The 56697-nt window shown below is 68.0% G+C and carries 51 protein-coding genes and 4 pseudogenes (1 of these 55 only partly in view); 33 read left to right on the top strand and 22 right to left on the bottom strand.

Annotated elements, in window-relative coordinates; all coding sequences use genetic code 11:
* On the top strand, positions 1-60 hold the 3' portion of the coding sequence (locus OV287_RS16375; protein ID WP_267534958.1) for an SGNH/GDSL hydrolase family protein. Its footprint begins 1017 nt before the window's first position; only the last 60 of its 1077 coding nucleotides appear in the window; the start codon falls outside the window, past its left edge; it ends in the stop codon at positions 58-60.
* A 159-nt stretch (positions 61-219) separates the two neighbouring features.
* Positions 220-1026: an SDR family NAD(P)-dependent oxidoreductase gene (locus OV287_RS16370; RefSeq protein WP_267534957.1), complete on the top strand. Its 807-nt coding sequence runs from the start codon at positions 220-222 to the stop codon at positions 1024-1026.
* A gap of 16 nt (positions 1027-1042) precedes the next feature.
* Here OV287_RS16370 and OV287_RS16365 read toward each other — a convergent pair whose 3' ends face one another.
* Positions 1043-2164: an AI-2E family transporter gene (locus OV287_RS16365; RefSeq protein WP_267534956.1), complete on the bottom strand. Its 1122-nt coding sequence runs from the start codon at positions 2162-2164 to the stop codon at positions 1043-1045.
* A 220-nt stretch (positions 2165-2384) separates the two neighbouring features.
* Between OV287_RS16365 and OV287_RS16360 the strand changes: the two genes are divergently transcribed.
* A complete protein-coding gene (locus OV287_RS16360; protein WP_267534955.1) occupies positions 2385-3512 on the top strand; it encodes an oxygenase MpaB family protein in 1128 nt (375 codons plus the stop codon).
* Here the strand turns inward: OV287_RS16360 and OV287_RS16355 are convergent.
* A complete protein-coding gene (locus OV287_RS16355) occupies positions 3509-3730 on the bottom strand; it encodes a hypothetical protein (protein ID WP_267534954.1) in 222 nt (73 codons plus the stop codon). The two genes, OV287_RS16360 and OV287_RS16355, sit on opposite strands and share 4 nt — an antisense overlap.
* Before the next feature lie 176 nt (positions 3731-3906).
* Between OV287_RS16355 and OV287_RS16350 the strand changes: the two genes are divergently transcribed.
* The 5 genes from OV287_RS16350 to OV287_RS16330 all read left to right on the top strand — a co-directional run bounded on the left by OV287_RS16350 (position 3907) and on the right by OV287_RS16330 (position 8244).
* Positions 3907-4584 carry a hypothetical protein gene (locus OV287_RS16350; protein WP_267542354.1) on the top strand — a complete coding sequence of 226 codons (678 nt, stop codon included), beginning with the start codon at positions 3907-3909 and terminating at the stop codon, positions 4582-4584.
* Between the two features lie 60 nt (positions 4585-4644).
* Positions 4645-5232 (top strand): hypothetical protein, encoded by a 588-nt coding sequence (locus OV287_RS16345; protein ID WP_267534953.1) that lies wholly within the window; start codon positions 4645-4647, stop codon positions 5230-5232.
* Between the two features lie 114 nt (positions 5233-5346).
* Complete coding sequence (locus OV287_RS16340) at positions 5347-6015, top strand: hypothetical protein (protein WP_267534952.1); 669 nt, start codon at positions 5347-5349, stop codon at positions 6013-6015.
* Positions 6016-6149: 134 nt separating this feature from the next.
* Positions 6150-6884: a putative metal-binding motif-containing protein gene (locus tag OV287_RS16335; protein WP_267534951.1), complete on the top strand. Its 735-nt coding sequence runs from the start codon at positions 6150-6152 to the stop codon at positions 6882-6884.
* 100 nt (positions 6885-6984) lie between these two features.
* Positions 6985-8244, top strand: coding sequence for an Ig-like domain-containing domain (locus tag OV287_RS16330; RefSeq protein ID WP_267534950.1), 1260 nt, complete (start codon positions 6985-6987; stop codon positions 8242-8244).
* Here the strand turns inward: OV287_RS16330 and OV287_RS16325 are convergent.
* The 3 genes and pseudogenes from OV287_RS16325 to OV287_RS56455 all read right to left on the bottom strand — a co-directional run.
* Positions 8231-9058 (bottom strand): hypothetical protein, encoded by an 828-nt coding sequence (locus OV287_RS16325; protein WP_267534949.1) that lies wholly within the window; start codon positions 9056-9058, stop codon positions 8231-8233. The two genes, OV287_RS16330 and OV287_RS16325, sit on opposite strands and share 14 nt — an antisense overlap.
* Complete coding sequence (locus OV287_RS16320) at positions 9055-11028, bottom strand: TonB-dependent receptor (protein WP_373371914.1); 1974 nt, start codon at positions 11026-11028, stop codon at positions 9055-9057. Before OV287_RS16320 ends, OV287_RS16325 begins: the two co-directional genes overlap by 4 nt.
* A 378-nt stretch (positions 11029-11406) precedes the next feature.
* Positions 11407-11616: pseudogene (locus OV287_RS56455) on the bottom strand (TonB family protein); the annotation flags it as partial.
* A gap of 227 nt (positions 11617-11843) precedes the next feature.
* Here OV287_RS56455 and OV287_RS16315 point away from each other — a divergent pair.
* Positions 11844-12683: a hypothetical protein gene (locus OV287_RS16315; RefSeq protein ID WP_267534948.1), complete on the top strand. Its 840-nt coding sequence runs from the start codon at positions 11844-11846 to the stop codon at positions 12681-12683.
* 82 nt (positions 12684-12765) lie between these two features.
* The gene (locus OV287_RS16310; protein WP_267534947.1) at positions 12766-13713 is read left to right on the top strand and encodes an NAD-dependent epimerase/dehydratase family protein; all 948 of its coding nucleotides are present in this window, start codon (positions 12766-12768) and stop codon (positions 13711-13713) included.
* A 1-nt stretch (position 13714) separates the two neighbouring features.
* On the opposite strand, the gene OV287_RS16305 is transcribed toward OV287_RS16310, so the two are convergent.
* Positions 13715-14800, bottom strand: a complete 1086-nt coding sequence (locus OV287_RS16305; RefSeq protein WP_267534946.1) for a cyclic nucleotide-binding domain-containing protein — start codon at positions 14798-14800, stop codon at positions 13715-13717.
* A gap of 62 nt (positions 14801-14862) precedes the next feature.
* The gene (locus tag OV287_RS16300) at positions 14863-15099 is read right to left on the bottom strand and encodes a LysE family translocator (RefSeq protein ID WP_267534945.1); all 237 of its coding nucleotides are present in this window, start codon (positions 15097-15099) and stop codon (positions 14863-14865) included.
* 79 nt (positions 15100-15178) lie between these two features.
* Here OV287_RS16300 and OV287_RS16295 point away from each other — a divergent pair, with 79 nt between their 5' ends.
* Positions 15179-16195 (top strand): methyltransferase, encoded by a 1017-nt coding sequence (locus OV287_RS16295; protein ID WP_267534944.1) that lies wholly within the window; start codon positions 15179-15181, stop codon positions 16193-16195.
* A gap of 622 nt (positions 16196-16817) precedes the next feature.
* Here OV287_RS16295 and OV287_RS16290 read toward each other — a convergent pair.
* Positions 16818-17034: pseudogene (locus tag OV287_RS16290) on the bottom strand (transposase domain-containing protein); the annotation flags it as partial.
* A 235-nt stretch (positions 17035-17269) separates the two neighbouring features.
* Here OV287_RS16290 and OV287_RS16285 point away from each other — a divergent pair.
* The 3 genes from OV287_RS16285 to OV287_RS16275 all read left to right on the top strand — a co-directional run bounded on the left by OV287_RS16285 (position 17270) and on the right by OV287_RS16275 (position 18678).
* Positions 17270-17749 (top strand): hypothetical protein, encoded by a 480-nt coding sequence (locus OV287_RS16285; protein WP_267534943.1) that lies wholly within the window; start codon positions 17270-17272, stop codon positions 17747-17749.
* Positions 17733-18332 (top strand): hypothetical protein, encoded by a 600-nt coding sequence (locus OV287_RS16280; protein ID WP_267534942.1) that lies wholly within the window; start codon positions 17733-17735, stop codon positions 18330-18332. Before OV287_RS16285 ends, OV287_RS16280 begins: the two co-directional genes overlap by 17 nt.
* A 79-nt stretch (positions 18333-18411) precedes the next feature.
* Positions 18412-18678: a response regulator gene (locus OV287_RS16275; RefSeq protein WP_267534941.1), complete on the top strand. Its 267-nt coding sequence runs from the start codon at positions 18412-18414 to the stop codon at positions 18676-18678.
* Here OV287_RS16275 and OV287_RS16270 read toward each other — a convergent pair.
* The 3 genes and pseudogenes from OV287_RS16270 to OV287_RS56450 form a co-directional block, all read right to left on the bottom strand.
* Positions 18659-20674: a PKD domain-containing protein gene (locus OV287_RS16270; RefSeq protein WP_267534940.1), complete on the bottom strand. Its 2016-nt coding sequence runs from the start codon at positions 20672-20674 to the stop codon at positions 18659-18661. The genes OV287_RS16275 and OV287_RS16270 overlap by 20 nt on opposite strands.
* A 129-nt stretch (positions 20675-20803) precedes the next feature.
* The gene (locus tag OV287_RS16265) at positions 20804-21085 is read right to left on the bottom strand and encodes a zinc-binding dehydrogenase (RefSeq protein WP_267534939.1); all 282 of its coding nucleotides are present in this window, start codon (positions 21083-21085) and stop codon (positions 20804-20806) included.
* A gap of 136 nt (positions 21086-21221) precedes the next feature.
* A pseudogene (locus tag OV287_RS56450) lies at positions 21222-21356 on the bottom strand (alcohol dehydrogenase catalytic domain-containing protein); the annotation flags it as partial.
* A gap of 727 nt (positions 21357-22083) precedes the next feature.
* On the opposite strand from OV287_RS56450, the gene OV287_RS16260 reads away from it, so the two are divergent.
* Positions 22084-25500 (top strand): choice-of-anchor A family protein, encoded by a 3417-nt coding sequence (locus OV287_RS16260; protein ID WP_267534938.1) that lies wholly within the window; start codon positions 22084-22086, stop codon positions 25498-25500.
* A gap of 140 nt (positions 25501-25640) precedes the next feature.
* On the opposite strand, the gene OV287_RS16255 is transcribed toward OV287_RS16260, so the two are convergent.
* On the bottom strand, positions 25641-25826 hold the full coding sequence (locus OV287_RS16255) for a hypothetical protein (protein WP_267534937.1): 186 nt from the start codon (positions 25824-25826) through the stop codon (positions 25641-25643).
* 125 nt (positions 25827-25951) lie between these two features.
* Positions 25952-26884: a hypothetical protein gene (locus OV287_RS16250; RefSeq protein WP_267534936.1), complete on the bottom strand. Its 933-nt coding sequence runs from the start codon at positions 26882-26884 to the stop codon at positions 25952-25954.
* 464 nt (positions 26885-27348) lie between these two features.
* Between OV287_RS16250 and OV287_RS16245 the strand changes: the two genes are divergently transcribed.
* Together OV287_RS16245 and OV287_RS16240 are read left to right on the top strand one after the other, a co-directional pair.
* Positions 27349-27681, top strand: coding sequence for a DUF2325 domain-containing protein (locus tag OV287_RS16245; protein WP_267534935.1), 333 nt, complete (start codon positions 27349-27351; stop codon positions 27679-27681).
* Between the two features lie 74 nt (positions 27682-27755).
* The gene (locus tag OV287_RS16240; protein ID WP_267534934.1) at positions 27756-29036 is read left to right on the top strand and encodes a hypothetical protein; all 1281 of its coding nucleotides are present in this window, start codon (positions 27756-27758) and stop codon (positions 29034-29036) included.
* A gap of 323 nt (positions 29037-29359) precedes the next feature.
* Here OV287_RS16240 and OV287_RS16235 read toward each other — a convergent pair whose 3' ends face one another.
* Both OV287_RS16235 and OV287_RS16230 read right to left on the bottom strand, forming a co-directional pair.
* Positions 29360-29815 carry a hypothetical protein gene (locus OV287_RS16235; RefSeq protein WP_267534933.1) on the bottom strand — a complete coding sequence of 152 codons (456 nt, stop codon included), beginning with the start codon at positions 29813-29815 and terminating at the stop codon, positions 29360-29362.
* Between the two features lie 124 nt (positions 29816-29939).
* Positions 29940-30407, bottom strand: coding sequence for a hypothetical protein (locus tag OV287_RS16230; RefSeq protein ID WP_267534932.1), 468 nt, complete (start codon positions 30405-30407; stop codon positions 29940-29942).
* A 197-nt stretch (positions 30408-30604) separates the two neighbouring features.
* Between OV287_RS16230 and OV287_RS16225 the strand changes: the two genes are divergently transcribed.
* Positions 30605-31207 (top strand): biotin transporter BioY, encoded by a 603-nt coding sequence (locus tag OV287_RS16225; RefSeq protein WP_267534931.1) that lies wholly within the window; start codon positions 30605-30607, stop codon positions 31205-31207.
* 650 nt (positions 31208-31857) lie between these two features.
* Positions 31858-32349, top strand: a complete 492-nt coding sequence (locus tag OV287_RS16220) for a transposase (RefSeq protein ID WP_267534930.1) — start codon at positions 31858-31860, stop codon at positions 32347-32349.
* A 147-nt stretch (positions 32350-32496) separates the two neighbouring features.
* Here OV287_RS16220 and OV287_RS16215 read toward each other — a convergent pair whose 3' ends face one another.
* Positions 32497-33216, bottom strand: coding sequence for an aldehyde dehydrogenase family protein (locus tag OV287_RS16215; RefSeq protein ID WP_267542352.1), 720 nt, complete (start codon positions 33214-33216; stop codon positions 32497-32499).
* A gap of 289 nt (positions 33217-33505) precedes the next feature.
* On the opposite strand from OV287_RS16215, the gene OV287_RS16210 reads away from it, so the two are divergent.
* Positions 33506-34876 carry a leucine-rich repeat domain-containing protein gene (locus OV287_RS16210; RefSeq protein ID WP_267534929.1) on the top strand — a complete coding sequence of 457 codons (1371 nt, stop codon included), beginning with the start codon at positions 33506-33508 and terminating at the stop codon, positions 34874-34876.
* 29 nt (positions 34877-34905) lie between these two features.
* Here the strand turns inward: OV287_RS16210 and OV287_RS16205 are convergent, their stop codons facing one another.
* On the bottom strand, positions 34906-35205 hold the full coding sequence (locus OV287_RS16205) for a hypothetical protein (protein WP_267534928.1): 300 nt from the start codon (positions 35203-35205) through the stop codon (positions 34906-34908).
* A 118-nt stretch (positions 35206-35323) separates the two neighbouring features.
* On the opposite strand from OV287_RS16205, the pseudogene OV287_RS16200 reads away from it, so the two are divergent.
* Positions 35324-35629 (top strand): annotated as a pseudogene (locus OV287_RS16200) (biotin transporter BioY); the annotation flags it as partial.
* 465 nt (positions 35630-36094) lie between these two features.
* Here the strand turns inward: OV287_RS16200 and OV287_RS16195 are convergent.
* Positions 36095-38131: a hypothetical protein gene (locus OV287_RS16195; protein WP_267534927.1), complete on the bottom strand. Its 2037-nt coding sequence runs from the start codon at positions 38129-38131 to the stop codon at positions 36095-36097.
* Between the two features lie 297 nt (positions 38132-38428).
* Between OV287_RS16195 and OV287_RS16190 the strand changes: the two genes are divergently transcribed.
* The gene (locus OV287_RS16190; RefSeq protein ID WP_267534926.1) at positions 38429-38590 is read left to right on the top strand and encodes a hypothetical protein; all 162 of its coding nucleotides are present in this window, start codon (positions 38429-38431) and stop codon (positions 38588-38590) included.
* Between the two features lie 24 nt (positions 38591-38614).
* Here OV287_RS16190 and OV287_RS16185 read toward each other — a convergent pair whose 3' ends face one another.
* Positions 38615-39493, bottom strand: coding sequence for a LysR family transcriptional regulator (locus OV287_RS16185; protein WP_267534925.1), 879 nt, complete (start codon positions 39491-39493; stop codon positions 38615-38617).
* Positions 39494-39568: 75 nt separating this feature from the next.
* On the opposite strand from OV287_RS16185, the gene OV287_RS16180 reads away from it, so the two are divergent.
* Entirely contained in the window at positions 39569-40579 is a 1011-nt protein-coding gene (locus OV287_RS16180; protein ID WP_267534924.1) for a zinc-dependent alcohol dehydrogenase family protein, read from the top strand.
* A gap of 163 nt (positions 40580-40742) precedes the next feature.
* Here OV287_RS16180 and OV287_RS16175 read toward each other — a convergent pair whose 3' ends face one another.
* Positions 40743-41645, bottom strand: a complete 903-nt coding sequence (locus tag OV287_RS16175; RefSeq protein ID WP_267534923.1) for a hypothetical protein — start codon at positions 41643-41645, stop codon at positions 40743-40745.
* Positions 41646-41895: 250 nt separating this feature from the next.
* Between OV287_RS16175 and OV287_RS16170 the strand changes: the two genes are divergently transcribed.
* Complete coding sequence (locus OV287_RS16170; RefSeq protein ID WP_267534922.1) at positions 41896-42018, top strand: hypothetical protein; 123 nt, start codon at positions 41896-41898, stop codon at positions 42016-42018.
* Between the two features lie 110 nt (positions 42019-42128).
* Here the strand turns inward: OV287_RS16170 and OV287_RS16165 are convergent, their stop codons facing one another.
* Complete coding sequence (locus OV287_RS16165) at positions 42129-42362, bottom strand: response regulator transcription factor (RefSeq protein WP_267534921.1); 234 nt, start codon at positions 42360-42362, stop codon at positions 42129-42131.
* Positions 42363-42516: 154 nt separating this feature from the next.
* Here OV287_RS16165 and OV287_RS16160 point away from each other — a divergent pair, with 154 nt between their 5' ends.
* Both OV287_RS16160 and OV287_RS16155 read left to right on the top strand, forming a co-directional pair.
* The gene (locus OV287_RS16160; RefSeq protein ID WP_267534920.1) at positions 42517-43632 is read left to right on the top strand and encodes an epoxide hydrolase family protein; all 1116 of its coding nucleotides are present in this window, start codon (positions 42517-42519) and stop codon (positions 43630-43632) included.
* A 112-nt stretch (positions 43633-43744) separates the two neighbouring features.
* Complete coding sequence (locus OV287_RS16155; RefSeq protein ID WP_267534919.1) at positions 43745-44191, top strand: GNAT family N-acetyltransferase; 447 nt, start codon at positions 43745-43747, stop codon at positions 44189-44191.
* 84 nt (positions 44192-44275) lie between these two features.
* Here OV287_RS16155 and OV287_RS16150 read toward each other — a convergent pair whose 3' ends face one another.
* Positions 44276-47065, bottom strand: a complete 2790-nt coding sequence (locus tag OV287_RS16150) for a penicillin acylase family protein (RefSeq protein WP_267534918.1) — start codon at positions 47063-47065, stop codon at positions 44276-44278.
* A gap of 175 nt (positions 47066-47240) precedes the next feature.
* On the opposite strand from OV287_RS16150, the gene OV287_RS16145 reads away from it, so the two are divergent.
* The 7 genes from OV287_RS16145 (at position 47241) to OV287_RS16115 (ending at position 56279) form a co-directional block, all read left to right on the top strand.
* Positions 47241-47627 (top strand): ArsR/SmtB family transcription factor, encoded by a 387-nt coding sequence (locus OV287_RS16145; RefSeq protein WP_267534917.1) that lies wholly within the window; start codon positions 47241-47243, stop codon positions 47625-47627.
* Positions 47624-48091: an SRPBCC family protein gene (locus tag OV287_RS16140; RefSeq protein WP_267534916.1), complete on the top strand. Its 468-nt coding sequence runs from the start codon at positions 47624-47626 to the stop codon at positions 48089-48091. Before OV287_RS16145 ends, OV287_RS16140 begins: the two co-directional genes overlap by 4 nt.
* Positions 48092-48557: 466 nt before the next feature.
* Positions 48558-51650: an HYR domain-containing protein gene (locus tag OV287_RS16135; RefSeq protein ID WP_267534915.1), complete on the top strand. Its 3093-nt coding sequence runs from the start codon at positions 48558-48560 to the stop codon at positions 51648-51650.
* A 631-nt stretch (positions 51651-52281) separates the two neighbouring features.
* Positions 52282-52860, top strand: a complete 579-nt coding sequence (locus OV287_RS16130; protein ID WP_267534914.1) for a hypothetical protein — start codon at positions 52282-52284, stop codon at positions 52858-52860.
* Positions 52861-53026: 166 nt separating this feature from the next.
* A complete protein-coding gene (locus OV287_RS16125) occupies positions 53027-53824 on the top strand; it encodes an IS5 family transposase (RefSeq protein WP_267534913.1) in 798 nt (265 codons plus the stop codon).
* A 165-nt stretch (positions 53825-53989) separates the two neighbouring features.
* Entirely contained in the window at positions 53990-55720 is a 1731-nt protein-coding gene (locus OV287_RS16120; protein WP_267534912.1) for a cyclin family protein, read from the top strand.
* A 103-nt stretch (positions 55721-55823) separates the two neighbouring features.
* The gene (locus tag OV287_RS16115; protein ID WP_267534911.1) at positions 55824-56279 is read left to right on the top strand and encodes a transposase; all 456 of its coding nucleotides are present in this window, start codon (positions 55824-55826) and stop codon (positions 56277-56279) included.
* The last annotated feature ends 418 nt before the right edge of the window (positions 56280-56697 follow it).

Raw genomic sequence — 56697 nt, 5'->3', positions numbered from 1 at the left:
AAGTCCGGCCACGAGCGCGCGGGCTGGATCATGTCCCTGCTGGACCCGGCCACGCCGTAGTTGAAGCAAGCACCTGGGCAGGGAGTCACCTCCCTGCCTCGTCTCCCCGCCCTCTCCCCTTTGGGAGGGGGCCGGGTCGAGGCCCTGTAGTCCCCCTCCCCCGCCTCCGATTGCTCGCGGACCATGCGCTCCCGGCCTTCACGGGTTAGGGTGCGCGGCATGAATCAGAAGCTGGAGCTTCGGTCGCGCTGGACGCTCGTCACGGGAGCCTCTTCCGGTCTGGGCGAGGAGATGGCCCGGTCCATTGCGAGGGACCAGGGCGGCCACGTGCTGGTGGTAGCGCGGCGGCGGGAGCGGCTGGAGGCGCTGTGCGAGGAGCTGCGCTCGCGCCATGGCGTGCAGGCCGCCTTCATCGTGGCGGACCTGTCGCGGCCCGAGGACGTGGAGCGTGTCTTCACCGAGGCCACGCGCGAGCGGGAGATCCACGGCGTCATCCTCAACGCTGGCGTGACGTATTGGGGGGATGCCCTCAAGCAGGACTGGAGCGAGTTCCAGTCCATGTTGAACACCAACGTCACCAGCCTGGTGCGCCTCTCCACCCTCTTCGCGCGCTACCTCGTCGAGCGAGGGACGCGGGGCGGGCTGATGTTCGTCTCCAGCCTGTCGGGATTCATCCCGGTGCCGTACCAGGCGGCCTACAGTGGCACCAAGGCCTTCGTCAGCAGCTACGGCCAGGCGCTGACGCAGGAGCTGCGGCCCCAGGGCGTGTCCGTCACCGTCTTCGCGCCGGGCGGCATCTCCACGGAGATGCTCGACAGGACGGGGCTCTCCAACCGCTTCAAGTCGGGCGACCTGGGGATGATGAGCGCCCCGGAGTGCGCCGCGCATGCGGTACGGGCCTTCATCCACCGCAAGGAGCTCTACGTCCCCGGGCTGATCAACCAGACGCTGACGCTGGCGGCACGGCTGCTCCCGCGCGGCTTCCTGGCCCAGCGCACGGCCGCCATGTACCGGCCCGGCGCCTGAGCCACCACCGGGGGCCTCACACGTGGCGGGGCCGGCGCCAGAAGGGTAGACGCCGGGGGCCCCGCTTCTCGAGCTGCTCCGCCACATCTCCCCTCAGGGGCAGGTTGAGCCGCTCGCGCCGCAAGAGGAGCAGCTCGCGGATGACAATCTGACAGGTGCCTACGATGGGGACCGCCAGGAAGGCGCCGAGCACGCCGGCCAGCTCGGCGCAGAGGATGATGCCGAGCAGCGTCACCAGCGGGTTGAGCTCCACGGTGCGCTTGTAGATGACGGGCGCCAGCACATGGTTCTCGAACTGCTGGTAGAGGGTGGCGTAGACGCCCACCGCCAGGAAATCCCAGAACCCGCCCGAGGCGAACGCCACCAGCGCGAGCACGAGGCCGGCCGCGGTAGCGCCTAGCAGGGGAATGAGGCTGCCCAGGCCGGAGAGGATTCCGAGCGGCAGGAAGAAGGGCACCCCGAGGATGGCCAGGAAGACGGTGGCGCAGACGGCGTTCACCACGCCGATGAGGGCCAGCCCGCTCAGGTAGCCCCCCACGGCCTGGTACACCTTGTTCAGCACCCGCTCATAGCGCTGGCGGTGGATGGGGAGGGACTCGGCCAGCAGCCCCCGCACCACCCGGCCGCCATAAACCAGCATGAAGACGACGAGGAAGAGCACGGTGACAAGGGCACCGACTCCGGCCACCAGTCCCCGCAACACGCGCAGGGCCGGGTCCACGGCCCACTGGAGCAGTCCCGAGTCGCCCGCTCCGAAGGCGCCCAGCCGTTGCTCCAGGCCCACCCGCGCGTCGAGCCACTGAAAGACGGGAGTCTGGTGCATGCGCTCGTTGAGCTCCGGCAGGCGCTCCACCAACTCCCGGACCTGGGCCACCGTGGCGGGGATGATGAGGAAGCCCACCCCCACGAGCGTCCCCAGCACCAGGAGCATCACCCCAGCAATGGCCATCGGCCGCCTCAGGCCCCGCTTCTCCAGCCTTTCCACCCCATGGTTGAAGGCCACCGCCAGGAGGATGGCCGTCACGGTGAGGGTGAGGGTGACGATGCCGTGGATGAACAGGTAGACGGCAGCCAGCACCCCCACCACGGTGGCGCAGATGGTGAGCACCGTCTTCACCGTCACCTGGGAACGAGGCACCGGTACCGGTTCCCGGTCATTCACGGGCTCGACTGGCGGACGAGTTGGCCTCTCGGGTTCCACGCTCAACCCTCCCTGGAGATGGAAGCCTCCAAGAAAGCTGGGGCTCCGTCGGCCGGAACGGCAACGTGCCCCTCGTCGAGGGAAACAGCCGCCCGTCCGCCCGGCCCCTGGCTCATTTCGAGCCAAACGGGAGCACCTGGATAGAATGCCGCAGCCCATGCGCGCCAACCGATGGACCGATGAGTTCCTCGACGGCTTCCGCCAGCGGGGAGACCCGCTCGCCGATCAGACCGTGAAGAACCTGTTCCAGCAGGGACAGGTGGAGACCGCCAACGTCCTGCTGAAGCAGCTCATCCGCAACGATCAGCTCGTCCCCGAAGCACTCCCGGAGATGCTGCAGGACTACCTGCTGCGGACGAAGCAGCTACCGGAGTGGGCGGACCCCGACCTGGTTCGCCAGGGCGAGGCGCTCTTTGGCCGGTACGGGCCGCAGGCGGTCGTCTCCCTCTTCTGCGGCGCCCTGCCGGCAAGCTACGCGGCGGCCAAAGGCGTCCAGGTCATCCACCTCACCGCCCGGCTGGCGACGGACCCCTTCCGCCGCATCATGGAGACGGCGCAGATGCTGGTGGACGTGCTGGCACCGGACGGACTGGCGCCGGGTGGCAACGGCATCCGCAGCGCGCAGAAGGTCCGCCTGATGCACGCGGCGGTGCGCCACCTCCTCTTGGAGAGCGGCCATTGGAACCCCGAGTGGGGCTACCCCATCAACCAGGAGGACCTGGCGGGGACGCTGGTCGACTTCTCGTACGCGGTCATCCTGGGGCTCGAAAAACTGGGCTGCACGCTGTCCAGACAGGAGCAGAACGCCTACCTCCATTGCTGGAAGGTGGTGGGGCACATGATGGGGTTGGAGGCGGCCGTGCTTCCGGAGGACATCGAGGACTGCGCGGCACTCGCCGAGGTTGTCCAACGGCGCCACTTCCGCGCGAGCCCCGAGGGGCAGGAGCTGACGCGCGCGCTCATCCAGATGGCCGAGCACGTCACGCCGGGAGACCTCTTCGATGGGATGGCGGCCTCGCTCATGCGCCACATCCTGGGCGAGGAGATCGCCGACATGCTGGCCGTCCCTCCCGCGGACTGGACCCGGTACCTGATCGGCCCGCTGGCGATGTTGGGCAAGGCCTCGGACGAGCTGGGAGACCGCTCCAGGTTCGTGGCAAGGCTCGCGGAGGTGTTCGGCCGCAAGCTGGTCGAGGGGATGGTGTGGATGAACCGTGGCGCCGGGCGGCCGCCCTTCCGCATCCCCACCTCGCTGCGCGAGTCCTGGAACGTGCAGGGCCGCTAGACGCGGTAAGGGGCGCGCATAAGCGCCACCAGGTCGATCAGCGGAAGCACTGCGTGGATGCGCTGCTGGTGACGCCGGTGCCGCTCATCCTCGAGCCGCGGCCACGCGTGTCCCCGTAGGAGCTCCGCGCCATCGCCAGGGGACAGGGCCGCGCGCCCATCGTCCAGGTCGCGCGCACGCGGGTGCTCACCGAGCACTGAGCCGGGCCGTCCTCTCACTCCCCACCTCCGTGCACACCCCGGAAGAAGCCCCGGACGGGGAAACGTGCACCTCGGACACAAATGCAACTTGATTACATTTGCCCGACAGTGGCACATTGATGGCGCTTTGACGGGAAAGCCCGGAAGCACTGGCGCCCACGGATGGCGCATGCGGGAGACTCGCGGTGGCGCGAATGGTGTGGAGCATGGGAGTGGGAGGGCTGGTACTGGCGCTGCTGGCGGCGGCCTGGCTGAGCCGCCCGGTGGAGCTCCCTCAGGCCGGGCCTCCGCTGGCCGGGTCCAAGGAACTCAGCGCACGAGCCCCGTCCCCCGCACCGGCGCCCGAGGCCGTCCCAGCGGCCACCTCCGAGCCCCTCGCGCCTCCCGCGGTGGTGTCCCCACTCCCCCCCAGGGCATCCGCCCCGGTGGTGCCCGGCACGGCTCCGAGGCCCTGGCCCGAGACCCCGCGCGCCCGCCGCAAGCTGTCGGAGCAGCACCTGCGCATCGTACGTGCGTTGCGCGCCGATTACGCCACTTCCCTGGCGCGCCGGGACGCGGTGCTCGCCGAGTTCCACGCGTCCGGAGAGAGCCAGGAGCCGTGGACGCAGGGGGCACGCACGGCGCTGGAGACCTGGCGCGCCACCATTGAAGCGGACGTGCTGCCCATGCAGGCCGAGCCGCCGCGCTGCTACGCCGCCGGCTGCGTGGCGCGTGTCACCTTCCCGGACGCGGCCTCCTATGAGGAAGCACGGCAGCGGGTCCCCGCCCTGAAGCTCGGAGACGTGGGACCCCACATGCAACTGCCGCCCGAGCACCTCCCGTCTGGCCAGGTCGTCGTGTCCTGGGCGGTGCTTCCCCCGAAGCGCACCTGAGCCGTCCTCCGTCGTTCCCGAAGTGTCAACCCCGTAGTCCCCCCAACCAGGAGTCACATCATGAAGAACGTATTCAAGAAGAGCCTGCTGGCCTCCGGCGTCGCGCTGCTGCTCACCGGCTGCGGCAGCACCACCGAGGCCGAGTCCCAGCCGTCCTCGCTGGAGGCACGGGAGGACGAGCTGCTCTCGGCCTGCGGGGAGCCCGAGGCCACGGAGCTGCTCGAGGTGGCCGAGCACGCGTGCTTCCATGGGGAGTACGGTCCCTTCGAGGCCGTGACGGCCGCGGCGCTGGGCTCCACCCCGTTCGTGGATGTCAGCGCGCCGCACACCGCCTACAACATCACCCTGCCGGCCCGCGGCTACGGCTACGGCTACGGCGGCGCGGTGAACTTCATCCCGGAGGAGTCCGGCGAGTACGCCTTCTTCCTGTCGCGTCATCGCGGCCTGCGCATCTTCAACGGCAACACCGAGGTGGCGCGTGAGTGCCGCCTCCAGGTGCCCGAGGAGACGTGCGGCAGCCTGCGCACCGCCGTCGTGGCGGACCTCGAGGCCAACGTGGAGTACCGCCTGGAGTTCAAGGCGATCTTCCCGCAGAACTCCCAGTTCACCCTCGTCGTCGAGGAGGCGGCGCACCACCACGAGGAGTAGTCCCTGCCCGGGCCGCCAGGCCTGACCGGGTCCGTGGGCCGCTCCGCCCGCGGACCCTTTTCGTTTTCTGTATCTCCGTTGCATTTTCCACGGTGATGCAGATAGGAAAGAGGCATGCGATCCAACCGCCGATTCCTTGCCCTGGCCGCCAGCGCGGTGGTGTTTGCCGCCTGCGGCCGACCCCCGGAGCCGGACCCCGATCCTTCCGAAGGACAGCCCCAGGAGCAGACGGACCCGTGCGCCCCCAACGGCCACATCCACCGGGAGGCGACAGGGGACTGGTGCCACTGCGACCGTGGCTACATGGCCTCCGCGCAGGGCCTGTCATGCGAGCCAGATCCCAACTACGTGCCGAGGGATGAGTTCGACTTCGGTGACAACGGCGAGCACGCGTGCTGGCACGTCACCAACGGCCCCTTCGCCACGGTGACGGCGTCCGTGGACCGGCAGCCCCGCGTGGACTCCTTCCACACGTACTACACCGTGAAGCTGCGCCCGGAGGGCGGCCAGTACGTGGGCACCTTCAACTTCAAGGCCTATGCCACGGGTGACTTCATCGCCTACCTGAGCGACGCGAGCGTCCCCATGGCCTTCCGCGAGGGTACGAAGGTGCTCGACGTGGCCGCCAGCTCCCCCATCCCCGAGGCGCTGCGCGACGGCGTCTGCCAGGGAGGTCTGGTGCACATGGTGGGCTACGAGCTGATGGACAAGGTCCAGTACACCGTCACGTTCGGCCCCACTTCCCTGCCCGAGCTGGGCCTGGTCATCGAGCACCTCCAGTAGCCGACGCTAGAAACACCACGGACACTATTGCAACTCGATTGCACTTACGTCATCAGTGCGGGTGCCGAGGAGCACGTGGTGCTGGCGCATGGCGCCGCGCCGCTCCCGGTTCACATCGAAAGGACCAACCAACCATGAAGATGACGATGCGGAACGTCTGCGGTGCGCTCGTGGGCCTGTCGCTGGCCGCCTGTGGCCCCGCCCTCGAGGAGGAGCAGGGCACCTCACAGCAGGAGGCCTCGCTGGAGGCCGGCTGCACGGCGCTCAGCTCCAGCATCAGCTCTCACTCCTGCCTGCACTCGAACAACCCGGCGGATCATCTGTCGGTGACCGCGACGAGCGGCCTCACCGGCTCAACCCCCAGCATCAACACCTCGCACAAACAGTACGACGTGACGCTGCCGGCCGGAGCCACGGGCACGGTGAAGTTCCGTCCGGCCACCGCGGGCTCCTGGGCCTTCTACCGGACGCAGGGCAACTCCATCACGGTGAAGGATGGCGCCACCACGCTGACTCCTGCGCTCAGCCATACCGTGTCCGTCTCGGGCTGCGGGCTGGTGACGGTGACCGTGTATGACCTGGCCAGCACCACCACGGACTATCAGGTGGACCTGGGCACGGCCTCGGGCAACCTCGTGGGCGTGGTGGCCGAGCGCGTGGAGGACTACCGGGTCCGCTACTACCAGGACGCGGACAACGACACCTGGGGCAACAGCTCCGTCTCCGTGCTCACCGCGTGCGTGCCGCCCGCCGGCTACATCACCCAGCGTTACGATTGCAACGACGCCAACGCCAGCATCAACCCCTCGGCCACGGAGCTCACCGGCAACAGCGTGGACGAGAACTGCAACGGCTCGCTGACGAACTAGTCCCCCGCTGACCGACGCGGGCCCACGCCCGCCCGCCGGGGCGGTCTCTCCCGAGGCCGCCCCGGTGCCATTTCCAACTCCACGAGAGGAGCCCCGAACGATGCGACCCTTCCCTGGCACCGCCCTGCTCACCGCCTGCGCCCTGACCCTGACGGCCTGCGAAGACCGCCCCACCCCGCCCGCTCCCCCGGGAGCGGACACGCAGCCGCCCAAGGTGACGGCCACCTCGCCCACCGAGCACGCGGAGGCCGTGCTCCCTGGTGCCACCACCGAGGTGTCCATCACCTTCAGCGAGCCCATGAAGCCAGACACGGGGACGCTGGTGCCCTCGAGCGGGCTGAAGCTCGGCGCCCCGGCATGGAGCGGCAACACGCTGAAGGTGCCCGTCACCGGGCTCGGCCATGACGATGCACACTCGCTGGAGCTGAAGGGCTTCCAGGACATGGCCGGCAACGCGCTGGACGGCACGGTGCTGCTGGGCGACGGCAAGCTGGATTTCCGCACCGGCTCGGACCACCCCCGTGCGTCCGTCTCTTCGTCCAGCGTGGCCGAGGGCGCCCAGGGCGTCTACCCGGTGGAGATGTACTACGACGCCGAAGCGAGCCGCCCGGGCGCGTACTTCCGCAAGGTGCTCACCGTGACCTTCACCGAGGCCATGGACCCGGCCTTCGCGCAGGTGACGCTGGTGAACCGTACCGACACCACGCTCGCGCCGCGCCCGCTGACGGGCCAGTGGTCGCCCGACGGTCTCACGCTCACCCTCACCCTCACGGCGCCCGAGGAGGGAGGACCGCCGCTGGAGGAAGAGTCCACGTACGCACTGGACTTGAGCGCGCTGCGGAGCGCCGCCGCCGGCAACCGGCTGGAGGCCAGCACCTTCCTGGGTGACGGCAAGCTGGACTTCACCACGGGCAAGCGCAACGGCGATCTCGAGCATGCCTGCACCCACTCGCTCGTGAGCACCGTGGAGTCCGTCACGGCCGCGCCCAACATGCCCCCGTTCGGCTTCCCGCCGTCCACGGACATGGGCCACACGCGCTACCGGTTGACGCTTCCCACAGCCGACGCGGGCTCCCACGTGGGCCACACGGAGCTCGTCTCCAAGCCGGACCAGGACGAGTTCATCGTGCTGTACCTCGACCAGAACATCCCCGTGGGCGTCTGGGACGAGCTGGACGCGGTGGACGTGCCCGTGGAGGTGAGCCCCACCGCAGCGGTGTGCCCCGGCATCACCTACCAGGCCCGCTTCACCGTCACGCAGGGAGACAGGTTTTACTACCTGCGCTTCGGCGCCACCCCCAGCGCGGAGCTCGAGTTCATCCTCGAGCGGTACGCGAGCCCGGCACTCACTCCCAGGTAGCGGAGAAGGCGGTGTGCCGCCGCACGTTGACGAGCAGCGCGCGGTGCACCTGGCTCTCCGGGGGCACCGCCACCGCCGCGCCGCCTGGTGGCACCTCCAGGCGCTCGAAGAGGGCGCCCTCGAACCAGCGGTGCGGATGGAGCTCCACGACGAAAAGGCCCTCGTCCTCCAGCTCCACGTCGATGGGGACGAACTCCACCCGCTGCAGCTCCACCGGCGGGGGGAAGTCCAGGGCGGCGCGGAAGGCCAGGGTACGCCCCTCGCGCGAGGCCGTGCCCTCCATCAGCACCGAGCGCCCCTCGAGTGACGCCGCCTCCGCGCCCAACGACCGGGACGGAGGCTGGAGCAGCAGCGAGAAGGAGCGCGCCACGCCGGCAATGCCCGGTGAGCGTCCGAGCACCCGCGTCTCGCCCCCGTCGCCCAGCAGGTCATACACCACCTCGCGGTCCCACTCGCCCAGCACCCGCCCTCCGGCGAAGAAGGAGTCATGGGCGTGTGCGGTAGGGGCGAGCACGTCGCTCACGCGGCGCCACCACCGTCCCGTGGGGCTTGGCTGGAGGGGTGAGGAGTTCTCGAAGAGGTAGATAGGGCCGAGCACCATGCGCGCGGAGGTGAGCGTCACGCGCCAGCCGGTGTCGGTGGTGAAGAGGCCGGGCTGCGTCTCGCCGGGGGCTCGGGCGGTGCGCAGGCCCATGCGGAAGACGATGGCGCGGCCACCGGTACCGGACAGTCCGCAGGCGGAGCCACCGCCGAGCAATGCGGTGCCGAGCAGCGTGGTGAAGGCACGGCGGGTGGTGCGAAAGGGAGTCGTCATGGAAGCTCCTCGTCCTGGAGGTCCAGGTAGAGGGTGAAGGTTCCTCGGAAGGTGCGCGGGGAGCCCGCGGCGAAGTGGCGCGTGGCCAGAAGTGAGGCGGGAGCGTCCGGGCCGCGGAAGTTGGACACGTAGTTGAACTCGGCCTCGCGCCAGCGCGCGTCGAACAGGTTCTCCACGGACAAGCCCAGCTCCATCCACTTCCACCGGGCACGGGCCGCGACGTCGAAGAGGAAGATGGGCTCGCTGTAGCGATCGAGAGGCAGCGGCTTGGGGCCGATGGCGCTGTGCCCGAGGGCCAGGTTCCACCCCACCGGCACCCCGGACACGGGGAGCTCGCCGCGCACAGAGGCATCGAGCCGGCCGAGAAGGTGGGGGATGTACGGCATGACCGCGCCCTCCCACAGCTTCCATTGCGGGGCACCGGGCGTTGGGAGCGTGGCGCGGGCCCAAGCGGCACTGGCCTGAAGGTCCACGCGGTCCTCCAGGGTGAAGCGCGCGGTGGCGAAGGCGCCCAGGCGCTGCGAGGGGCCCACGGGCTGATTGCGGCCGGCCGACTCGTCGAAGACGAGGTCCTGAGAGACACGGGTGACGAAGAAAGCCCCCCGCGCCTCGAGGTCGAAGGGGCGGTCGTCGCCACCGAGCCGCCAGCCCAGGCCCGTCTCCGCCGCTGTGACGCGGGCGTAGGGGGCAAGCTCCGCGTCGGACAGTGCGGCCGCGTCACTGGAGCGCGCGCCCAGGCCAGCACTGGTGAGCCAGGTCAAGCGGGGGGTGAGCCGCACCTCCGCGGTGAGGCGGGGGCTGGCGAAGAAACCGTAAGCCTCGATGGACTCTTCGGGGATGCGCTCGCCCTGCCGGTCGGAGGTGGGGCGGTTCTGGTCCTCCACGCCGAAGAGGAAGGTGTCCAGACGCAGACCACCGCGCAGGGTGAGCCACGAGAGCGGAGCCAGGCGCAGGGAGGCGTAGGCGCCCAGGTTGGTGGTGCGCACCTGGTTGTCGAAGAGGGTGGCGTAAGGTGCGCCGCCGTGGTCGCGCAGGCGGCGGGCACGGGTGAGCACATCATCGAAGCGCGCCAGGTAGCCCAGCTCCAGCGGCTGCGACTGGCCGAAGAAGGTGAGGCCCGGCGAGTAGCGCCCGCGCAGGCCCACGGTGGTGCCGCGGTAGTACTGCTCGGTGTTGTCTCCGCGCGGGTCCTCGCCGACAGGAGGCACGTCATTGAGGAAACCGGTGAAGTTGTCGCGGATGCGCATCTGCCGCACCACGACGAAGCCCTGCTGGACGAAGCGCCCGCCGCGGCGCAGCCGTGACTGCAGCTCGGCGGAGAGGATGTGGCGCTGCCCTGCCCCGCCCTGGTTGGGGTCATAGAAGCAGAAGAACTGGGAGTCCGCGCCAGGAGCACAGGGCATGCGCCCATCCACCACATCCGTCTCCCGGACGACGCCCGCAGAGGAGAAACGTGCGGCGTAGCTGGCGCCGAAGAGGCGCAGCCGGGTCTCCTCGCCGACGCGGAATTCAACTTGAGCCATGGCGCCGGCGTTGGCGTAAGCGCGGTTGGGACCGAAACCATGGCCCTGGCGCAACAGCAGGCCCACGAAGTTGGCCTCACTGGACTCAGGAGGCCCCCACACCAGCGACAACCGGCGAGAGGCAAAGCTGCCGTAGCTGGCGGAAGCGGTGAGGCCGCGGCGCCTCAACCCGAGCTGGTACTCGACGGAGCCGGCCACGCCGAAGTCGCCCTGAGCGGGGTCATAGGGGCCCTCGGTGATGCGGAGCGAGTCCACCAACTCTGGGATGATGAAATAGGTGTCGGCGTAGCCATGGCCGTGGGCATGGGACACCTCGTTGAGCGGGACACCATTGAGGCGGAACTCGACATCCTTGCCCTCACCGGCGTCGAAGCCGCGGATGAAGATGGTCTCCGCGTGGCCCTCGCCGCCGTGGTTGGCGAGCATGACACCGGGAGCCAGCAACATGAGGTCCGAGGCGGAGTTTCGAGGCACATCGGCGAGCTGGCCGATGGGGATCTGAAAATCGCCGACTGCGGCCGGAGGAGGAGCAGGAGCCCGGCCACGAACGGTGGTCGCAAACGAAGGAGCCTCAGCACTCCCCACCCCAGCACTCCCCTCCACAGAGGTCCCCACCCCAGCAGCTCCCTCAACAGAGGACCCCTCAACAGAGGACCCCTCCACAGAGGTCCCCTCCCTCTCCCCCCGGGAGAGGGTCGGGGTGAGGGTATCCGCCCCCTGGGTTGCCCCCGTATCCCCCTCTCCCTCTGGGAGAGGGTCGGGGTGAGGGTATTCCTCCCCCAAGGCCCCCGCCGTCCCCACCGTGTCTACAAAAGGCGTGAAGGTCACCGGAACATCCGCCTGGACCTCAATAGGCAGCTCGCCGCGCCGAGCAGGCTGAAAGCGCCAGCGCAAGGCAGCAGCCATCGCAGCGCGATCAAAAACACTACCCGCCGACTCACGCACCTCCACGCGAGACACCTCGCCGGCCTCGTCGATGGTGAGACGCAGCAGCACCAGGGCTGGGGCGACCAGGGTGGGCGCATCTGCGGGCATGACGGGAGGGGCGGCGTCCACGGGGACGGGGGGAGAAACGGGGGCTTCGGCCGTGGTGCTCAGCAGGAGGAGCACCAGACTGGAAATCCACATCAAGGGGGAAGACCTCGCTCGGGGGTAGCCGGAGGGATACACCACCCTCTCCTTGACTTGCAACACTGTTACAAATAACTCCCTGATACATGAGTTTCCCGAAATCAAAATCCAAGCTGTGGCATGCGGTATTCATGGGGGTGTCTCTCGCGGGGGCGTCCTGCGAGCCGGTGGCCGAGGGGGACGTCCGCGTGACGATGAGCGGGGGGGATGGAACGCAGCGGGGCTATCCGAGCCATCTCTTCCAGGACGGCTGGTCGGTGCAGTTCACGAAGTACCTGGTATCGATGGGGGACTTCACGCTCACAGCGGCCACGGGGGAGAAGCGAGAGTCAAGCGAGCACGTGCTGGTGGACGTGCAGAAGGGAGACATCCCACTGACGGAGCTGAAGGGCCTGACGGCGGGACGCTGGAGCGTGGGCTTTCGGGTGAGCCCGCCGAGGGAGGGCACGAAGCTGCCGGACGGAAGCGTCTCCGCCGAGGACCTCGCGATGATGCGTGAGCGCGGCTACAGCTACTGGCTGGAGGGGGTGGCGGTGAAGGGAGGCGTAGGCATCTACACGTTCCGCATGGGCTTCCCGGTGGACGCACGGATGGTGGACTGCGTCAACGGGGTGGACGGGACGCTGGGGCTCGTCGTGCCAGAGAGCTCCGTGGCGGAGGCCGAGGTCACCATTCACGCCGAGCACATGTTCTATGACCGGCTCGGCACCCACCGGGGGGTGGAGCTGCGCTTCGACGCCTTCGCCGCCGCGGCGGACGGGGAGAAGGTCATCACCCCCGAGGGGCTGGCCGAGCAGAAGCTGTTGGATCTGCGGGGCCTGGACGGGGGCGAGCTGAAGGATGGCCAGGGAAGGCCCGTCGTCTACGAGCCGGGCGCCTACACGGTGCGGACGCTCCAGGAGTTCGTGACACAGAGCATCGTGGATCAGGCGCACCTCAACGGAGGGGGTGTCTGCACCGTCGCCCATTGAGGAGACGCCGAGTGACCTTCCGCCATGTCCCCGGGTGCGCTAAGCGTTGACCTGAGGGGGAATGCGAGTGGAGGCACTCACGGTGAAGCGTCTGTTCGTCACGGGTGGTACGGGATTCATCGGCGCGAGGTTCGTCTCACTGGCACTGGAGGCGGGCTATCGGGTGCAGGTGCTCACCCGAAATACGCGGGCCGCCGAGCGGTGGAAGCACGAGGGCGTCACCGTGGTGCAGGGGGACCTGCTCACCCCGGGGCCCTGGCAGGAGGAGGCGGCAACGAGCGAGGGGGTCGTGCACCTCGCGCAGCCGCTCACCTTCGGAGCCCGGGTGACGCACAAGCGGGCCGAGGCCTACCGGGATCAGCGGCTGCGCATGGACTCGCTGCTGCTGGACTCGCTGAAGCCGGGCACGGTGAAGCGTCTGCTCTACGTAGGGGGCACCAGCTACTACGGAGACCAGGGCACCCGGTTGGTGGCGGAGGACGCCACGCCACATCCCACGGGGTGGGGCCCATACATCGCGCCCGCCATCGAGTCACTCCCCCGGCACCTGGAGCGTGGGCTGCCATTGGTGGAGGCCTATCCCGGCTCGGTGTACGGGCTGGGCTCCTGGTTCGAGGAGTACGCGCTGGAGCCGATGAAGACGGGCAAGCGCATCTTCGGACTGAAGGAGAGCCTCACGAAACAGATGTCCCCCATCCACGTGGACGACTGCGCCCGGGCGCTGCTGCACCTGCTGGAGCATGGCGAGGTGGGCCGGCGCTACTTCGTGGTGGATGACCAGCCGGCGACCTTCGGGGAGCTGTCCCAGGTGGCAGCCGAGGCGCTGGGCGTCTCCTACAAGAAGACGCTCGTGCCTAGGTGGCTGTGCAACCTGTTGATGGGGCCGGTGGTGACGGACTCGCTGACAAGCGAGGCGCGGCTGTCCAACGCGCGCCTGCATGGCACGGGCTTCCAGTTCCTCTACCCCACCATCCGCGAGGGCGTGCCGGCGCTGGTGCGGCAGTGGCTGGAGGCGCGCAGGCGGAGCTGAGTCAGACGCGCGAGTCGCCCTCGTGCACGGCCCGTCCGGACGCCAGCAGCTTGGAGATGTGCAGGAGCCGCTCGGTGCCCAGCCGCATGAGGGCGGCGCGGATGCCGGGCTGGCCGGAGAGGTACTGCTCGAAGGCCTCGCGGCCCAGCCGGAGCATGTGGCAGGACGACTCCGCGCGCACCGTGGCGGTCGCCGGCTGGCCGAGCAGCAGGGAGATCTCCCCGAAGACATCCCCCTCGCGCAGTGGGGGGAAGGCGGTCTGCTGCCCGTCGGGGCGGCGGAACAGCGGCGTGCAGGTGCCACTGAGCAGCAGGTACAGGGCATCGCCGCGCTGGCCCTGCTCGATGAGGACGTGCCCGGCCTCCACCGTCCGCAGCTCGAAGATGTGGGCCAGCGCCTCGCGCTGCGCGGGGGCCAGCGCGGAGAAAACGGGATGGCTGCGCAGCACGTTGGCCAGCAGCCGCTCGCGGTAGAAGGCCTGAACGGTGTCGCCGACGGCGTGGTACCGGAAGGAGATGCGCTCCACGCGGGTACGGTGGAGCTCGAGTGCCAGAACGTGCTGGGTGGCCACCACGCTGGCCAGCCGGGGACTCTCTGAGACGAGGGCAATCTCCCCGAAGAAGTCCCCCTCCTTCAGCGAGGACAGGGTGCGCAACTCGCCCCCGTCCATCTTGCGCAACACGTCCACCCTGCCCTCGACGATGGCGAAGGAGGAGCGGCCCGGGTCGCCCTCGGTGATGAGGTGCTGCCCGGGAGCGAAGGCGCGCAGCTCCACGACGCCCACCAGGGCCATGAAGGGCTCGCGGCCGAGCTCCGAGAAGAGGGGCGCCCGCGGCAAGGCACCGGCCCCCGTGGCGGGAGAAGTGGCGCCCGGGGCACCAGGCTTCGCGTAGAGGTCCGCCAGGAGCTGCGGGGTGCGAGTGTGAGCCGGCTCGAGCTGGAGGAGGGCTCTGCACACCGCGATGGCGCGCAGCGGCTGGCCCTGCCTGGCCAGCTCGGTGGCGAGGGCCTCGGCGGTGGCGAGCGCCTCGGGAGTACGGCCGAGCGCCTGGAACTGTTCAATCCGGACGTGGAGGGGGTCGGACATGACCACCCCTGTATGCCACAAGCCCCGGGCCCGCGCAGCGAACCTCACGCCATCAGGTGGAACTAGGAGCGCCTTGCGTCCAGAACCAGTTTGAGGCCGAACACGATCAGCACACCACCTGTGATGCGGTCCAGGGCACGTACGATGCTTGGACGACGGAGCGCCGCCGCCAGGGGCCGGGTGGCCGCGATGAGCGCCGCAAACCAGAGGATGCCCTCGAGAGCATGGATCGCGGCGAGCAGGACGGTGGAGGACAGGACGTCAGCCCCAGCCGGGACAAACTGGGGCAGGAAGGTCACGTAGAATTTTGGAGAAGTGCCAGGTGCTCCAAATCTGCTTTCGGCACGCATCACGCGATTCGATATCGTCCCGCCCTCCATGGACCAGACACCTCCGCCGAATCTCTCGCAGCAGCTCCTGGAGCACATCTCCAGCTACTGGATCTCCCAGGTCATCGGTGTGGTCGCGCGACTTCGCCTCGCGGACCTGCTCGCAAGCGGTCCTCTCTCGAGCGAGGCGCTGGCGCCGCAGGTCGGAGCCCACCCGGATGGGCTGTACCGCCTGATGCGCGCGGGGGTGGTCGCGGGCCTCTTCACGCAGGAGCATCCCAGCACGTTCACGCTCACCCCGCTGGGGGCCTGCCTCCGTTCGGAGGTGCCCGGGTCGATGCATGACATGGCCATCATGCAGACCTCCCCCGGCCATTGGCTGCCCTGGGGAGACCTCGTCACCGCCGTGCGGACGGGTCGCGCCCCGGTCCGCAAGGTGCTGGGGACCGATCTCTGGGAGCACTACCAGAAGAACCCGGAGGAGGCCGCGCATTTCGACCGTGCGATGGGCAGCTTCTCCAGCTTCGTGGCCGCGGAAGTGGCACGCCTCCACGACTTCTCACCCTATGCCCGCGTGGCCGATGTGGGGGGGAGCCAGGGCGTGTTGCTCGCCGCCGTGCTCCGTGCCCACCCCTCCTGCCGAGGCATCCTCTTCGATCTACCGCACGTCATCGACGGAGCCCGGGCCCAGGTGGAGGCGGAGGGGTTGGGCCAGAGGATGGAGCTGGTGGCGGGGAGCTTCTTCGAGCCCGTCATCCCCACCGCGGAGGCCTACCTCCTCAAGCACATCCTTCATGACTGGGACGACGCCTCGTCCACCTCCATCCTCCGGCAGCTTCATCGCGCCGCACCGCCGGGAGCCCGGCTGCTCGTGGTGGAGATGGTGATGCCGGACGGGGAGCCTTCGCGCACGGCCCTCATCGACCTCAACATGTTCGTGGTCGCGGATGGACGCGAGCGCACGGCCCGCGAGTACGAGGCGCTGCTCGCCAGCACCGGCTGGGCGCTGGAGCGCACCACTCCCTCCCCGAGCGGCGTGAGCCTCATCGAGGCGCGCAAGCTCTGACGGTGGTCTTGGGGAAGGGCCCGAGGACGCGCGGCAGGCCTATCAGGCCCAGTCCCTTCAGCAGCGCTTCCGATGGACGGGGCTGGACGTGAGGCCACCGCCCAAGAAGGTGCCCCGCTGCGCCTTCCTGGAGGGCTTCTCCCTCCATGGTCGCGGTAGGGACGGCCCTTCGCCTCATCGACTCGGGCCGCCCCCTGCACAGCTCCCAGCGGGCGCTGCTAACGCACTGGGCTCTTGCCTTGGGTCCTGACGAAAAAGCGCTCGACGGACCAGGGGTGCAGGATACGGGGTACAGGAAGCCAGCGACTGGACAGCGCACGCATCCGCTCCCACGTCATCCGGTGACGCTGACTGCGTTGGCGCAGGGCCAGCAGCCAGTGTCGTTCTACCTCTCTCCGGAATTGTCTGAGCGTCTACACGTTCGTCGGTACCGCGTGGTAGGCGAAGTAGCCGCGCACCACACTACCGAGCCACTGCCCCTGTTCTGGGATGGGCTGATGCTGGGTACCCGTCCGGCGGACGACGTGCTGAGGCTGCTTGAGGGCGGACGGGGGTCGTGCTCGGCGGCGGTCGCGAGCTGGTAGGAGGCGATGAGCAGGGCAGGCTGCGAGCACGAGGACGCTCAGGAGGAGTCCGCGGCGCGCAGCCGCTTCCACTCGTGCGGCAGCAGCTCGTCGAGGCGCGAGTTGGGGTGCGTCTGCACGCGCAGCAACACGTCCGCCAGGTACTCCTCGGGGTTGATTGCGTTCACCTCGCAGGTGGCCACCAGGGCGTAGAGGGCCCGCGAGGTTTTCACCCGCCGCCTCGTGCCCGACGAAGAGGAAGTTCTTGCGGCCCACAGGTAGGGCAATTGAAGCCCGACCAGGTTAACGAACCCACCTCCACGCGGCAACGTACCCACTGCGTTGGGGCTTCGGTGCACCTTCGCCGGGTCCACCTGGACGCCCCCGTTCGACCTCGTCGCGAACGTCCGCTCCGGAACGTACGCCAGATGTCGGCGGAAGACGGAGGCGAGGGTCGCATGAACGTTGCTACCCTCGCGGGCGACCATCCCCCTCTGGCCGAGGTGACGCCGTGCGCATCTCAGGGCAACTCGCGCGAAGACGTGCACTCCCGCTCCGGCATCTGTTCGCCGTCATGCCGCCGCTCCTCGCGGGGTGCACCATCAACCACTACCAGCCACGCCATTTCGAGTTCGTCACGGTCGTCAAGAAGCCCAAATCCGGCTCGGGCGGATGGCGTGCCGCATGCCTGCACGTCCCCATCGTCAACACGGCCACCTGGGACACCTTCTTCTGCAAGATGGGTGTCGAAATGCCCCTGGAAACCAAAGCCGAGGGGGCCATCTCCACGGCACTCGCGCAGCGCATCGCCGCCGATTGCGCCAACGAGGCTGGAAGACTCGTGCTTGGCTTCCCCAACTCCCCGAGCCCCGGCCTCGTGTGTCAGGACTTCAAGAGCACGTTTCACACGATTCTGAATCGTGCCGTACTCGGCTCCCAAGTCACGACCCTGTGCGACAAGGAAACAACGCCTCATGTCATTGAATTCTAGCCCCATTCCCCTCTCGGTGGAGTCCTTGCTTGCCCTCGTTCACAACTACTACCGTGCGGACAAGGAGTTCCATCTCAGGCGAGAGAACAGTCCTGAAGAAGAGCGCTTCCTCACGCTGTGGGTGCAAGAGCGCAAGAAGATGGATCAGTGGAACGCGTTCGTGGACGAGCTCCAAGCAGCGCTGCCTGAACTCGATGTCGGGAACATCACGTCCACCTGTAATGCGTCTTTTCGTTGTGCCGTGTACCCGAGAGTGGAGTTCCCCCCACCGGAGCCGGGTATCTGGGTCGTCGTCGGCTGTGTCAGCATCCTGGCGCCTGTCTACGCCATCTATGGCTTGCACCTGCGCTACAGCGGCAGGCAGCGCATCGAAGAGCGGGTCTTCCTGGAGTTGCTTCCGCCCGAGATGCAGGGTCCCGCCGAGGTCGTCGCCAGCAAGCTCGAGGCCACGTTCGGGGTGACCGCCCTTCCTCGCGCGCTCGCCCGCACTCCCGTCCCCCTCATCGTCGAGCCCAAGGAGCCTCCCCACACCACCCTCTTCGACGCGCTCTTCATCAGCCGCCCCGAGAGCGTGCCCATCTAGGAATTGAGGGACTCAGGCGCACCCCTTTCAAGGTGTCAGTCCAGCCGCCCGGAGGCAAGCACCCGGGCGGTGGATGCAGATGCCCGAGGTCGACGGCGCGGCGCTCGTCCGGCGCCTGGGCGTCATGGAGCCGGAGCTGACGCGGCGGGTGGTGTTCATCTCCGGCGGGGCGTACACCTCGGAGACGCGCGGCTTCATCGAGACGGTGCCGCACCTGGTGCTGGAGAAGCCGGTGCGGCCGGAGGTACTGATGGCCTCGGTGGACGCCGCGTTGGACGCGCGGGACGAGGAGCGGGAGCCGGTGGTGGCCCGCGCGGGCGGCGACGTCACGGCTGGCGGGTGCTGATGCGCTGCTGGAAGAGCCAGGTCCAGAGCGCCGGGTCCGCGAAGGCGTTGCGCCACAGCGTGTCCGCGTGCCCCACGCCCGCGTAGGTGGTGGTGGCGTGCATGGCGCTGGTGGTGCCTCCGCACTGCGTCTCCAGCCTGGTCTTCAGCGCCGTGGATTGAGACGCGGGGCCCATGGTGTCCGCGCCGCCGTGGAAGGGCCAGATGGGCAGCGTGCGCAGGTTGCAGATGTTGGGCGTGTTGGCGGGGTGGCTGGTGACGGCGATGGGGACGAAGGCCGAGACGCGGTCCATGTAGAGCGGCAGTCCGGACTCACCGTAGAGGATGTTGGCGCCTCCGCTGTAGCCGGCGAAGTAGACGCGGTCCGGGTCCACCCGCAGGTCGCGCTTCAGTTCCCCGAGCAAGGCCATGAGGCTGCTCACCGAGAAGTAGGCGTTCTCGCCCTGGACGGGGCCGTTGGTCCAGTAGTGCATGGACACGGCGATGGCGTTGAAGCCCGCGCGGAAGGTGGCGTCACTCAGGTTCCAGGCGACGCCCTGGGCATTGGTGGACACGGCTTGATGGTCATCGGTCAGCATCACGCCCCCGGTGCCGGGGAGTGAGAAGACGATGGGCCACCGGGCGTCGCGGTCCGCGTTGTAGCCGGCGGGGAGGAAGAGCGCGTAGGAGTAGCGGGCATCCTGCACGGCGACCTGCTCGCCGGCCGCGCACGTCAGCGGACCGGTCGAGGGGGTGGTGGCATGGCCCATCACCCGCAGCTCGCGCACGTGGCCGCTCCGGAGGGTGTCGAGCCAGAGGAGGCGGACCTTGGAGGCCACCACGGGCGTGGTGAAGGTCACCGTCTTCTGCGTCGCCGAGGCGGGGTTGTTGCGCACGGAGCCGCCGGGGATGGGCTTCCAGCAGCCGCCGTCCCACGCCAGGAGGTCGAAGTTGGCGAGGGCCTGGGGGGAGTCGACGTAGAAGGACGAGTGCACCTCCACGCCGTGGATGAGGAAGGTGCCCTGGAGGTCCACGTCGAGGTGGGTGCCCCGCCTGGTCATCCAGCCCGAGTCCCAGAAGGTGGACAGGTTGTCGTCGGTGGCACGCGAGGCGACGTTGGTCCCGTTGGTGGACAGGGCGGTGGCGGGCTTGTTCTTCGCCACGTTCGTCAGCGTGGTGGTGGGAGAGGTGACCGTCACGGTGACATCGTCCGAGTGCGTGGCGCCGTCGTCATCCGTCACCGTGAGGCTGAAGACGAAGGTGCCGGCCGTGAGGCCACTGACGGAGAGCGTGGCGGTGCTGGCGCCGCTGAGCGTGGCGGTGGGCCCGCTCACCTGCGTCCAGGCGTACGCGGCGATGGTGCCATCCGTGTCCGTGGCGGAGCCCGTGAGCGTGAGGCTCGAGGTGGGGAGCACGAGGCCCTGGTCCGCGCCCGCGTTGGCCACGGGAGGCTGGTTGGCCCCGGGCGTGACGGGCTCGCCGAAGACCCACAGCTCCTTCACGCGGCAGTTCGAGCTCGCCGGCTCGTTGCACAGGAAGCGGACCTTCTGGCCTCGCACCACCTGCGTGAAGGTCCTCGACACGGCGACGCCCGTGGCCGGGTTGCCCGTCACGGTGGAGCCGGGGATGGGCTGCCAGCTCGTCCCATCGTGGTACTGGAGGGCGAAGCTCGAGATGGCCCTGTCGCCCTGGTAGCCCGTGTAGACCTCCATCCGGTGGAGGTCGAACGTCCCCTGCAGGTCGACGTCGAGATACCGCTGCGTGGTGATGTACTCGCCCGTGCACCATCGCGAGTCATCCGAGGTGATGTTCCCGTCCACCGCGTACTGCGGAAGGAAGACGTACGGGTCCGTCTGGTAGTGCGACGCCGTGGCGGGCTTGTTCAACGTGACGTTGACCAACGTGTCCAGTGACGCGGACCGCGAGGCCTCCTCGGTACCCGTCCCCGGTGCTTGCCCACAACCGGCCAGCACCAGGGCGCCGACGCAACTCCCCAGAAGGATGAATGGCTTGTTCAATGTGAAATCTCCCAGACAAAACTGCAAAACAAGTTCTAGTCCAGGAATGCACCTCGAGTACACGAGAAGGCAGGATGTTGAAGTTTCAGTGATACAGAAACATCGGAATGGCGATGTGCCCGGGCAGGCTCACGTGACGCGGATGAGGACCTTGCCGGTCGTCTCGCGGGAGGCCAGGGCCCGGTGGGCCTGGGGGACGGCCTCGAGCGGGAAGGCGTGCTCGAAGACGATGTCCGCGCCCTGGCCCTCGGTGGCCTCGCGGACGTGCATGGGCCAGTCCTCGCGCGAGGTGTCCACGGCGGCGGCGGCGCCCAGGCGGAAGACGAGGGCGCGCTTGGACTCGCTGCTCGCGCCGCCGATGACCTTCGCGGCTCCCAGGCGCTTCGCGAGCTGCACGAGCAGGCGGCCCACGCCTCCCGCGGCGGAGGGGATGTAGACGGACTCTCCTTCTCGCAGCTTCGCGCCCTCGCGCAGCCCCAGCAGCGCCGTGGGGGGCCTGGGCCGGAAGGCAGATGGCCTGCTCGAAGGACACCCCGTCGGGGAGGGGCAGCACCGTCGAGGCCGGCGCCACGGCCCGCTCCGCGAAGCCCCCTTGATTCGACAGGAGCGCGACGACGCGGGTGCCGGGCTCGAGCCCTCGGACGTCGGGACCCACGGCATCCACGGTGCCGGCGGCCTCCAGCGTCCCTGCAGCGGCGGCCTCGGGCGAGGAGGAGGCACCCGCTGCAGGGGCGGCAACTGTGGGCAGCTACGGGAGGCGTCAGCGCGCTCCGAGGCTGGACCAGGCCGGGTTGCTCCGCAGGACGTTCGCAGTCGATGTCTTCTCGTGCCCAAGGTGCGCAGGCCAGCGACGGGTGCTGGCCTACCTGACGCTGGGCGCCGTCCTCCGGCGCATTCTCCCTCACCTTCAGCTGCCCGAGCAGCCGCCGCGCCTGGCTGAGGCGCTGGGGCCAGCTCAGCAGGCGCTCTGGGAGTAACTCTCGGCTGTGGCTCGCACCCTCTCGAGCACCTCGCGGCAACCGCTCGCCCGCGCACGGCCGTGGTGCCCCTGGAGCGCGACGTGCAGGCCTCCTTCACGGGCCTCATTCTCCCTCCAGCGCATGTCTCAAGGCCCTCCTGGCCCACCACCTACCCCGGCCCTCGCACGCAACAGCGCTCCCATGCCGCCGATGCTCCGCGAGGGGGGGAATGCAGGAGGGAGGGCCGCCAGGGCGCCGCTGTGCGTCACGAGCGTGAGTGCACTGCCGCGCTCCCCCCATTGACCGCGACGACGGCCCGGCCCGCGGCTTTTTTCGCATCTTTTTCAATCTCGCCGGCTCCTTTCATTCATAGCGCGCCTTTTCAAAATTGTTGCAACACCAAACAAAGGGGCTCCCGAGGAAGACCCGTCGGGGGCAAGGAGCGGTTGAATGTACCGTGAAAGATTGGCGTGGCTGCTAGCGGCGGCGGCGATTGTGGGCGCGTTGAGTTGTGACTCGCGCGAACCCAGGGAAGAAGCGGAGAACGTGAGCAGCGCCAACAGTGCGCTCGCGGCGGGCAGCTGCTCCATCTGCCTCGACATCCACCTGGGCGACTACAACTTGTTCCTGCTCGAGGACTACACCGGAGGCCACAACGTCGGTGGCAAGGTGGCAGCGGGTGGCAACATCACCATGACCGACTTCTCCGTGGGCATGGATCTTCCGGCCAGCCCCGTTCCCAACAATACGTTGGTCGCGGGCGGCAACCTGACCCTCCAGCGAGGCGGTTTTCGTGGCAACGCCTGGTACGGAGGCAGCTACACCTCCGGCAGCCTGGGCTGCACGTCGGCGGAATGCCCTGCGACGCAGGGCGCCCCCATTGACTTCGCGGCCCGCTTCGCCGGACTGCGCAGCCTGTCCTCGCGGTTGGCCACCCAGCCCATCAATGGACTCACCGAGCTCAAATGGGGCGGCGTGCTCATGAGCGGCACGGATCCGTGCCTGAACGTTTTCGAGGTGAAGGCCAGCGCTTTGTCAGGCGGCGAGTGGTGGAATCTCGACGCGCCGTCCGGCTCGTTGGTGGTGATCAACATCCGCGGCACCGCCTTCACCTTCCCCACCAACATCGGCGGCACGAACACTTCCAACTCGCGGCGCGTGCTCTACAACTTCGTGGAGGCCACCAGCCTCACCGCCAACCCCGCCGGCTTCGGCGCGTATGGCACGGCGCTGGCCCCCTATGCCCACGTCACCTTCGCTGCCGGAGCCTGGTACGGCGGCATCTACGCCGCTTCGCTGAGCGGCGCCGTCAGCATCAGCAACAGCCCGTTGGATGAGCTGGCGGGGGGGGCGATTGGGGCCCCGGAGCTCTGCAACGGAGCGGACGACAACTGCGACGGGCAGGTTGACGAAGGCTTCGAGTGTACCGGCTCCGGCAACCGGAGCTGCACGGCCTGGTGCGGCGCGGCGGGGACGCAGAGCTGCAACCCGACGACGTGCGGTTATGGGGTGTGTACTTCCTCGAGCTGTTGCCGGGTCGACGCCGACTGCGCGAGCGGCTCCTACTGCGCGGGCACCACCTGCGCGCCGGTGAAGGGGAACGCGGCCGCATGCAGCAGCGCCAGCCAGTGCTCCAGCGGGAATTGTGTGGACGGGGTGTGCTGCGACACGGCGTGCGGAGGGGAATGCGACGCCTGCAACCTGGCGGGACAGGTGGGTACGTGCAGCATGGTCCCTGCCACGGTGCAGTGCCGGGCCTCGGGGGGCGAGTGCGATGTGGCGGAGTTCTGCACGGGGACCGCAGCGGCTTGCCCCGCCAACGGCGCCCAGGCCTCCGGCGTGGCGTGCACCAGCGATGGCAACGCGTGCACCACTGACGCGTGTGATGGGACGGGGAGCTGTAGCCACCCCCTGGTGGCCGCTGGCACCGCGTGCGGCTCGGGCCAGGTGTGCAACGCGACGGGCGTGTGTGCGAGCGCGTGCTGGATTGGAGGGGTGTCCTACGCGGCGGGGGCGACCAACCCGGGCGCGGCCTGCCAGGTGTGCAACCCGAGCGTGTCGACGAGCAGCTGGAGCGCCAAGGCCTCCGGCACGGCGTGCACCAGCGATGGCAACGCGTGCACCAGTGACGTGTGTGATGCCGCGGGGAGCTGTACGCACCCCACGATGGCGGGTGGCACCTCGTGCGGCTCTGGACAGATTTGCAACGCAACGGGCGTGTGTGGAAGCACGTGCTTGATTGGAGGGGTGTACTACGCGGCGGGGACGAGCAACCCGGCTGCGGAGTGCCAGGTGTGCAACCCGAGCGTGTCGACGAGTGGCTGGAGCTTCAAGCCCGCCACGGCCGTGTGCCGGGGCTCGGCGGATGTGTGCGATGCGGCGGAGTACTGCACGGGCAGCTCGGCCACGTGTCCGGCGGATGCCAAGAAGCCCGCCACGACCGTGTGCCGTGGCTCGGCGGATGTGTGCGATGTGGCGGAGTACTGCACGGGCAGCAGCGACACATGCCCTGGCAATGGGTATGCCCCCAGCACCACGGTGTGCCGGCCCCAAGGAGGCGAGTGCGGCCTGGCGGAGCTCTGCACGGGGACAGGTCCAAGCTGCCCCACCGATCGCTCCAAGGCCTACGGCACGGCGTGCACCAGCGATGGCAACGTGTGCACCAGTGATGTGTGCAATGGAGCGGGGAGCTGCAGCCACCCGCCGGAGCCCGAGGGCAGCGCGTGCGGCTCGGGACTGGTTTGCAGCGCGTCGGGCGTGTGTGGTTTGCCTCCTGTGCCTCCCAACATGTGCTTGATTGGGGGGACGTATTACTCAAACGGGGACGCCAACCCGGGCGCGTCGTGCCAGGTGTGCAACCCGAACGTGTCGAACACGAGTTGGAGCGCCAAGGCCTCCGGCGCGGCGTGCACCAGCGATTCCAACGCGTGCACCAGTGATGTGTGCAATGGGTCGGGGAGCTGTACCCACCCCGTGGTGTCGGGTGGCACCTCGTGCGGCTCGGGGCAGATTTGCAACGCAGCGGGCGCGTGCATGAATCAGTGCCTGATTGGAGGGGTGTACTACAACGCGGGGCATGTTGACGAGAACGCGCCGTGCCAGGTGTGCAACCCGAGCCAGTCGACGAGCAGTTGGAGCCTCAGGCCCGCCGGTACCATGTGCTATACGCCCACGGGGTCCCCCGGCGATATGGCGGCGTACTGCACGGGCAGCAGCAAGGTCTGCGAGGACTCGTTTGCGCCCAAGCCTGTCGATTGCCGTAACGAGGGTGTTGACGCTCCCTTCGGTACGGCCTGCAGCGGCGACTCCTCCGGCGAGACCTGTAACTTCTCGGGAACGTGCAGTGTGCGGTGGTGCAATCCCCTCACTGACAACGCGTGCTTCCTCAAGCAATCCTACCGCGATGTATTCAATCGCAAGGCGGACAGCTGGGGGCTCGAGCACTACCTGACTCTTAGGATGAACGAGTGCGTGGCGGGTCAGTTCACGACCGATGCATGCTGGAAGAACCGCGCCGACATCTTGTACGATTTCATCACCTCGGCGGAGAGCAAGAGCTTCCGGCACCCGCGACTCAGCAGCGGCAACCTGGATTCGAAGATCTACCAGAGGGCCTTCATCAAGGCTCTCTACTACGACCTGCTCCGGCGTCTGCCGCAACTCAAGGCTGACGGGACCCCGATTTGTCCTTCTGAGTGGAGCCCTGGTTGTTCTTTCTCCAGGATTGGGCTCAACAATTCTGAGGTTGATTCGTGGATGGGGCATTTCAATGGTTCGGGATACACCCCCGAGCACTACAAGGCCCTCATCAAGGCGTTCTTGAAATCCACTCCGTACGAGTACGAGCGCCGTTTCCCGAATCCGTAGGGCGGCTCCCTGGGTGGCCGGCACGCTCAGTGCCGGTACACCGGTGGCCTCATCCATGACCTTCGATGAGGCCACAGGGAACGCATTGGGAGTCCCGCCCGCGTGTGAGCAGCACGGGGGCGGGTTCTTCGGCCGGGCGCTCAGCTACCCCGGGGAGGTCCGCACTCGCCGCGGAAGCGCGCGGTGGGATTCATCTCCGTACCGAACTGGGTGCAGTGCACCTTGGCCGCCGCCAGTGGCTTGCCGCACTCGGAGCAGAACTTGCCGCCCTCCACCCGGGCAATCACCCGGCGCCCGAGCACGCTGACGGTTTCCTCGAGCAGCACCGTGTTCGTTCAGCGCGGGCGCAGCTCGTGGTCTCCAACTCCGCCGGCAAGGCCACCGCAGGACCCCTGCAGACCTCCGGGAGCGGGCGCGGCGGATTCAACGTCCAGTCCGACGGCATGAACATTCAGGAGCAGGTGCCGCAGTCCGCCGCGCAGCTGTCACGCGTCGTCCCACTGCCGCACTGCTCGGTCCACTGGCACACCCCGTCCCCGCACCGATACACCTGCTCGGGCATCAGCCTCGTGGTGATGGGCAGGTACGTGTGTCCGTTCAGCGTGCAGCTCGTGTAGTACGGCTGGGTGCCCTCTCGCGTGCACAGGCTCTCGCACGTTCCGACGTACGCCACCGGATCGCACTCGGATTTGGTGGTGTTGGGCATCAGGGCGCAGGCGCGCAGCGAGCTCTCCGCGTCCTCCAGGACACTTCCCTCCCTCCCCACGAAGAAGCCCTCGCCCGTGAAGAGATTGCCGAAGAAGCACCCCTCGGTCCGTGAGTAGGTCTCCAGCTCTTGCTGGCTGTACTCGATCTCCTCCCCCACCGTGTTCCGCCCCAGTACGGACAGTGGAACGCTCATCCCGTACTTGTTCACGTGCGCCGCCAGGCACGCCGTCATCACCTGCTGCTCCGCCTGCGTCACCGGCGCGCCACCCACCCACCCCGGCGTGAGGCCCAGCAGCCCCTGCCAGGTGTAGCTCTGCGCCGTGCTCGGGTCCGTGTAGGAGACGCTCTGGCCATTCGGCACGCCACAGCGCACCACGTACTGCATCAGCGTGTCGTTCAGCTCCCGGTCTTGCTGGAACCACGTCGCGAACGCGGCCGTGTTCACTCCGTTGGTGGACAGCCCGTTGGTGGACAGCCCGTTGGTGGACAGCCCGTTCGTGGACAGCCCGTTCGTGGACAGCCCGTTCGTGGACAGCCCGTTGGCAATCCGAATCTCATGGGTCTGGCTGGCGAGGGCTGGCGGCGCGTGGAACTCCTGCGTGGGCCCGCAGCCCACCGCCAGCACCTGCGCCGCCAGCAGCAACTCCACGGTTCCTCTCCATTGAATCTTCTTCATGATGTCGTAGCCCCTTGTCTTCGCGAATACGCGTTGTCGTTGCTCCACCGGCCTGAGCGCACGTGTTCTCCCTCGAGGGGCGTGACGGCGGCGTGACCGGAATGGCGACCCCACGTGCGCCGGATGAGCATGAGATGGAGAGAGGCTGTGTCGAGGGTGGAGGGCTGGTGCAGAGGGGCGAGAGCCCGTCCTTTGCCGCGACGGTGGAGGAGCCGAAGAAGGAGCTCACACCACGATTGGACCAGGCCGGTCCGCTACGCAGGACGTTCGCACTGGACGTGTTCGCTTGCTTGAGGTGTGGAGGCAGGGGGCGGGTCTTGGCGTACGTGACAACATGACAGAGTCCACCTCGGGCTCAGCGTCATTATGACGAGGAATAAAACCTCGCTCAGCCCTGTGCGCAGCAAATACGAGGCAAGACAGCGCGCCTGGGCGTTGGCTCGCGTTTTGCGATTGAGGCGGGCATGTCCTCGGAACCGCGATCTCGCGATTATGACAAGAGAGAACAGACGAACCGCACGGTGCTTGTTATCGGCGGCAGCGGGGGAATGTCGGATCGCTACCGTGACGTCGTGGAGGGGCGCGGCTGGTTGCTGCGCCATTACGAAAACCGGCTGCCGCCGGGTGCGCGGCGCGGCCTCGGCAAGGTCGCGCTCGTGGTGATTATCGTGAGCATGGTCTCCCACTCGCTCCGCGATCAGGTGCGGAGCCTCGCGGTGGACGGCGCGCCCATCGTCTATCTTCGCAGCGCCTCCGTCTCCGCGCTGCGCGGGGTCGTCGAGCAATTGGCCGCGTGAGCACCCTCTTGCGAGGAACCCGTATTGACGTCGGGTGTCCACAGGTGACAGGAGCGGGGATGGAGGAGGTTCACATGATGCGTGGGATGCGGTGGCTGCTCGTGGTGGGAGCGCTGTGCGGGTGCGGGACGAAGGCCCAGGTGACCATGCCGGAGACCCTCCCCGTCGACAGCGGGGACGGTGGACTCGGTGGAGACAGCGGGGACGGTGGAGTCAGCGGGGACGGTGGAGACAGTGGGGACAGTGGGGACGGTGGGGTCAGTGGGGAGCTCGACTGCGAGGGCATCCGCGGGATGCGGGCGCTGTTCGAGGCGCAGCGGTCCTTCCTCCAGGAGAGGGATCGCTATTCACAGGACCTGGCGGAGGTGGGCTTCTCGCCCGCCGCGTGCGCGGATGGCTCGCGTGCGCCAGTGCCCGGACCCGGCCAGGTGGCGGGCTGCCAGTTCGCCTATCAAGTGACGTCCGTGACGGGTCCGCCGGGTTCGTCCTTCGCCGCCATCGCCCAGGGCGCCACGGGCACTCCGGCCGCGGACATGACGCTGCAGATCGGCTCGAGCCCGAGCCAGGGCATCTTCTTCTGGCTGGAGCACTCCGGGGTGCGCCGCTACGTCGACTGGAACGAGTGCCGGCCCACCGGGTCCTTCTCCGCTCAGGAGTTCGAAGCCGTCGAGAACATGGGCCACGCCTTCTTGGCGATGCGGGCATCCTTCTTCGAGAGGGACCAGTATCCGAGCACCCTCCTGCAGGCGGGTTTCGTGCCCATGGGCTGTACGGATGGCTCGAGTGCGCCCCTGCCTGGACCCGACTGGGTGGCGGGCTGTCACTTCGCCTACCAAGTGTCGTCGGTGACGGGTTCGCCCACGCCCTCCTTCACGGTCACCGCGCAAGGGGCCGCGGGCACTCCGGTCGCGGACGTCACACTGCAGATCGGCTCGCCCTCGTTCCAGACCATCGTCTTCTGGATCGAGCGCTCCGGGGTGCGCCGCTACATCGCCTGGGAAGAGCGGGAGCCCACCCGGTCCGTGTGCGACGTCCAGGAGGAGGAGGGCCTCATCCACATCCAGGCCCTCTACACGACGGAGCGGGCCATCTTCCAGGAGAAGGATCGGTACTCGAGCAACTTCGCGGAGCTGGGCTTCCTGCCCCTGAGTTGCACGGATGGCACGCGCCCCACGAGTCCGGACAGCTCCTGGCTCGGTGGGTGCCGCTTCATCTACCACGTCGAGCTGACGGGCCCCTCCACCTTCATCGCCACGGCGCGCGCCGTGTCCGGGCCCATCGCGGGCACCACGTTCCAGATCGACGAGACCGGCACCCGCACCCACTCGCCCGTCCGCTCCGCCGCGTGCCCGTGAGGCGCTGTCCCTCCTGAGGGAAGGCTCACCCCTCCTGGGGTGGGCACAGCGTCTTCCACCGCTCGCACCAGGAGCCGTTCCCCCGAGGAGGCCCGTCCTCCTCGCCGCACGCCGGAGCGGGCCAGGAAGAATCCCCGCCACAGTTCGCCGTCAGCACCTCGAGGAGCCAGGAAGGGTGTCAGACGATTAGTAGGAGACGAGATGTCGGAACGAGTCCTTTGACACCTTCCCTGGCTCGCCCGGCGGGCGGGCTCCTACGCTCGGAACTTGCCGCGTCGGCTCTGGCACCTCCTGAGAGGCCCGAACAACGGCGTATAAGAACGCTACTCGGCGCAGTTCTTCGCTTCCCACTTCGCGAGCAGCTTCTCCTCGGGGATGAAGGCCTTCCCGTTCCAGCGCACGGTGACTCGCCACCGCTCGCCCGGATCGGTGTCGCAGGCGCCCGAGGAGCCTTTACAGGTGCGCTCCAGCACGACCGTGTCCTTGCGCGCCGACTTCACCTCCGTCCTGCACCCCACGGCTCGGGAACCGGCCAGGGAGTACTCGTCCTTCTTCGAATACACGCCGAGCAATGCTCCCGCGCCGTCGCGAGCCACCACGCTCAACCACCGCACGGGAACGGACGTGAACGACAGGTCCGAGGCCTCCGGCTCCTCGGGCCAGGCGAGCTCCACCACCGTCAGCGTGAGTCCCTTGCCCTTCACCGTCCGCTGCAGGTTCACGGCCTTGCTCTTCTGCTCGACCCAGGTGGGGCACGCGGCCTGGACTCCCTTCACCATTCTGGGGGCCAGCGAGCGCCACCGTGGTCCCCAGCCATGCCATGACGCCCAGAAGCCTGACTCCGTCGATTCGCCGCATCCATCACCCGTTTCGTGCCACGCGTTGAGACGTCGAGCAGGGCGCTCAGCACATCGGCGCGTACACCGGCCAGATGAGGAGCACGCCGTTCTCATCGTTGATGGGAACCCAGCCCACCGGGGCGAGCTCTTCATCCAGACTGAGCAGCTCGCCCACCTGCATGAAGTTCCCGTGCGTCTTGATGATGCGCAGGTCGCCCACCACGGCTCCCTCCCTGCGCGCGGGACGGGACGGGGAAAGGGAATGCCAGCGGGCCTCCTGCCTGGGTGCGCTGTACAGCCGCGTCTCCGACTTCGGGGCCAGGTGCTGGACTTCGATGCCCGACCAGGCCCACTCCCGTGAGGCGAACGAGGTGATGCCCACCTGGGGCTTCTTCCCGTTGTCCTTGTTGAGGCGCAGCCACGCCCGCTCGTTCGTCCGAGCGTCGATGACGACGTGGACGTAATCGCCGCGCTGCTCGACGGCGGGGAACTTCCGCAGCGCGGTGTAAGTGAGTTCATGCCCCGGGTGCATTGCAGCCCGTGGGCCAGCCCCGGAGGGCTGTGTAACCCTCCGGAACTCCTCGGGGCGTAGGCCGGGTGTGTCCCCGCAGCCACACGCAGGGGCGAGCCCTGCAGGCGGGCGGTCGGGGGAGGCGCCGCCGCGGGATTTCGAGCTATCGCGCACCGTGATGGCGGAGCACGAGGGATGCTACGAAGGGACCGGGCCCGATGGATCGACTCCAATTCTCGCGAACCACTTCCGGTAGGCTCGTCCTGGCCGACGTCTTCGCCCGCACGCGCGTCCATGATGGGGCGCTCGTGCTTGGCACCGCGCTGTTCACCGCGTTGCTCGCGCAGGTCGCCATCGAGGTGCCGGGCTCCCCGGTGCCCATCACGGGCCAGACGCTCGCGGTCGTCCTCACGGCCGCCGCGCTCGGGCCCGTGCGTGGCATGGCCGGGCAACTCGCCTACGTCCTGCTCGGGGCGGTGGGACTGCCGTTCTATTCCAAGGGGGCCAGCGGCTGGACACAGGTGCTCGGGCCGACCGGCGGCTACCTGGTGGGCTTCATCCCCGCGGCCTTCCTCGTGGGCCTCGCGGCGCGGCACGGCTTCGACAGGGTGGCGTGGAAGGCGGTCCCGCTCTTCCTCGCGGGCCAGCTCGTCATCCTGGCCATCGGCGTGCCCTGGCTCTGTGTGGCGGCCCCGCTCGACTTCGCCACGGCCCTGCACAAGGGCTTCCTGCCCTTCCTCCCCGGTGGGTTGCTCAAGGCCACCCTCGCCGGCCTGGGGATGCCCCTCGCCTGGAGGCTCCTACGGCCTCGCGAGCCATGAAGGTAACGCTCAAGGCACCGCGCGGATGAGTTTCCGCGCTCAGGGCCCGTGCCTCCGCTCCACGCCCCAGAAAGAAGGCGAGACAGGCCGCGTTGCACAGGAACGCGGCCTCCTCGGGGAAGTCGCGCAGCGCCGCCGCAGCGGGAGCGCGGACTCCTCACGCGGAGGCTGCCCGTCTTCAGACGGGAGGCCAGCGTTGCCCTGGCACCCGACCTCCAGCCCCTCTTCGATGAGGCGGGAACTCTCGGAGTGTTGGATGAGAATGACCTTCAGTGAAACCGCGCCTTGCGGAATCCGCTTGAGCCACTACACATTCACGCTCAGTCACTGAAGTGGGGCTGGAACCTCCCTCCGCCAGCGCGCTCACCTTCAGCTGCCCGAGCAGCCGCCGCGCCTGGCTGAGGCGATGGGGCCAGCGCAGCAGGCTCTCTGGGAGTCACTCTCGGCTGTGGGTCTCACCCTCTCGAGCAGCTCGCGGCAACCGCTCGCCCGCGCACGGCCGTGGTGCGCCTGGTGCGCGACGTGCAGTCCTCCTTGGCGGGCCTCCTTCACCCTCCAGCGCATGTCGCAAGGCCCTCCTGGCCCACCACCTACCCCGGCCCTCGCACGCAACAGGGCTCCCATCCGGCCTATACTCCACGCAGCTGATAGTGGCGCAGGAGGTGGGGCAGAGCGCCAACGATGCGCGTCAGCTGACTCCCATTGTGGAACAGGTAGAGGCCAACACGGGACTCGTGGCCGAGGAGCTGAGCGCGGACTCGGGCTACCTGTGCCAGGAGGACATTGAGAAGGTAGAGGACAAAGGCGTGGAGTGCTTCATCGCCACCGGGCGCAGCAAGCATGGGGAGGAGGCGCCGCCGGCACCGCGAGGGCGCCCGCCGGCTGACCTGAGCTTCAAGGAGCGCATGAAGCGCATGAAGCGCAAGCTTTTGACGAAGCGGGGGCGCAAGGCATACGCGCGGCGCAAGGTGACGGCCGAGCCGGTGATTGGGCAGGTGAAGAACGGAGTGCTGCCACGCTTCTCGCTGCGAGGCCTCTCCAAGGTACGAGGGGAATTCTCGCTGGCGTGCACCGTCCATAACCTCAAGAAGCTGTGGAAGCAGGGCTGGGAGCTTCCCAGCCTTGCCACTCAGGCCGCGTAGCGGCGAGGTCGCCGCGAGGCGGGCGACCATGGGCCGCATCATCCACGCCCCCCAGAACCTCTGCGCCTATGGCGCCGGATAGCACCTGTTATGCGCTACCGCACCTCTGTCCGATTCGCCGACAAGCTCCTAGCGACGAGCAGGCCCCTAACGCTTCTCCGGCAGCAACGTGTAGTCGGGGAAGTTGCCGAAGAGCCGCTCGCCAGGGGCGCCCTGGGTCACGGCCTGTACCAGGTAGGTGCCTCCCACGAAGCAGCCCTGCCAGGACTGGCCGATACCGCCGAAGGTCTCCTCCCGGTCACCGCGGGAGCGCACGGCGTTGATGCCCACCTTGAAGGCGCGCAGCTCGGAGGCGATGCGCCGGGCCGTCTCGGGCTCGTCACAGGCGATGGAGGCCATGAGCGCTCCGTTGGAGACGTTCATCTCCGTGACGAACTCCTCCTCCGTGTCCACGACGACGATGGAGTCCACCGGGCCGAAGGGCTCGTTGTGGTAGAGGCGGCAGTTCCTCGGCACGTGGAGGAAGGAGCAGGGCCCCATGTAGGCCGACACGTCCTGGCCCGGCAGGAACATGTCCGGCTCCAGCCGGCACTTGTACAAGGGGATGGCTCCCTTGGACTCGGCCTCGCTCATCATGGCGTGCAGCTCCTCGACCTTCTGGCTGTTGATGAGGGGTCCGAAATCGACCGAGGGGGGCGCCGCGTCCGGCTTCTCTCCCACCAACGGGTGGCCCACCTTCAGCGACGCGAGCACGGGCAGGTTCATCTCGAGGAAGTGAGGTACCAGGCCGCGTTCCACCACGAAGCGCGGGTAGGCCGTGCAGCGCTGCTTGCCGTACTCGAAGCCCTTCTTGAGTTGCTTCGCCAGCAGCTTCCAATCGCTGAAGTGCCAGATGGAGCATAGGCGGCATGGGAGCCCTGTTGTGGGCGAGGGCCGGGGTAGGTGGTCGTCCAGGAGGGCCGCGCGACACGCATTGGACGGTGCAGGAGGGCCCCGAGGAGGCCCGCCCGTCGCGCTCCAGGCATACCCCTCCCCTGCGCAGGCGACCGGTCGCCTTGGGCTCCGCGAGAGAGTGCATCCCTCAGCCGTGCGTCACTCCCACAGCGCCTGCTGCACCACTTGCCGCCGCGCCAGATTCGGCGATACCTTTCCGACCATGCTCCAACGGCCCTGGCCCCTCGAGCTCGCCGCGCGGCAGCTGATCCGCGATGACGTCGCCGTCGAGTCGCGTCTGTCCGTGGTGGGTCTCGTTCGACTCGACGAAGTCCTGGCTGGCCGCATGGCTCGCGGTATCAAGAGGGAAGACGCCGAGTCCTGGATCGACCTCCATCGCGCCTGGATCAACGAGCGTTTCGGGTCCGAGGACTTGGTGCCCGCCTTCACTCGGTGTTCTCGGCTACGGGCCATCTCCGAGCTGCGCATCGACTGCAACTGGCTCGGTGTCACGGGGGTAGCCGAGGTGCTTGCGTCACCGCTCCTGCATCACCTGGACGAGCTCGAGCTGGCCGCCGGGCTCCACACGGTCGAGGCATACGAGCCGCTGGCTCGGCGCAAGATGACCAACTTGCGCCGCTTCGGCCTCGCGATGCCCGACGCCCAGGATGGTGACATCCCCGTGGGTGATGATCTGGCCGACCTTCTCGCTGCTGCCGGTCTCGAGCGTCTGGAGAGCCTCGCGCTCCCCCGCGTCGGCATCGGCCCGGCGGGGCTGAGTCGTCTGTTCGACCTGCCCGCGTTGGCCTACTTGGACCTCGCACGTTCCGCGATCGGCGAAGAGGGCTGCCACGCCCTGGCCCGGGCCTCGAGCCTGTCTCGCCTTCGTGGGCTCGATCTCGAGGGCTGTCTCGGATTCGACGATGCCGGCGACTCGGCCTTGCCTGGCCCCGGCTTCTCGGCGCTCATCACGTCGCCGCGCCTGGCCGTCGCGCATCTCGGTCTGGGCGACGTCCCGGGAGCCGTCGCGATCGTCGCCGGCTCGGCACGCATGACGACCGTCGAGCACCTCGTTCTCTCGGAAGTCGAGGATGACGAGCTCGCGTCCCTCATCGCGTCTCCCTACCTGACCGCTCTCCGCCACCTGCGCCTACGGAGCTGCAATCTTTCGAGCACGACCCTCACCGGGTTTGGACGGTCTCAGCTTCTTGCCGCACTCGAGTCTCTGACCCTGAGCAACGATCTCACGGCGTCGCAGCAAGGTCTCGTCGCTCGGCGCCTGCCGCGCCTGCGCGAGCTCCGTCTGGAGGTCAACCACACGACCGCGGACAGCCTCGGCCGCGCCGACTTGCCCAACCTCACCGAGCTACACCTCGACTTCGACGCAACGGCCCTGAGTCAGGATGAGGAGGTCGAGGGAACCGATCTGGATGCTGTCATCGCTGCGCTCGTGAGCGCGAAGGGCATGCCGCGTCTGACAGGAGTCGTCACGTCACCTGTTTCGCCCGAACACATGGCCAAGCTCGTCGGCCGCTTCGGTACGGGATTCCGGACCAAGGAGTACTCGCTGACTGGCTCGGTCCGGGAGCGTTGAATCGCGACCCGGAGCCGATTCGTCAGGCGTCAGGGGCCGCCGGCTCCCTCCGCAGCGAGCCGTAGCTTCGCACTCGTTTCCGCGCACCGCGGCGGGCTCGGGTCGTCCGCCACGCAGCGTCGTGCCGTGACCATCAACGTCGCGCCCGCGCTCTCCCGAGCACCAAGCCCCGCAAGCGGCAGCTTGAGCGCGTCGCTCCATTCGCCATCACCGCGATCCCACGACGAGACCGCGCCGACCAGCGGCACGCGCTCCTCGCCGCGGCGCGCCTGGAGAGACTTGCCCGGCGCCATGACGATTCTCAGGTCCTCACTGGACGAGCTTTTCACCTCCAGGGTGACCTCGTCGAAGCGACGACCCCCGCGCGTTGCGTCGCGCGCCCGGAGGAGGACGTAGAGCTGGCCACGGCCCCAGAGGAGTGCGAGCGAGGCACGGGCCAGCGGCTGGACACAGGTGCTCGGGCCGACCGGCGGCTACCTGGTGGGCTTCATCCCCGCGGCCTTCCTCGTGGGCCTCGCGGCGCGGCACGGCTTCGACAGGGTGGCGTGGAAGGCGGTCCCGCTCTTCCTCGCGGGCCAGCTCGTCATCCTGGCCATCGGCGTGCCCTGGCTCTGTGTGGCGGCCCCGCTCGACTTCGCCACGGCCCTGCACAAGGGCTTCCTGCCCTTCCTCCCCGGTGGGTTGCTCAAGGCCACCCTCGCCGGCCTGGGGATGCCCCTCGCCTGGAGGCTCCTACGGCCTCGCGAGCCATGAAGGTAACGCTCAAGGCACCGCGCGGATGAGTTTCCGCGCTCAGGGCCCGTGCCTCCGCTCCACGCCCCAGAAAGAAGGCGAGACAGGCCGCGTTGCACGGGAACGCGGCCTCCTCGGGGAAGTCGCGCAGCGCCGCCGCAGCGGGAGCGCGGACTCCTCACGCGGAGGCTGCCCGTCTTCAGACGGGAGGCCAGCGTTGTCCTGGCACCCGACCTCCAGCCCCTCTTCGATGAGGCGGGAACTCTCGGAGTGTTGGTCCAGGTCGTGAGCCAGGGCCGTGGCGCCCTATGAGAGCCCGAGGAAGCGCACGGGGTAGCGCGGCCCGAGCGCGGGGGCCCGGAGGCTCAGGACAAGAGCGCGAGGAGGGTGACGAGCGTGGGCAGCGCCATCATCGCGACGAGCCCGCCCACGCCTGGCCGCGAGCGCCCTCGAAGTTCGGCATGAGCCCCTCGGGGCAGGCCCGCGTCACCGCACGCAGCGGTCCCCCTGGCAGCCTGAGAACCCGAGCGCCCTGCAGTCCGCCCAGTGCGTCCCGTTGAGGTCCCAGAGCAGGTAACGGCCCTCGCAGCGCAGCGGCGTCCAGACCGTGCTGAAGGGCTCGCCCTGCTTGGAGACGCACGGGTTCCACGCGTTCGGCCGCGCGTTCGTATCGCACGCCATGTTGAGCAGGTCGCAGCGCAGCGACTCGAGCGAGTTGTTCCAGCAGCGCTCAGCCCGATCTCCGTTGCACACCAGCGTGGAGCCGGCACTGCCGCAGCTGCCGGGCTTCTTGCAGGTGCCCGCCTGGCACGTGAAGCCGCCCGAGGCGCAGTCGAGCGGGACGACGCTGCTGGAGGAGCCGGTGCAGGCCACCGCCACGTCCGAGATGCAGGTGCCGCAGGCCGCGCCCGCGAGGGAGACGCGGAAGTCGCACTGGAAGAGGAGCGGGCCGCCGTCGGGACGGCTCGGGGTGCCGCCGCGGCTCAGGCAGTCCAGCCACTTGGGCTCCGTGTACACCGGATCGTCGCAGGTTGCACTCCGGGCCGCCGCGAGCGCCGCCTCGATGTTCGGCTTGCTGCCGTCGTGCACGATGAACCGGTTGACACACTGGTAGAAGTCCTCGCGGATGGGCGTGCAGGTGAGGCGCTTCGCGCACAGTTCCTCGACGGCGCCGGCCCTGGTCGCCTTCGGGTAGCCGGGCGGGCCGAGCGACTCGTACGGGACGAGGCCGTCGCGCGGGCGGTACGCCGCCCTCTCGCGCGAGGTGGTGATGAGGCCCTTGTACTGGTTGAGGCCCGGGGCGAGGTCGTGGAGCCAGAACACGAGGAACTCGTCGCCCCCGAGCGGCTCGATCCAGAGCGCGTCACCGTACTCGCCGTGCCAGATGCCGGGGTTCTTCGGGTCGAAGCAGGACTGCTCCGGGTTCTGCGCGCACGGGCTCCGGGGCAGCAGCACGTCATCAACGCCGCCATCGCGCCGGAGGCGGACCAGGGTGCTGCCGCCCGTGGCGTCACCGAGGACCACGAACCCCGCGTAGCGCTGCCGCCCGCCCGTGCCGCGGTTCTGCTTCGGCAGGCCTGGGCCGAGCGGGATGGGCGAGGCGAGCGAAGGGCTCGCGGCCCACGAGAGGCCGCGCTGGGTGAAGGCCCGCAGGTACTCGGCGCGTTCGTCCGCGTACGAAGCGAGCACGCGCGGCTCCGACAACGCCGGCCACTCGGATGCGGGCACGCACGTCTTCGACACGGTGTTCAGGGCCGCGTCGTACTGGAAGAGGCAGGGCTGCAGACCGCCCACGTCGGCGAGCAGCGGGAAGAGGCGGCCGTCGTTCGAGGCGGGCACCTCCATCCCCTCGTTGCAGGGGCCGGTGAACAGGGCGCGCGCGCGCACCGGCGGCTGCCCGGGCTTCCACGTCTCCAGGTCGGCGGTGCAGGTCGCGCCGCCGCGGGCGTCCTCGGGCCAGTACGAGACGCCCACCGACGCACCGTCCTTCACCGCCGCGGGGAGCCTGCTGAAGAGGAACCAGTCGCTTGCGACGGGGGTCGTCTGCCCCGACGCGAGGTCCACGCGCACGGGGCGGGTGCGCGCGACGGTGCCACCGCCGGCGGCATCCTCCTGGTTTGGGACCATCAGGTACACCTCGCGCTCGTCGAGGTGCAGCGCCATCGGCCGGAACGCCGCGAGTCCGCCGACGCTGCCGAGCGGCACGGTGCGCCACGAGTCGCCCCGGTCATCACTCAGCGCGAGGATGTATCCGTTGTTGGCCGAGATGAGCGCGGCGACGCGGTTCCCCTGCACGCGGACGTCGCCCACGTTGTAGTCGGTGAAGCCGAGGCAGTACGGGCCGTTGCGCTCGCAGCAGTGCGCATGGCCCTCCCCCTCCGAGCAGCGCGCGTCGGTCCAGAGGCCGCCTTCGAGCACCGGCCGCTGGTTCGGGCTCAGCGCGCCGTTCACGTTCTGGGTCGAGGGGCACGCGAGCACGAGCAGCGCGGCCATCACCAAGGGGCCGAGGTTCCGGGTGGGCATGCCGCGGATGATGGGGGAGCCGTGTTTCCGGGGTCAACCATCGCCGAAGGGCCAGCCGATGGCCCCGCCCCGCTCGACACCGGGCTGAGCTTCGTTCCCGGCTCCAGCGGTGCACATTGGGGGATGAGCGGACGCACCCTCTCGCGCAGCCAGCGGCGAGCGCGCCCAGCTGTCGTCTGGCCCACGGTGGTGATGAGGGTGGAGCCGCCGGGGCTGCCGAGCGCGAGCACGGGGCGCCGTCCTTGAACACGAGCAGGGGGCTCATCAACAGGACTCCCATCCGGCCTATACTCCGCCGTGCTCGAGCACACTCCGCCCGGGGAGACACGCGAGGGATTGGAGAAGGCCCGGCGGTGGCCGCTCGAGGCCACTCCCACGTCCGCGGCGCGCGCCCTGGGCAGTGGCCGGCGCGTGCTCGCCCAGGACAAGGCGCGAGAGCGGCTCCAGCGCACGGTATAGGCGGCAAGGGGGCCGGGTACGCCTTCATCCCGCGTGCACCGGAAAGAGCCGCGCCAGCCAGTCCATGACCGCGGAAACGCGGGCACTGTGACGCAGGTCCTGGTGGGTGACGGCCCACAGCTCGCGGGTGGGGAGCGCGGCGCGTGGGAGCACGGGGACGAGGCGCGGGTCGCTCGCCGCGAGCAGCTCCGGGAACACGGCGAGCCCCTGGCCCGCGGCGCAGGCGGACATGAGCACGGTGGTGGCGCTGGAGCGCAGGACGACGCGCGCGGCGGGGATGTGGCGGCGCAACCACTGTCCCGGCGGCGTGCCGTCCTGTGCCGACTCGGGACCCAGCCAGTCGTGCCGGGCCGCATCCTTCATCCCGGAGGGTCGGCCCCGGCGGGCGAAGTAGGGCTCGCCGCCGTAGACGCCGAAGTTGAAGGGCGCCAGCCGACGCGCGATGAGGGACTGCTCGCGGGGGCGGAACAGGCGCAGGGCGACGTCCGCTTCGCGCCGGGACAGGTCCACGGCGAGGTTGTCGGCGCGCAGCTCCACCCGCAGCTCCGGGTGCGCCAGCTGGAGCTCGGCCAGCCTGGGGGCGAGCACGTGGGTCGCCATTCCGTCGCCCGCGGTGAGGCGCACCGGGCCCGACACGCGCCTGTCCGCGCCTGTCAGCGCGCGCTCCGAGGCGAGCACCTCGGCCTCCACCCGCTCGGCATGAGCGCGCAGCACCTGTCCACTCTCGCCGAGCACCAGCCCGGCGGGCGTGCGCTGGAAGAGCTTCACGCCGAGCGCCTCCTCCAACGCGGCCAGCCTCCGGCCGATGGTGGTGGGCGCGACACGTAGCGAGCGCCCGGCCGCGGCATGCGTGCCATGACGGTGCACGGCGAGGAAGTAGCGCAGGTCGTCCCACTGGAGCATGGCCGTGCATGATTGCACGCCGGACGTGCACGGACGTGCGTTTCCGCAGCCCTGGTCCGGGTGCATGTTTCGGGCATGAAGAGCTACGAACTGATTCGAGGAAGCGGTCTGGAGTCCCTGGTCCTGACGGAGCGGCCGGTGCCGGAGCCTGGGCCGCGCGAACTGCTGGTGAAGCTGCGCGTCGTGTCGTTGAACTACCGGGACCTGGCCATTCTCCGGGGGACGTACGGCGACTACCCGCGCCCGCTGGTGCCTGTCTCGGACGGCGTGGGCGAGGTGGTGGCGGTGGGGGCGGAGGTGCGGCGCTTCAAGGTGGGGGAGCGCGTCATCCCGGCGTATGTGCCGGACTGGGTTCGCGGCGGGCCCACGGAGGAGAACAGCCGCCGGCGGTTGGGCGGTCCGCTGGATGGACTGCTGCGCGAATACGCCTGCATCCACGAGGAGGCGGCGGTGGCCGCGCCAGCGCACCTGACGGACGCGGAGGCCGCCACGCTGCCCATTGCCGGTGTCACCGCGTGGCATGCGCTCTTCACGGCGGGGCGCGTGGGGCCGGGAGACACGGTGGTGGTGCAGGGGACGGGTGGGGTGTCGCTGTTCGCGCTCCAACTGGCGCGGATGGCGGGAGCCCGGGTGCTCGTCACTTCCCGGAGCCCGGCGAAGCTGGAGCGGGCGGTGGCGCTGGGGGCGGCGGCCGGCATCCACACGGGGGCGGATCCGGAGTGGGACGCACGGGTGCTGGCACTGACGGAGGGGCGCGGGGCGGACCACGTGGTGGATGTCGTCGGAGGAGAGGGCGTCGGGCGCTCCATCGGGGCGGCACGGGTGGGCGGGACGGTGACGCTGGTGGGCTTCCTGGACAGCGCCGCGGTGCGCTTTGATCTGACGCGCGCGCTGCGACGCGTGGTGCGGTTGCAGGCGGTGTCGGTGGGCAGCCGGGAGGACCTGGAGGCACTGGGACGCGCGCTGGCGGTGCGGGGCGTACGGCCGGTGGTGGACCGCACGTTCTCCTTCGCCGAGGCCCACGCGGCCTATGCGTACCTGGCCAGTGGGGCGCAATTCGGGAAGGTGGTCATCACCCTGCCTTGAACCGAGCGAGGCCCAGAGGCAGAGACGGTCCATGGCATCTCGCAAGGCCCTCCTGGCCCACCACCTACCCCGGCCCTCGCCCGCAACAGCGCTCCCATTCCGCCTATGCTCACGCAAGGTGAGGTGGAAGGGGACGAGGTGTTGGGACGGAAGGGGGCTCGCTTCAGGAGCAGGTGCCGCAGTCCGCCGCGCAGCTGTCACGCGTCGTCCCACTGCCGCACTGCTCGGTCCACTGGCACACCCCGTCCCCGCACCGATACACCTGCTCGGGCATCAGCCTCGTGGTGATGGGCAGGTACGTGTGTCCGTTCAGCGTGCAGCTCGTGTAGTACGGCTGGGTGCCCTCTCGCGTGCACAGGCTCTCGCACGTTCCGACGTACGCCACCGGATCGCACTCGGATTTGGTGGTGTTGGGCATCAGAGCGCAGGCGCGCAGCGAGCTCTCCGCGTCCTCCAGGACACTTCCCTCCCTCCCCACGAAGAAGCCCTCGCCCGTGAAGAGATTGCCGAAGAAGCACCCCTCGGTCCGTGAGTAGGTCTCCAGCTCTTGCTGGCTGTACTCGATCTCCTCCCCCACCGTGTTCCGCCCCAGTACGGACAGTGGAACGCTCATCCCGTACTTGTTCACGTGCGCCGCCAGGCACGCCGTCATCACCTGCTGCTCCGCCTGCGTCACCGGCGCGCCACCCACCCACCCCGGCGTGAGGCCCAGCAGCCCCTGCCAGGTGTAGCTCTGCGCCGTGCTCGGGTCCGTGTAGGAGACGCTCTGGCCATTCGGCACGCCACAGCGCACCACGTACTGCATCAGCGTGTCGTTCAGCTCCCGGTCTTGCTGGAACCACGTCGCGAACGCGGCCGTGTTCACTCCGTTGGTGGACAGCCCGTTCGTGGACAGCCCGTTGGTGGACAGCCCGTTGGTGGACAGCCCGTTGGCAATCCGGATCTCATGGGTCTGGCTGGCGAGGGCTGGCGGCGCGTGGAACTCCTGCGTGGGCCCGCAGCCCACCGCCAGCACCTGCGCCGCCAGCAGCAACTCCACGGTTCCTCTCCATTGAATCTTCTTCATGATGTCGTAGCCCCTTGTCTTCGCGAATACGCGTTGTCGTTGCTCCACCGGCCTGAGCGCACGTGTTCTCCCTCGAGGGGCGTGACGGCAGCGTGACCGGAATGGCGACCCCACGTGCGCCGGATGAGCATGAGATGGAGAGAGGCTGTGTCGAGGGTGGAGGGCTGGTGCAGAGGGGCGAGAGCCCGTCCTTTGGACCAGGCCGGTCTGCTACGCAGGACGTTCGCACTGGACGTGTTCGCTTGCTTGCATGGTCTCCCACGCGCTCCGCGATCAGGTGCGGAGCCTCGCGGTGGACGGCGCACCCATCGTCTATCTTCGCAGCGCCTCCGTCTCCGCGCTGCGCGGGGTCGTCGAGCAATTGGCCGCGTGAGCCGGCGCAGGTGTCAAACGATTCGTAGGGCGTGAGTGGATGAAACGAGTTCTTCGACACCTGCTGGGAGCCGTATGGGAAGGACAGGAGCCCTGTAGGGGAAACTCGATTCAGAGGCCCACCTCGGCCTGTGGGCGCGCGCGCCGGACCGCGTTGAGGGCGTCAATCCGGTTGTTCACCCCGAGCTTCAAGAACAGGTTGCGCACGTGGGTGGTGACGGTGAAGTACGCGACGCCGAGCTCTGTCGCGACTTCCTTGTGGCTCCTGCCCCGTGACAGGGCATCCAGGATGCTCGCCTCCCGAGGCGTCAGTCCCGCCTCCCGGGCGAGCCGCGCGATGGGCATGGAGTACTACTTGCCGGACAGCGGGGGAGAGCCGAGTACCCGCCACCAGCACGCGTCGGCTCCGCGCGACCTTACCGAGGCGCTCCAGGCGTAGGAGCGCGATGCTTTTTTAGCATCTCCCGGCGCGGAGCCCGTGTGGCACGGTGATTGTCCCATGCCTCCGCGCCCCTTCCGTATCGATGTGCCCCAGGACGTCCTCACCGACCTGCACCGCCGGCTCGACGCCACCCGCTTTCCCGAGCCGCTGCCCGGTGCCCCGTGGGAACGCGGCGCCGATGTCTCCTCTGTGCGCGAGCTGTGCGCGTACTGGCGTCACCAGTACGACTGGCGCCGGCACGAGGCCGAGCTCAACCGCTACCCGCAGTTCATGTGCGAGGTGGACGACGTCGACCTGCACTTCTGGCATGTCCGGGGCAAGGGGCCGTCTCCCCTGCCCCTGCTGCTGACACACGGCTGGCCCGGCTCCATCTACGATTTCCACCACCTCATCGGCCCACTGACGGATCCCGCCGCGCACGGGGGAGACGCGGCGGATGCGTTCGACGTGGTCATCCCCGCCCTGCCCGGCTACGGCTTCAGCGGCAAGCCGCGCGAGCCGGGGTGGGATGCCACGCGTGTGGCCGCGGCGTTCGACCGGCTGATGGTCGAGCACCTGGGGTACGCCCGTTATGGCGCGCAGGGAGGAGATTGGGGAGGCATCGTCTCGACGATGCTCGGGGTAAAGCATCCCGAGCACCTGGTAGGCATCCACCTCAATATGGCCTTCGCGGGACCGCCACCCGGAGAAGAACAGAGCGAGCTGGCGCAGGCGTATGGCCAGAAGCTGGCGGCGCTCATGGCGACCGAGATGGGCTTCTTCCAGGTGCAGAGCACCAAGCCCATGTCCCTGGGCATCGGGCACGCTGACTCGCCCGCGGGGCTCGCGGCGTGGATCGTCGAGAAGTTCCAGACCTGGAGCGACGTCCGCTCCAAGGACTGGCTGCTGACGAACCTGATGTTCTATTGGGTGACCAACAGCGCCACGAGCGCGGCCAACCTGTATTACGAGACCCATGGCCAGGGACGCCTGGACCAGAGCAGTCCGGTGCGCGTGCCCACGGCGGTGGCGGTCTTCCCCAAGGAGCTCCCCATGGCCCCCCGGCGCTGGCTGGAGGCCCGGTACAACCTGCGGCGCTACACGGAGATGGCACGAGGGAGCCACTTCGCCGCCGTCGATGCGCCCGACCTCTTCCTCGAGGACGTACGCGCGTTCTTCCGGGAGCTCCGCTAGACAGGGTGGTGATGAGTCTGTGGAAGGTGGACGACGACTGGGCGGAGCCCGGAGCCCTGGAGCACGCGGACCCACAGCGGGTGACCCTAAAACCGCTAGAATGCTTCTCGACATGATCCTCCGCACCGTCACCGATGAGGACCTTCCGATCTTCTTCGAACACCAGCGCGACCCCGAGGCGCTGCGCATGGCCGCGTTTCAATCGCGGGAGCGCGATGCGTTCATGACCCACTGGCGCACGAACGTTCTCCGCCCTGAAAACCTCAGCCGCACCATCGTGGTGGGCGGCGTGGTCGTCGGGAACATCGGCAGTTGGGAACAGGATGCCAAACGCCTCGTGGGCTATTGGATCGGGCGCGAGCACTGGGGCAAAGGCATCGCAACCCGGGCGCTCTCGGAGTTTCTCGCGCTCGAGCGCACCCGGCCGCTGAATGCGTGGGTCGCTTCCCACAACGCCGGGTCGATCCGCGTCCTCGAGAAGTGTGGATTCCAGGCCGTGATCGGCGGGAACCAGGTTCACGAGGATGGAATGACCGAAGTCCTCATGCAGCTGGCCTGACCAGCCCGAGCTTCAAAAGGCTGTCCGCGGTGGCGACGACGGCGTCCTCGAAGGGCCGAGGCGACCAGCCCAGAAGCGAGTGTCTCACGGCACGTAGCTGGCGCTCGACGCTTTGTGCGCGTTCACCTCGGCTTCGGTGAAGTACAGGGGCGGCGCCTTGTTCCGGCGCCAGTGCTCCACCTCATCCGCGTGGTGCGGGCTGGCCGGATCGAACGCCTGTCCACCGGGCAGCGCGTTCCAGGCCTTCGGCCCCGAAGGTGTCATCTCCACCACCAGCCGCTGCACCGGGCCGTTCTCATAGGAGAACTTCTCCGGATTCGTCAGCCCCGAGTTCGCGGCGTCCACGCCAAAGTTGTCACCCGGACGCGGGTAGCCCGCCGGGAACTTCGCGTTGCCGGGCGTGGGGAGCGTCACAGGGCTCTCGCCTGCCGTGGCTGGCACCAGGGACGCCAGGGTCAGCGTGTGCAGCTTGCCCCACTGCCACTGCGCCATGTCCGCCCCGAGCCGGTCCCGCAGGTAGAACGCGCCCTGCAGCATCGACGCGGCGATGCGCTCGTCCCGCGTCTCGACCTCCGGCGTCGAGAGGTTGTCCCACAGCACGGTGTCTCCCTTGGAGGCGCTGTACGTCGCGAGCCGGGAGGGCTCCAGGATGGCGAACTGCACCAGGCGCCCCAAGTCCTTGGTGCCCGGGCTCTGCCCCATGGCGCCGAGTTCGTCATCAAACGCGAGCTTCACCAGCCGCGGCATCGACGCGTTGAAGATCGAGGTGGCGATGGAGTCAGACACCTCCTGGGCGGACGGCGCGCCGTCCCCGATGTCCACCCCGGGAGGCGTCTCGAACGACCACGCCTCCAGCCGGCCCGCCACCTGCGCGAGCAGATCCAGATCCGCCGCGCTGGTCCGCTGCACCAGGCCCGACAGCTCGGGATACGTCCCCGGCTGCCGCCGCTCCTCCTGTACCCGCCGCGCCGCCGCCACGAACTTCGGCGCCAGCAGCGCGCCCAGCGGCGAGCGGTGATCGCCCTGGAGCGCCATCATGTCCTCGGGCTTCACGCCGCCCTTGTCCACGAGCGCCTGGAGCCGCTCCGTGATGCGGGCGATCCGGTGGCCGATGTCGTAGTCCCACCCGAGGTAGTGCGCATCATTGAAGGGGTTGCCGTCGCGCGTGGTGCCCACCAGGTCATTGTTGGCCGTGGCGATGAAGCCCTTGGACGGGTTGAGGTCCTGCGGCAGGGCGCTGCTCTCCACCTCGCCGATCCACTCGCAGCTGCCATCTCCCGGCAGCACCATCGCGGGCGACAGCCCCGTCTGAGTCACCGGGTCATACGTCAGCGCCCGAGGATCTCGCACCGGCAGCCGGGACTGGGTGGACCAATAGATCTCTCCCTCACGCGTGGTCACCACGAAGCTCTGGGCGCCGACCTCGAACTTCGCCAGCGCCTCCTTCGCCTCGGCCAGGTTCGTCGCGACATTCAGCCCGAGGAACGTTCCGATCTCGCTCGACACATCATTGCCCGTCCACCGCACGGAGAACGCCTTGCTCGCGGTCCGAGGCACCACCGCGCCGTTCTGGATCGTCGGGATGATGACGCCGTGGTGCGGGACGTTCTCCAGCTCGAGCACCACATCGGGCTTGCCAGCGACCTTGATGGTCTCGGTGATGATCTCGATGGGCACCTGCTGGCCCTTGAAGAGCACCGTGTCCGGAGCCCCACTCTGGCCCGCGGCGGTGATGTTCTCCTCGTAGACATCCGTCACATCGTGGTTCGCCGTCGTGGAGCCCCACGCGATGCGCTCATTGAACCCGAGGATGATGCCGGGCACGCCGACCAGGGAGATCCCCTCCGCATCCAGATTTCCACCGGCCCGCTTCGTGTTCAGGTGCGAGTACCAGAGGAGCGGAGGGCTCGGCAGCGACAGGTGCGGATCATTCGCCAGGAGCGGCGCGCCCGAGGCCGTCTTCGCCCCGGACACCACCCAGTTGTTCGAGCCCCGGCTGTCATCGCCGAACACCTCCCGCAGCCGCCGGGCGCCATCGAGGAACCCCTGCGCCTGGGAGAGCAGCTCCACGTCGGGCAGCCGCGTCTGGCTCACGCTGCGCTTCGGCGGGGCCCCACCGCTCGACTGGCCCTCGCGCGTGAACACATCGCGAGCCGGGGCGAACGACCAGAAGTCTCGGAACAGGCCCGCGCGCGAGTTACCGGACGGGAACGCGGCGGCGGCGGCCCGCGCCTTCGTCAGCGCCACCTCCTCCTCGGCCGAGTACGACAGCGAGTAGGACAGGTACCGGCCGAGCGCGAGCGAGTCCTGCGGCGTCCAGTCCGTGAACGCCGCGGGGTTGGACACGAGGGGCCCGAGCAGCTCCGCGCCCGTGCCCAGCCTGGCCTTCCCGGTGCGCAGCTCGCCGATGTACACATTGACGCCCGCGGCGAATCCATCCAGCGCGGCCTTTTCCTGAGAGCCCGCGGGCAGGGACGCATAGATGTGGTCCGCCACGCGCTTGAAGCCAATCACGCGGGCGCTGACATCGTTCTCCACCGGCGCGGAGGACTGCGAGCCGAGAAACTCGGCCAGCCGCCCGGTCACGTTCCGCTTGAGGAACTCCATCTGCGGGAACCGGTCGCGCGCCATCAGGTAGCCCTGTACCAGCGCGGCGTCATGCAGCGTCGACGCATAGATGTGCGGCATCGCCCGGTCATCCACGACCACCTGCACCGGCCCCTCGAGCCCCGCCAGCTTCTCCCCGGACGGCACGGGAGGATTGTCTACGGGAGGCGGCGGCGGGGGCGAGTCTCCCGAGCTGCAACCGCCCGCGCCTCCCATCCCAACGAGCACCATCACACCCAACGCAGCCAGACGCGGCGAGCGACGCACGAGCACCTCCAAGGTCAAAGGGTGCGCGAAACTAGCACGGGAGTCCCACGGCGCTGCCGCTCCCCCTCTACAGCAGCGCGCGGACCTTGGCGGGATCGAACAGGGGCACAGGGGCCGGTGTGCTTGACAGCATTTAACCAAATGGTTAGTTTGCCAATCGGTTAATTACTCGAGAATGATCGATCCCCTTAGCGCCACCTTCGCGGCCCTTGCAGACCCCACTCGGCGGGCGATCCTCGCTCGGCTGGCAAAGGGCGAGACCTCCGTCACCGAGCTCGCACAGCCGTTCGAGATGAGCCTCCCGGCAGTGACGAAGCACCTCAAGGTGCTCGAGCGCGCCGGGCTGATCACGCGGAGCCGCACAGCTCAGTGGAGACCGTGTCGTCTGGCGCCAGCGCCGCTGAAGACCGCCAACGACTGGCTCGAGCACTACCGACGATTCTGGGAGGGCAGCTTCGACAGGCTCGAGGACTACCTCGCTGACCTGCAGGGGCAGCCGCGTCCGAAACGCACCCGCAAGGTGGCACCCCCGAAGAAGGCCCGAACAGGAGAGAAGACATGAATGCAACGCCCGATCTGAATGAGCTCGCGAAGCGGCAGCTCGAAGTGACCCGGCTGATCAACGCGCCACGCGCGCTGGTCTTTCAGGCGTTCACGGACGCGAAGATGATCTCGAACTGGTGGGGGCCGAACGGGTTTCGGACGACGACCTACAGCAAGGACGTGCGGCCCGGCGGCGCGTGGCGCTTCACGATGCACGGCCCCGACGGCACCGACTTCCCGAACCACATCCTCTACACGAAGGTGGTCCCCGACGAGCGGCTCGAGTGGGACCACGGCTCGAAGGAAGGGGAGGTGATGTTCAAAGCCGTCGTCACCTTCAAGGACGAAGGCGGCAAGACGCGTGTCACGCTCCAGCACACCTTGCCGACCGTCGAAGCTCGCGAGCAGGCGGCGAAGTACGCAATCGAGGGCGGAACCCAGACCCTCGCGCGGCTCGAAGCGCACCTCGCATCTCAGCGTTGAGGGGGCGGCTTCGTCCCGGGGCCGGTGTCAAAGAACTCGTTGCGACACCTCGCGCTCTCCGAGTCGTCCCTACGAGTCGTCTGACACCCTTCTCGGCTGGGGGAGACCGCGCAGGGCACCATCTCGCTGAGCGATGTGAAGCCGCCGCGGAGAGCAGCTCGGCGGGCGTGGGGGCGCTCGCTCCAAGTGTGCACATCTGAACGAGCAGCTTCACGGAGGCTGTGTCGGTCCATGCACATGGCGCACGGGCGCGGGCGGTGACACGAGCGCATCCGCGTCTGGCACCGCGGTTGCTACCTGCACGTCCCTCGGCTGCGGGCTCAACGCCCGGAGCAAACCCGCGGTGATGATGCTGGTCCTCGATACGGTCAAGCTGGGAGTCACGGAGCCTGTCCCCGTGAGCGGGTGCGAAGCCACTTCACGCTTTCGACTCTCCCTCGCTTCCGTCATGCCCCCTGGAGTCGCCTTGCGCCCCTCTCGTTTCCACGTGAGCCGCCTGTTGGCGTGCCTCGCGCTCGTCGTGCCGGTCCTGGCCGGACTGCCCTCTCACGCCGCCAGCAGCTCGCTGCTGCGGGACATCCGCTCCGGAACCGACGACACCCCCGGCACCATCGGCCCCCTCACCGCCCTGGGCAACACGGTGTACTTCGCCAGCCCGAGCGCCTCCACGGGCTCGGAGTTGTGGAAGTCGGATGGGAGCCCGGCGGGCACCGTCCTCGTGAAGGAGGTGATGCCAGGCCCTGAGGGCTCGGACCCCTCCCCTTTCGGGGAGCTGAATGGCTCGCTGTTCTTCACCGCCCGCGGAAACACCCTGGGCACCGAGCTGTGGAAGACGGACGGTACCCCCTCCGGCACCGTGCGCCTGCTCTCCGTGCCCAACGGGGAGATTCCCACCGACGTGCCCATCTCCGAGTGGGCGCGCGTGGGCGGCACGCTCTTCTTCCCCGCCCAGTTCAGCGGCGACAAGGAGCTGTGGAAGACGGATGGAACCCCGGAGGGCACCACGCGGGTGAAGGACATCGCCCCGGGTGACATCAGCTCGTTACCCTACAGCCTCACGGCGCTGGGCTCCTCGCTGTACTTCTCCGCGACCACCTCGGGCTTCGCGCCCCGGAGCCTGTGGAAGTCGGACGGCACGGAGGCCGGCACCGTGGAGGTGTGGTCGCCTCCCTCGCCCGCTGGCGTGCAGAGGATCCATGAAGTAGGCGGCTCGCTGCTCGTGCAGGTCACCTCCAGCGCCTACCCCGTGTCCTCTCTCTGGAAGAGCGACGGGACCGCGGCCGGTACCGTGAAGGTGGTGAACCTGCCCGAGGTGCGCAAGAGCGTCGTCCTCGGCAACCGGCTGGTGATGTGGATGGATAGCGGGATGTGGGTCACGGACGGCACTGAGGCCGGCACCCGCGCGCTTCATCCGGTCTCGCACGCCTCATGGCACCCCTCGGTGACCGTGGGCAGCCAGCTCTTCTTCCTGGGAACCGACTCGAGCCACGGCCTGGAGCTGTGGACGACCGACGGCACCCCGGAGGGCACGCGTCTGGTGAAGGAGCTCCGCCCAGGAGCAGTGGACGGCGCCCTGCTCGCGATGGCGGCCCTGGACGGGGCCCTGTACTTCATGGGCACGGACACCTGGGGCGCCGTCCAGCTGTGGAAGACGGATGGCACCGAGGCCGGCACCGTGAAGGTGATGCAGCTGCCCGCCGGGGAGGACACCCCCTCCGGCCTCGGCATGGCGAGCGCCGGGGGCCGGCTCTTCTTCACCTACGCAGGGCGGCCGTGGGTGAGTGACGGGACGGAGGCCGGCACCGTGCGGCTCGTGTCCTCCCGGCCCGAGCCCCGTGGCTCCAACCCCAGCCGGATGACCCGGCTGGGAGGGCTCTCGCTCTTCACCACGTTCGACGAGGAGCAGGGGCAGGTGCTGTGGAGGACGGACGGCACCCCCGCCGGCACCGTGCGGGTGAGGGACCTGCGCGAGGGCTCGACGCACCTGCTCGTGGACCCGAATGTGCCCTGGGTGGTGCGCGCGGGCGCGGCCTTCTTCATGACTCTGGACCTGAGGCCCGACGGAGGGTTGCAGCGCAGCCTGTGGCGGACGGATGGCACCGAGGCCGGCACGTCGCGGCTGAAGAGCTTCGAGGCCGCCGTCCCCGAGCAATGGCCGCTGTTGCTCGTGGGCGACACGCTCTTCCTGACGGGCAAGGACGCGGAGCACGGCATGGAGCTGTGGAAGACGGACGGCACCGCCGAGGGCACGGTGCTCGTCAAGGACGTGAATCCCGGCCCCGGCGGCTCCCGGCTCGCGCAGTGGGCGGCCCTGGGCAACCGGCTGTTCTTCTGGGCGGATGACGGCACGCACGGGCTGGAGCTGTGGACGAGCGACGGCACCGGCTCCGGCACGGTGCTGTTCAAGGAGCTCGCCCCGGGCACGGCCAGCGGCCTCGGGGAGCCCGAGGTGGGCCGGCCCCTGATGGCCATGCTGGATGGGACGCTCTACTTCGGTGCGAGGGACGCGGAGCACGGCCTGGAGCCGTGGAAGACGGACGGCACCCCGGAGGGGACGGTGCTCCTCGAGGACGTGAACCCCGGCACCGAAGATTCGCTCTCCCGGATGACGGTGGCGGGGGGGCGGCTCTACCTGTCCCTGTACGATGGCGTGCACGGCCTGGAGCCCTGGGTGAGTGACGGCACCCCCGCGGGGACGATGCTCCTCGCGGACGTGAATGCCGGGGAGGGCAATGGGATGCCCCTGGGCTTCACGCACGTGGGCGGCACGGTGCTCTTCCTGGCGCGTAACCCGGCGCACGGCACGGAGCTGTGGAAGACGGATGGCACCCCGGCGGGCACGGCGCTGCTCTCGGACGTGTGGCCCGGTCCGGACAGTGGCCTGCGCGCCGAGTCCGGAACAGGGGTGCTGCTGCCGCTGTGGGGAACGACGGCGGAGTTGCCGCTGTGGGGAGTGGAGGAGCTGGGGCTCGCCTTCTTCCAGGGCGCGGATGCCTCGAGCGGGCAGGAGCTGTGGGTGACGGACGGCACCGCGGCGGGCACCCGCAGGGTGGAGGACCTCGTGCCCGGCGAGGGTTCCTCGACACCGACGAACCTCGTGTTCCTGGGGGACAAGCTCGTCTTCGCGGCGGCGGACCTCCTCGTCGGCAACGAGCCACGTGTCCTCCCGTTGGCGGCGCTCCAGCCCGATACCACCGCGCCCGTCCTCACCTGTCCTGCCTCCATCTCCGCCACGGCGCCGGACGCGAACGGCGTGGCGGTGTCCTACGCCCCGGCCACTGCCACGGATGACCGGGACACCGCCGTCATCGAGTATGGACAGGCGTCGGGCAGCACCTTCCCGGTGGGCACCACGACGGTGACGGTGACGGCGACGGACACGGCCGGCAACCGCAGCAGTTGCACCTTCGAGGTGACGGTGAAGGCGGAGCCGGGGGCACCCGGACCTCGAGCCGAGGGTTGTGCGTGCTCGTCCGGCGGACCCGGGGCGAGCGCCTTCTGGAGCTTGCTGGCGCTGCTGGCCGTGGCCTGCGTGCGCCGCCGTGGGGCGCTGGGGTGAACCGGTGGCCTCTCCCCGGTGGAGCCCGCGGGCTTCGCCGGGTGGAGGCCGTCACCCCATGCAGGGGCCAGGGGCCGGTGTCGGGGCTCGGGGCCGGTGTCAAAGAACTCGTTGCGACACCTCGCGCTCTCCGAGTCGTCCCTACGAGTCGTCGACACCCTTCTCGGCGGGCGCAAGCGAACACGTCCAGCACGAACGTCCTGCGTAGCAGTTCGGCCCAATCCAAGCGTGGCGTGCGATCCTTCCTCGGCTCCTCCACCGTCGCGGCAAAGGCCGGGCTCTCCTCCTCCAGCCCCGGCTCTGCCCCCGCTTGAGGGAGCTAACCGCGCCACCAAGTCTGTGGACGACGAAGCTTTACCATGGGTGGTATGAGAAGCGGTGCGCTCGGATTATGTCGAACGTACCGGCTGTAGAGAACCAATGGACTGAGGAGCGAACTGTGTTGGACGCTTCAGGCTTCGCCCGTGCAAGACCGATCCGAGTGGCTTTCTTGGTGCCCGACGATGAGTACGCGCACACCCTACTCGACGCCGTTATCGCGAACTGCCACTCACGTTGGGGCGGACGATACTCGCTGATCGTCCCGTGTGAAGGAAGGCAGCCGCGGACGGCGTACCTCCCTTGGCTTGACTTGTTCGATGCGGACATCATCTACAGCTATGTAGATATGAACGAGGAGGAGGTCGCTCGAATTCATGAGCACTTCGGCCCATCCTATTTCGTCCGCCATACTCCCCAGTACCAAGGCCAGCGAGACAAGCGTTATTTCCGACCCGAGTTACCCCTACCCGGCCTGACCTCGCTCGCGGTTGCTCCGCAGTATGGAAAGGCACACCCTCCTTCGGCACCACAGCCGATGCTGATTGTTGATCGGCTAGCGGGGGAACCCGATAACCGCTTCGTCAACGACAATTTCGGTTCCCCACTAGACGCACTCGGGTTCTGGCCGCTTCCCGATCACCTGAGCGATGTCGTTCGGCCGCTCTATCTTGCCTCAGACGAGTTACGAGCGAATTGGCGCAGCGGCCGGATACCTCCTGGTGATTTCGTGGCAGATGTGCCGGCGCTGCTCACCACGATGGCGCGGAAGCGCAACACATTTGGCCTTGCTCAGTTTGCGGCCGACTTAGAGGCTGTTGAACTGGGCGGACTGATCGCTCCGAACAATGGCCCACTGTTCGCGGTCGGGGCACGAAGTGCATGCGCCTGATGCCGCACGCACCCGTACCGACCACCACGCTGGTGGACGACTCCTGCTCTGCCGCTGCCGCCACGTCCGCTGCCGCACCACCTCCTGGTTACCGTCCAGAAAGGTAGGGTCGTGGATATGACCGGGCAAGTTGTGCCCTCGGGGAGGCGTCCTTACCTCAAGAGGCATGAGCGACCTTCCCATGCCCGCCAGGAAGCCGTACCCCACCGACCTCAACGACGAGCAGTGGGCGTTGGTGGAGCCCTTTGTCCGGGCCAGCGAGTGCGGACCCCAGGAGGTGCTGCATCCGCGTCGGGAGGTGGTGAACGCCATCCTCTACATCACCCACACGGGGGCGCAGTGGCGCTACATGCCGCACGACCTGCCGGACTGGCAGCTCGTCTACCACTACTTCGACCTGTGGAAGAAGAACGGAACCCTCAAACGGATACACGACGCGCTGAGAGTCAAGGTGCGCAAGAAGGCCGGCCGAAAGGCACAACCCACCGCGAGCATCCTCGACAGCCAGAGCGTGAAGACAACGGAAGAGGCGGAAACGAAGGGCTACGACGCAGGCAAGAAGGTAAAGGGGCGCAAGCGCCACCTGCTTGTGGACACGTTGGGCCTGGTGCTGGTGGCGTGGATATCGACGGCGGATGTGCAGGACAGGGATGCGGTCCAAGCCGTGCTCCCCATGGCTGCGCAGGAGTACCCCATGCTCCAGAAGACGTGGGCAGACGGAGCCTACCAGGGGGAACAGGTGGAGAAGGTGGCCAAGGAGAGTGGCATCAACCTCGAGGTGGTGAAACGCTCGGACAAGGACAGAGGCTTCGTCGTGCAGGCCAAGCGCTGGATTGGCGAGCGCACCTTCGGCTGGCTCAATCGCGAGAGACGTCTGTCCAAGGACTACGAGCGCAAGGAGGAGTCTTCCGAAGCTTTCATCCACCTGGGCATGATAAAGCTCATGCTACGCCGGCTTGCCTGACCGCCCCTGTTCAACACCCTCTCAGCGCCGCATTTCGCAACCCGGGATCTCCAGAACGATACCTTCCGCCTCTTCCTAGGTGACGGCTTTGCCGATCGGGTCGCCTTCTGGAACGATCGCAGCCGTTTCCCTGCTTATCTTGGACTTTTGTTTACGAGCCTGATCGTGCCGCCTGCGCTGCTCGACGATACGGCGTTTTTCACAGCACTTGTCGAATTCCTCAAATCGCGGAACAACCTGCGCCAGAGCAATGGGCCGCGACAAGTCCAGTTAATATCAACAAGTGTCCCGCTCGCAGACTTGCAGGCACATGCGGCACGATTAAATGCGGCGGACACTTGGAATACTACATACAGCGCACATCCCCAAGCCTCGATTGATGATGTTCCCAGTTCGCAATCGGTCAACAGTGCTAGGTACGGCCTTGTTTCTGGCCACAGTTTCGATGCGCGCCCAACTTGGCGAGAGTTCCCGGCTGGTAGCAACACTACCACGCCACCAGTCCTCGTGCCGACAATGCTAGACGGGATTTCAGCGCGGCAGGCAACTGAAGGATCATGGGCGATCGATGTTCGCCTGCAACGCCACAATAATCTGACTCGGTTTTCCAACGTCCGCCACGAATGGAAGTTACCGCGGCGGCTACGTCTTCAAGGTGCATTCCTAAAGCCGTACACCAGCTCAAGCTTTTCACTATACCAATTCCCACGTGTGACCGCTGATGGATCGCTGACATTTTATACGCGACTCAATGAACTTCCGCCGAGCATTACACTGCCAGATGACCAGACAGCACTGATTCACTCCATTCTACGGGGGCGCGACTGGCCACCATTCACGAAGGGGACCAGCAAGCGGCCAAGCCGCCCTTACGAACACATCGAGCCATCGGATAAAGGGCGATACTTGCTTGGTACGCTAGGCTTGTTCGGCGGACTACAAAAAACAGGGCAGGTGCTCCTCCACCGGTTCTGGAAAGAATCCTTCGACGTGCTCGGTGCAGCAGTGGGGGCAGATCGCAAGCAAGAGATTCTAAATGTGCTCCGCAAAAAACTCAAATCCCAGCGACTCGAAACGCCCGACGAATGGGAGCGATTGGCTTCAGTGGTCGCTACAGAGGCACGACGGGTTCGAATGCCGCTGCGCACGATTGGATTCGATCAGTTGAAAGAACGGTTCGAACCATACCTCGCAGCGGGACGTCGCATCATTGAAGGGCATACGGAAGGGCATACGACGAGAATACTCGAAGACTGGCTCGCAAGCGATAGCGAGTCACTGTCAGGGTCAGTACGGATGCTCTGCGTTCAAAATGTTCTCTACCAAGGCTACGAGTGGCGATGCTACAAGTGTTTTAATACCAACTGGAGTGACGTCCGATCGCTACAGCCATTGTTGACGTGTGAGGTTTGTCAGACGGAGACATCACTTGCTGTCGACAAGCCTTGGGACTTTCGACTGAACGATTTCCTTCGTGAAGCACTGAAAGAGCACGGCGTTCTAGCGCTTGTTTGGTGTCTTTTGCAGCTTGAGGAAACCGCTCGGGAAAGCTTCTATTTTTTGGAACCCACCTCGCTGTTTGTGGCCTATCCGCAGGACCGGCGAACACCACCGACAAACGAAGCGGACCTCATCTGCGTCATTGACGGCAAAGTATGCCTTTGCGAGGTCAAGAGTTCGTCGCGAAGTATTGCCCTTGCATCATTCATCCAAGTCGCGAAACGGATGAGACCGGACGTGGCCATTCTGGCGGTCATGGAGCCAACGTCTCGGGCGCTATCGGACAAGCTCGATGAATTAAAGCGCGCGTTGGAGCCAGATGGAATACGGGCTGAGTTGCTCACTTTTAGCGAGCATCATCTGGACGGAACATCCTATTTGCCCAATAAGGAATGACGCTAGGAGCTTGTCGGAGTACCCCACCGTAGAGGGTGGACCAGAGGGGTGACGCCCCAGGTGGTCCTTCAGGGGGGAGGCGAGTTCTGGTTGAAGGTGGAGGGTGAGCACCACCTCGACGAAGAAGCCGGAGCAGGCCGCCCTGTTGGAAGTAGCCGCCAGCGAGAAGCCGGAGGGGGAGGAGACAAAGAGCTCCGCCCGCTTCACCTCGCCAAGGCCGTTCCGGGAGTGGCAGCCGGAGCAGGGGCAGTTGCTGCCGCAGTACGCCCGAGAGGTGTTGGGAGAGGGGCATCTGGCGTGCTTCTTCGTCGAGCTGCGCAAGGCGCTCGACTTCAGCCCCATTCTGGGGGCGTACACGAAGGAGTGCGGCCAGCCGCCCTATCACCCGGTGATGATGGCGCTGCTGCTCATGTACGCGTACGCGCGAGGCATTACGAGCAGCCTCGGGGCCGGTGTCAAAGAACTCGTTGCGACACCTCGCGCTCTCCGAGTCGTCCCTACGAGTCGTCGACACCCTTCTCGGGTCCCTACGAGTCGTCTGATAGCAAAAGTCAGTTGAGTGTTCCGGTATGGCAAACAGTGCTGTAATCGTCCGGAGACAGGGTTGAGAGAGAGGAGACCCATCTCCTTGGCGATCGACCCATCAAGCGATCGGAACATTCAACTGACTTTTGCTATGACACCCTTCTCCCCTTCTCGGCGACGAGTCCATAAGAGGCGGCGAAACAGTGGACCGTCGCGAGGAATTGGGCCCGCTGCTCGCGCGGACGCGCCAGGACGTGCTGTGCCCGGGGGAATGCGAGGGTTCCCACCCGACGACGTGCAAGGGATTGCCGCCTTCGTCCAGCAGTGCCTCCACGAGGGGTGAGGCCTGGACCCACACGAGCGGCCCGGCATGACGGTCTCCGGCCTGGCCAGGGATTGACCTCGGGGACGTATCGCGGCAGATGCGGTACATGAACTTCGGTCACAAAAGC

This window comes from Archangium lansingense, assembly GCF_026626635.1.
In the GTDB taxonomy this organism is placed as follows: domain Bacteria; phylum Myxococcota; class Myxococcia; order Myxococcales; family Myxococcaceae; genus Archangium; species Archangium lansingense.
Note: the sequence above shows the minus strand (reverse complement) of the source record. Positions and strands in the feature narration are given on the sequence as shown.

Bases quoted from the DNA above. Each gene is read 5' to 3' on its own strand.
- OV287_RS16370 (WP_267534957.1), top strand. From the start codon at position 220: ATGAATCAGAAGCTGGAGCTTCGGTCGCGCTGGACGCTCGTCACGGGA.
- OV287_RS16360 (WP_267534955.1), top strand. From the start codon at position 2,385: ATGCGCGCCAACCGATGGACCGATGAGTTCCTCGACGGCTTCCGCCAG.
- OV287_RS16350 (WP_267542354.1), top strand. From the start codon at position 3,907: ATGGTGTGGAGCATGGGAGTGGGAGGGCTGGTACTGGCGCTGCTGGCG.
- OV287_RS16345 (WP_267534953.1), top strand. From the start codon at position 4,645: ATGAAGAACGTATTCAAGAAGAGCCTGCTGGCCTCCGGCGTCGCGCTG.
- OV287_RS16340 (WP_267534952.1), top strand. From the start codon at position 5,347: ATGCGATCCAACCGCCGATTCCTTGCCCTGGCCGCCAGCGCGGTGGTG.
- OV287_RS16335 (WP_267534951.1), top strand. From the start codon at position 6,150: ATGAAGATGACGATGCGGAACGTCTGCGGTGCGCTCGTGGGCCTGTCG.
- OV287_RS16330 (WP_267534950.1), top strand. From the start codon at position 6,985: ATGCGACCCTTCCCTGGCACCGCCCTGCTCACCGCCTGCGCCCTGACC.
- OV287_RS16325 (WP_267534949.1), bottom strand. From the start codon at position 9,058: ATGACGACTCCCTTTCGCACCACCCGCCGTGCCTTCACCACGCTGCTC.
- OV287_RS16320 (WP_373371914.1), bottom strand. From the start codon at position 11,028: ATGTTGCTGGCTCCCGGTGTCATGCTCGCCAACCACGGCGGCGAGGGC.
- OV287_RS16315 (WP_267534948.1), top strand. From the start codon at position 11,844: ATGGGGGTGTCTCTCGCGGGGGCGTCCTGCGAGCCGGTGGCCGAGGGG.
- OV287_RS16305 (WP_267534946.1), bottom strand. From the start codon at position 14,800: ATGTCCGACCCCCTCCACGTCCGGATTGAACAGTTCCAGGCGCTCGGC.
- OV287_RS16295 (WP_267534944.1), top strand. From the start codon at position 15,179: ATGGACCAGACACCTCCGCCGAATCTCTCGCAGCAGCTCCTGGAGCAC.
- OV287_RS16280 (WP_267534942.1), top strand. From the start codon at position 17,733: ATGTCATTGAATTCTAGCCCCATTCCCCTCTCGGTGGAGTCCTTGCTT.
- OV287_RS16275 (WP_267534941.1), top strand. From the start codon at position 18,412: ATGCCCGAGGTCGACGGCGCGGCGCTCGTCCGGCGCCTGGGCGTCATG.
- OV287_RS16260 (WP_267534938.1), top strand. From the start codon at position 22,084: ATGTACCGTGAAAGATTGGCGTGGCTGCTAGCGGCGGCGGCGATTGTG.
- OV287_RS16250 (WP_267534936.1), bottom strand. From the start codon at position 26,884: ATGAAGAAGATTCAATGGAGAGGAACCGTGGAGTTGCTGCTGGCGGCG.
- OV287_RS16245 (WP_267534935.1), top strand. From the start codon at position 27,349: ATGTCCTCGGAACCGCGATCTCGCGATTATGACAAGAGAGAACAGACG.
- OV287_RS16240 (WP_267534934.1), top strand. From the start codon at position 27,756: ATGATGCGTGGGATGCGGTGGCTGCTCGTGGTGGGAGCGCTGTGCGGG.
- OV287_RS16235 (WP_267534933.1), bottom strand. From the start codon at position 29,815: ATGGTGAAGGGAGTCCAGGCCGCGTGCCCCACCTGGGTCGAGCAGAAG.
- OV287_RS16230 (WP_267534932.1), bottom strand. From the start codon at position 30,407: ATGCACCCGGGGCATGAACTCACTTACACCGCGCTGCGGAAGTTCCCC.
- OV287_RS16225 (WP_267534931.1), top strand. From the start codon at position 30,605: ATGGATCGACTCCAATTCTCGCGAACCACTTCCGGTAGGCTCGTCCTG.
- OV287_RS16210 (WP_267534929.1), top strand. From the start codon at position 33,506: ATGCTCCAACGGCCCTGGCCCCTCGAGCTCGCCGCGCGGCAGCTGATC.
- OV287_RS16195 (WP_267534927.1), bottom strand. From the start codon at position 38,131: ATGCCCACCCGGAACCTCGGCCCCTTGGTGATGGCCGCGCTGCTCGTG.
- OV287_RS16185 (WP_267534925.1), bottom strand. From the start codon at position 39,493: ATGCTCCAGTGGGACGACCTGCGCTACTTCCTCGCCGTGCACCGTCAT.
- OV287_RS16180 (WP_267534924.1), top strand. From the start codon at position 39,569: ATGAAGAGCTACGAACTGATTCGAGGAAGCGGTCTGGAGTCCCTGGTC.
- OV287_RS16175 (WP_267534923.1), bottom strand. From the start codon at position 41,645: ATGAAGAAGATTCAATGGAGAGGAACCGTGGAGTTGCTGCTGGCGGCG.
- OV287_RS16170 (WP_267534922.1), top strand. From the start codon at position 41,896: ATGGTCTCCCACGCGCTCCGCGATCAGGTGCGGAGCCTCGCGGTGGAC.
- OV287_RS16165 (WP_267534921.1), bottom strand. From the start codon at position 42,362: ATGCCCATCGCGCGGCTCGCCCGGGAGGCGGGACTGACGCCTCGGGAG.
- OV287_RS16160 (WP_267534920.1), top strand. From the start codon at position 42,517: ATGCCTCCGCGCCCCTTCCGTATCGATGTGCCCCAGGACGTCCTCACC.
- OV287_RS16155 (WP_267534919.1), top strand. From the start codon at position 43,745: ATGATCCTCCGCACCGTCACCGATGAGGACCTTCCGATCTTCTTCGAA.
- OV287_RS16145 (WP_267534917.1), top strand. From the start codon at position 47,241: ATGATCGATCCCCTTAGCGCCACCTTCGCGGCCCTTGCAGACCCCACT.
- OV287_RS16140 (WP_267534916.1), top strand. From the start codon at position 47,624: ATGAATGCAACGCCCGATCTGAATGAGCTCGCGAAGCGGCAGCTCGAA.
- OV287_RS16125 (WP_267534913.1), top strand. From the start codon at position 53,027: ATGAGCGACCTTCCCATGCCCGCCAGGAAGCCGTACCCCACCGACCTC.